65 protein-coding genes and 1 tRNA gene (2 of these 66 only partly in view) are annotated in these 53,334 nt (G+C 68.7%); 30 read left to right on the forward strand and 36 right to left on the reverse strand.

The genetic code is table 11. The features are described 5' to 3' along the window. The 6 genes from RAC81_RS11285 to RAC81_RS11310 form a co-directional block, all read right to left on the reverse strand. Positions 1 to 242 carry the beginning of a mannitol-1-phosphate 5-dehydrogenase gene (locus RAC81_RS11285; RefSeq protein ID WP_375082425.1) on the reverse strand. Its footprint begins 916 nt before the window's first position, so the window shows 242 of its 1,158 coding nt (coding positions 1-242); its start codon is at positions 240 to 242; the stop codon falls past the left edge of the window. Positions 243 to 256: 14 nt separating this feature from the next. Beyond that, the gene (locus RAC81_RS11290) at positions 257 to 688 is read right to left on the reverse strand and encodes a PTS sugar transporter subunit IIA (RefSeq protein WP_096713714.1); all 432 of its coding nucleotides are present in this window, start codon (positions 686 to 688) and stop codon (positions 257 to 259) included. Between the two features lie 73 nt (positions 689 to 761). Next, the gene (locus RAC81_RS11295; RefSeq protein ID WP_375082426.1) at positions 762 to 2,381 is read right to left on the reverse strand and encodes a PTS mannitol transporter subunit IICB; all 1,620 of its coding nucleotides are present in this window, start codon (positions 2,379 to 2,381) and stop codon (positions 762 to 764) included. Beyond that, positions 2,378 to 4,060, reverse strand: coding sequence for a phosphoenolpyruvate--protein phosphotransferase (gene ptsP, locus RAC81_RS11300; RefSeq protein WP_375082427.1), 1,683 nt, complete (start codon positions 4,058 to 4,060; stop codon positions 2,378 to 2,380). Before ptsP ends, RAC81_RS11295 begins: the two co-directional genes overlap by 4 nt. Continuing rightward, positions 4,057 to 4,335, reverse strand: a complete 279-nt coding sequence (locus tag RAC81_RS11305; protein ID WP_375082428.1) for an HPr family phosphocarrier protein — start codon at positions 4,333 to 4,335, stop codon at positions 4,057 to 4,059. The genes ptsP and RAC81_RS11305 overlap by 4 nt, the downstream gene beginning before the upstream one ends. Next, positions 4,332 to 4,646: a PTS sugar transporter subunit IIB gene (locus tag RAC81_RS11310; RefSeq protein ID WP_375082429.1), complete on the reverse strand. Its 315-nt coding sequence runs from the start codon at positions 4,644 to 4,646 to the stop codon at positions 4,332 to 4,334. The genes RAC81_RS11305 and RAC81_RS11310 overlap by 4 nt, the downstream gene beginning before the upstream one ends. Before the next feature lie 164 nt (positions 4,647 to 4,810). Between RAC81_RS11310 and RAC81_RS11315 the strand changes: the two genes are divergently transcribed. Then, complete coding sequence (locus RAC81_RS11315) at positions 4,811 to 6,733, forward strand: BglG family transcription antiterminator (RefSeq protein WP_375082430.1); 1,923 nt, start codon at positions 4,811 to 4,813, stop codon at positions 6,731 to 6,733. A gap of 24 nt (positions 6,734 to 6,757) precedes the next feature. Here RAC81_RS11315 and RAC81_RS11320 read toward each other — a convergent pair whose 3' ends face one another. Genes RAC81_RS11320 through RAC81_RS11330 form a run of 3 tightly spaced genes read right to left on the reverse strand, consistent with a single transcriptional unit; the run spans position 6,758 to position 9,528 of the window. After that, positions 6,758 to 7,021, reverse strand: coding sequence for an HPr family phosphocarrier protein (locus RAC81_RS11320; protein ID WP_375082431.1), 264 nt, complete (start codon positions 7,019 to 7,021; stop codon positions 6,758 to 6,760). Positions 7,022 to 7,027: 6 nt separating this feature from the next. Then, a complete protein-coding gene (locus RAC81_RS11325; protein WP_375082432.1) occupies positions 7,028 to 8,698 on the reverse strand; it encodes a phospho-sugar mutase in 1,671 nt (556 codons plus the stop codon). Further along, positions 8,695 to 9,528: a purine-nucleoside phosphorylase gene (locus RAC81_RS11330; RefSeq protein ID WP_375082433.1), complete on the reverse strand. Its 834-nt coding sequence runs from the start codon at positions 9,526 to 9,528 to the stop codon at positions 8,695 to 8,697. The genes RAC81_RS11325 and RAC81_RS11330 overlap by 4 nt, the downstream gene beginning before the upstream one ends. A 48-nt stretch (positions 9,529 to 9,576) precedes the next feature. Here RAC81_RS11330 and RAC81_RS11335 point away from each other — a divergent pair, with 48 nt between their 5' ends. Beyond that, on the forward strand, positions 9,577 to 11,031 hold the full coding sequence (locus RAC81_RS11335; protein ID WP_251587428.1) for an NAD(P)H-quinone dehydrogenase: 1,455 nt from the start codon (positions 9,577 to 9,579) through the stop codon (positions 11,029 to 11,031). Positions 11,032 to 11,097: 66 nt separating this feature from the next. On the opposite strand, the gene RAC81_RS11340 is transcribed toward RAC81_RS11335, so the two are convergent. Next, positions 11,098 to 12,864 (reverse strand): acetyl/propionyl/methylcrotonyl-CoA carboxylase subunit alpha, encoded by a 1,767-nt coding sequence (locus RAC81_RS11340; RefSeq protein WP_375082434.1) that lies wholly within the window; start codon positions 12,862 to 12,864, stop codon positions 11,098 to 11,100. A gap of 78 nt (positions 12,865 to 12,942) precedes the next feature. Then, on the reverse strand, positions 12,943 to 13,581 hold the full coding sequence (locus RAC81_RS11345; protein ID WP_375082525.1) for a Maf family protein: 639 nt from the start codon (positions 13,579 to 13,581) through the stop codon (positions 12,943 to 12,945). Positions 13,582 to 13,604: 23 nt separating this feature from the next. Between RAC81_RS11345 and RAC81_RS11350 the strand changes: the two genes are divergently transcribed. The 5 genes from RAC81_RS11350 (at position 13,605) to RAC81_RS11370 (ending at position 19,272) form a co-directional block, all read left to right on the forward strand. Beyond that, on the forward strand, positions 13,605 to 14,834 hold the full coding sequence (locus tag RAC81_RS11350; RefSeq protein ID WP_375082435.1) for a class I SAM-dependent RNA methyltransferase: 1,230 nt from the start codon (positions 13,605 to 13,607) through the stop codon (positions 14,832 to 14,834). A 42-nt stretch (positions 14,835 to 14,876) separates the two neighbouring features. Further along, positions 14,877 to 15,539: a response regulator gene (locus RAC81_RS11355; protein WP_375082436.1), complete on the forward strand. Its 663-nt coding sequence runs from the start codon at positions 14,877 to 14,879 to the stop codon at positions 15,537 to 15,539. After that, positions 15,529 to 16,761 carry a sensor histidine kinase gene (locus RAC81_RS11360; RefSeq protein WP_375082437.1) on the forward strand — a complete coding sequence of 411 codons (1,233 nt, stop codon included), beginning with the start codon at positions 15,529 to 15,531 and terminating at the stop codon, positions 16,759 to 16,761. Before RAC81_RS11355 ends, RAC81_RS11360 begins: the two co-directional genes overlap by 11 nt. Further along, a complete protein-coding gene (locus tag RAC81_RS11365) occupies positions 16,746 to 17,765 on the forward strand; it encodes a hypothetical protein (protein ID WP_375082438.1) in 1,020 nt (339 codons plus the stop codon). Before RAC81_RS11360 ends, RAC81_RS11365 begins: the two co-directional genes overlap by 16 nt. Before the next feature lie 274 nt (positions 17,766 to 18,039). Beyond that, the gene (locus RAC81_RS11370) at positions 18,040 to 19,272 is read left to right on the forward strand and encodes an ROK family protein (RefSeq protein WP_375082439.1); all 1,233 of its coding nucleotides are present in this window, start codon (positions 18,040 to 18,042) and stop codon (positions 19,270 to 19,272) included. 180 nt (positions 19,273 to 19,452) lie between these two features. On the opposite strand, the gene RAC81_RS11375 is transcribed toward RAC81_RS11370, so the two are convergent. The 4 genes from RAC81_RS11375 to RAC81_RS11390 form a co-directional block, all read right to left on the reverse strand. Then, positions 19,453 to 19,695: an acyl-CoA carboxylase subunit epsilon gene (locus RAC81_RS11375; RefSeq protein ID WP_375082440.1), complete on the reverse strand. Its 243-nt coding sequence runs from the start codon at positions 19,693 to 19,695 to the stop codon at positions 19,453 to 19,455. Continuing rightward, a complete protein-coding gene (locus RAC81_RS11380; protein ID WP_375082441.1) occupies positions 19,692 to 21,281 on the reverse strand; it encodes an acyl-CoA carboxylase subunit beta in 1,590 nt (529 codons plus the stop codon). Before RAC81_RS11380 ends, RAC81_RS11375 begins: the two co-directional genes overlap by 4 nt. Positions 21,282 to 21,398: 117 nt before the next feature. After that, positions 21,399 to 22,376, reverse strand: a complete 978-nt coding sequence (locus tag RAC81_RS11385; RefSeq protein WP_375082442.1) for a hypothetical protein — start codon at positions 22,374 to 22,376, stop codon at positions 21,399 to 21,401. An 88-nt stretch (positions 22,377 to 22,464) separates the two neighbouring features. After that, positions 22,465 to 23,157, reverse strand: a complete 693-nt coding sequence (locus RAC81_RS11390; RefSeq protein ID WP_375082443.1) for an NTP transferase domain-containing protein — start codon at positions 23,155 to 23,157, stop codon at positions 22,465 to 22,467. A 247-nt stretch (positions 23,158 to 23,404) separates the two neighbouring features. Here RAC81_RS11390 and RAC81_RS11395 point away from each other — a divergent pair, with 247 nt between their 5' ends. The 3 genes from RAC81_RS11395 to RAC81_RS11405 are packed head-to-tail and all read left to right on the forward strand — an operon-like array spanning position 23,405 to position 27,058. Further along, on the forward strand, positions 23,405 to 25,210 hold the full coding sequence (locus RAC81_RS11395; protein ID WP_375082444.1) for an ATP-binding cassette domain-containing protein: 1,806 nt from the start codon (positions 23,405 to 23,407) through the stop codon (positions 25,208 to 25,210). After that, a complete protein-coding gene (locus RAC81_RS11400; RefSeq protein WP_375082445.1) occupies positions 25,186 to 26,751 on the forward strand; it encodes a hypothetical protein in 1,566 nt (521 codons plus the stop codon). The genes RAC81_RS11395 and RAC81_RS11400 overlap by 25 nt, the downstream gene beginning before the upstream one ends. A gap of 40 nt (positions 26,752 to 26,791) precedes the next feature. After that, positions 26,792 to 27,058 carry a DUF3039 domain-containing protein gene (locus tag RAC81_RS11405; protein WP_028503536.1) on the forward strand — a complete coding sequence of 89 codons (267 nt, stop codon included), beginning with the start codon at positions 26,792 to 26,794 and terminating at the stop codon, positions 27,056 to 27,058. Positions 27,059 to 27,067: 9 nt separating this feature from the next. Here the strand turns inward: RAC81_RS11405 and RAC81_RS11410 are convergent, their stop codons facing one another. Further along, entirely contained in the window at positions 27,068 to 28,393 is a 1,326-nt protein-coding gene (locus RAC81_RS11410) for a nicotinate phosphoribosyltransferase (RefSeq protein WP_375082446.1), read from the reverse strand. A 71-nt stretch (positions 28,394 to 28,464) separates the two neighbouring features. Here RAC81_RS11410 and murI point away from each other — a divergent pair, with 71 nt between their 5' ends. The 5 genes from murI to RAC81_RS11435 all read left to right on the forward strand — a co-directional run bounded on the left by murI (position 28,465) and on the right by RAC81_RS11435 (position 32,330). Beyond that, positions 28,465 to 29,292 (forward strand): glutamate racemase, encoded by an 828-nt coding sequence (murI, locus tag RAC81_RS11415; protein ID WP_375082447.1) that lies wholly within the window; start codon positions 28,465 to 28,467, stop codon positions 29,290 to 29,292. A 60-nt stretch (positions 29,293 to 29,352) separates the two neighbouring features. Next, complete coding sequence (gene rph, locus RAC81_RS11420) at positions 29,353 to 30,087, forward strand: ribonuclease PH (protein WP_375082448.1); 735 nt, start codon at positions 29,353 to 29,355, stop codon at positions 30,085 to 30,087. After that, a complete protein-coding gene (rdgB, locus tag RAC81_RS11425) occupies positions 30,087 to 30,680 on the forward strand; it encodes an RdgB/HAM1 family non-canonical purine NTP pyrophosphatase (RefSeq protein ID WP_375082449.1) in 594 nt (197 codons plus the stop codon). Before rph ends, rdgB begins: the two co-directional genes overlap by 1 nt. 61 nt (positions 30,681 to 30,741) lie before the next feature. Next, positions 30,742 to 31,317, forward strand: a complete 576-nt coding sequence (locus RAC81_RS11430; protein WP_375082450.1) for a dihydrofolate reductase family protein — start codon at positions 30,742 to 30,744, stop codon at positions 31,315 to 31,317. Positions 31,318 to 31,409: 92 nt separating this feature from the next. Next, positions 31,410 to 32,330: a cation diffusion facilitator family transporter gene (locus RAC81_RS11435; protein WP_375082451.1), complete on the forward strand. Its 921-nt coding sequence runs from the start codon at positions 31,410 to 31,412 to the stop codon at positions 32,328 to 32,330. Between the two features lie 6 nt (positions 32,331 to 32,336). Here RAC81_RS11435 and ligD read toward each other — a convergent pair whose 3' ends face one another. Then, a complete protein-coding gene (ligD, locus tag RAC81_RS11440) occupies positions 32,337 to 34,301 on the reverse strand; it encodes a non-homologous end-joining DNA ligase (RefSeq protein ID WP_375082452.1) in 1,965 nt (654 codons plus the stop codon). A 58-nt stretch (positions 34,302 to 34,359) separates the two neighbouring features. Here ligD and RAC81_RS11445 point away from each other — a divergent pair, with 58 nt between their 5' ends. Beyond that, entirely contained in the window at positions 34,360 to 35,229 is an 870-nt protein-coding gene (locus tag RAC81_RS11445; RefSeq protein WP_375082453.1) for a Ku protein, read from the forward strand. 19 nt (positions 35,230 to 35,248) lie between these two features. Here the strand turns inward: RAC81_RS11445 and RAC81_RS11450 are convergent, their stop codons facing one another. Both RAC81_RS11450 and RAC81_RS11455 read right to left on the reverse strand, forming a co-directional pair. Next, positions 35,249 to 36,019: a DedA family protein gene (locus RAC81_RS11450; protein ID WP_375082454.1), complete on the reverse strand. Its 771-nt coding sequence runs from the start codon at positions 36,017 to 36,019 to the stop codon at positions 35,249 to 35,251. Between the two features lie 66 nt (positions 36,020 to 36,085). Continuing rightward, positions 36,086 to 36,167 (reverse strand) — tRNA-Leu (locus RAC81_RS11455). 119 nt (positions 36,168 to 36,286) lie between these two features. Between RAC81_RS11455 and RAC81_RS11460 the strand changes: the two genes are divergently transcribed. Beyond that, positions 36,287 to 36,730: a hypothetical protein gene (locus RAC81_RS11460; protein WP_375082455.1), complete on the forward strand. Its 444-nt coding sequence runs from the start codon at positions 36,287 to 36,289 to the stop codon at positions 36,728 to 36,730. Between the two features lie 211 nt (positions 36,731 to 36,941). Continuing rightward, entirely contained in the window at positions 36,942 to 37,328 is a 387-nt protein-coding gene (locus RAC81_RS11465; protein WP_375082456.1) for a hypothetical protein, read from the forward strand. A gap of 12 nt (positions 37,329 to 37,340) precedes the next feature. Here RAC81_RS11465 and RAC81_RS11470 read toward each other — a convergent pair whose 3' ends face one another. The 4 genes from RAC81_RS11470 to RAC81_RS11485 form a co-directional block, all read right to left on the reverse strand. Further along, on the reverse strand, positions 37,341 to 38,117 hold the full coding sequence (locus tag RAC81_RS11470) for a hypothetical protein (protein ID WP_375082457.1): 777 nt from the start codon (positions 38,115 to 38,117) through the stop codon (positions 37,341 to 37,343). Positions 38,118 to 38,346: 229 nt separating this feature from the next. Then, entirely contained in the window at positions 38,347 to 38,718 is a 372-nt protein-coding gene (locus RAC81_RS11475; protein ID WP_375082458.1) for a hypothetical protein, read from the reverse strand. Then, on the reverse strand, positions 38,715 to 39,107 hold the full coding sequence (locus tag RAC81_RS11480) for a hypothetical protein (RefSeq protein WP_375082459.1): 393 nt from the start codon (positions 39,105 to 39,107) through the stop codon (positions 38,715 to 38,717). The genes RAC81_RS11475 and RAC81_RS11480 overlap by 4 nt, the downstream gene beginning before the upstream one ends. Then, positions 39,104 to 39,478, reverse strand: coding sequence for a hypothetical protein (locus RAC81_RS11485; protein ID WP_375082460.1), 375 nt, complete (start codon positions 39,476 to 39,478; stop codon positions 39,104 to 39,106). The genes RAC81_RS11480 and RAC81_RS11485 overlap by 4 nt, the downstream gene beginning before the upstream one ends. Positions 39,479 to 39,648: 170 nt before the next feature. Between RAC81_RS11485 and RAC81_RS11490 the strand changes: the two genes are divergently transcribed. Further along, complete coding sequence (locus tag RAC81_RS11490) at positions 39,649 to 39,849, forward strand: hypothetical protein (protein ID WP_375082461.1); 201 nt, start codon at positions 39,649 to 39,651, stop codon at positions 39,847 to 39,849. A gap of 150 nt (positions 39,850 to 39,999) precedes the next feature. Here RAC81_RS11490 and RAC81_RS11495 read toward each other — a convergent pair whose 3' ends face one another. From RAC81_RS11495 to RAC81_RS11505, 3 genes are all read right to left on the reverse strand, one after another. Beyond that, positions 40,000 to 41,268: a hypothetical protein gene (locus RAC81_RS11495; protein WP_375082462.1), complete on the reverse strand. Its 1,269-nt coding sequence runs from the start codon at positions 41,266 to 41,268 to the stop codon at positions 40,000 to 40,002. Continuing rightward, the gene (locus RAC81_RS11500; RefSeq protein WP_375082463.1) at positions 41,265 to 41,477 is read right to left on the reverse strand and encodes a hypothetical protein; all 213 of its coding nucleotides are present in this window, start codon (positions 41,475 to 41,477) and stop codon (positions 41,265 to 41,267) included. The genes RAC81_RS11495 and RAC81_RS11500 overlap by 4 nt, the downstream gene beginning before the upstream one ends. Before the next feature lie 112 nt (positions 41,478 to 41,589). After that, positions 41,590 to 41,835, reverse strand: a complete 246-nt coding sequence (locus tag RAC81_RS11505) for a hypothetical protein (protein WP_375082464.1) — start codon at positions 41,833 to 41,835, stop codon at positions 41,590 to 41,592. Positions 41,836 to 42,147: 312 nt separating this feature from the next. Between RAC81_RS11505 and RAC81_RS11510 the strand changes: the two genes are divergently transcribed. From RAC81_RS11510 to RAC81_RS11535, 6 genes are read left to right on the forward strand one after another with little or no spacing between them, the layout of a single operon-like run. Continuing rightward, positions 42,148 to 42,489 carry a hypothetical protein gene (locus RAC81_RS11510; RefSeq protein WP_375082465.1) on the forward strand — a complete coding sequence of 114 codons (342 nt, stop codon included), beginning with the start codon at positions 42,148 to 42,150 and terminating at the stop codon, positions 42,487 to 42,489. Next, positions 42,489 to 42,944, forward strand: a complete 456-nt coding sequence (locus RAC81_RS11515) for a hypothetical protein (RefSeq protein ID WP_375082466.1) — start codon at positions 42,489 to 42,491, stop codon at positions 42,942 to 42,944. Before RAC81_RS11510 ends, RAC81_RS11515 begins: the two co-directional genes overlap by 1 nt. Then, positions 42,944 to 43,324, forward strand: a complete 381-nt coding sequence (locus tag RAC81_RS11520) for a hypothetical protein (protein WP_375082467.1) — start codon at positions 42,944 to 42,946, stop codon at positions 43,322 to 43,324. Before RAC81_RS11515 ends, RAC81_RS11520 begins: the two co-directional genes overlap by 1 nt. Continuing rightward, positions 43,321 to 43,782 carry a hypothetical protein gene (locus tag RAC81_RS11525; RefSeq protein ID WP_375082468.1) on the forward strand — a complete coding sequence of 154 codons (462 nt, stop codon included), beginning with the start codon at positions 43,321 to 43,323 and terminating at the stop codon, positions 43,780 to 43,782. Before RAC81_RS11520 ends, RAC81_RS11525 begins: the two co-directional genes overlap by 4 nt. Before the next feature lie 44 nt (positions 43,783 to 43,826). After that, complete coding sequence (locus RAC81_RS11530) at positions 43,827 to 44,138, forward strand: hypothetical protein (protein WP_375082469.1); 312 nt, start codon at positions 43,827 to 43,829, stop codon at positions 44,136 to 44,138. Positions 44,139 to 44,157: 19 nt separating this feature from the next. Beyond that, complete coding sequence (locus RAC81_RS11535; protein ID WP_375082470.1) at positions 44,158 to 44,568, forward strand: hypothetical protein; 411 nt, start codon at positions 44,158 to 44,160, stop codon at positions 44,566 to 44,568. Between the two features lie 68 nt (positions 44,569 to 44,636). Here the strand turns inward: RAC81_RS11535 and RAC81_RS11540 are convergent, their stop codons facing one another. The 6 genes from RAC81_RS11540 to RAC81_RS11565 all read right to left on the reverse strand — a co-directional run bounded on the left by RAC81_RS11540 (position 44,637) and on the right by RAC81_RS11565 (position 47,092). Then, entirely contained in the window at positions 44,637 to 45,272 is a 636-nt protein-coding gene (locus tag RAC81_RS11540; protein WP_375082471.1) for a hypothetical protein, read from the reverse strand. 41 nt (positions 45,273 to 45,313) lie between these two features. After that, positions 45,314 to 45,589, reverse strand: a complete 276-nt coding sequence (locus RAC81_RS11545; RefSeq protein ID WP_375082472.1) for a hypothetical protein — start codon at positions 45,587 to 45,589, stop codon at positions 45,314 to 45,316. Between the two features lie 68 nt (positions 45,590 to 45,657). After that, positions 45,658 to 45,933, reverse strand: coding sequence for a hypothetical protein (locus RAC81_RS11550; protein WP_375082473.1), 276 nt, complete (start codon positions 45,931 to 45,933; stop codon positions 45,658 to 45,660). Between the two features lie 53 nt (positions 45,934 to 45,986). Beyond that, positions 45,987 to 46,325 carry an ATP-dependent DNA ligase gene (locus RAC81_RS11555; protein ID WP_375082474.1) on the reverse strand — a complete coding sequence of 113 codons (339 nt, stop codon included), beginning with the start codon at positions 46,323 to 46,325 and terminating at the stop codon, positions 45,987 to 45,989. A gap of 205 nt (positions 46,326 to 46,530) precedes the next feature. Then, the gene (locus RAC81_RS11560; protein ID WP_375082475.1) at positions 46,531 to 46,839 is read right to left on the reverse strand and encodes a hypothetical protein; all 309 of its coding nucleotides are present in this window, start codon (positions 46,837 to 46,839) and stop codon (positions 46,531 to 46,533) included. Positions 46,840 to 46,900: 61 nt separating this feature from the next. Beyond that, positions 46,901 to 47,092: a hypothetical protein gene (locus RAC81_RS11565; protein WP_375082476.1), complete on the reverse strand. Its 192-nt coding sequence runs from the start codon at positions 47,090 to 47,092 to the stop codon at positions 46,901 to 46,903. Positions 47,093 to 47,127: 35 nt separating this feature from the next. On the opposite strand from RAC81_RS11565, the gene RAC81_RS11570 reads away from it, so the two are divergent. After that, positions 47,128 to 47,421, forward strand: coding sequence for a DUF3263 domain-containing protein (locus RAC81_RS11570; protein ID WP_375082477.1), 294 nt, complete (start codon positions 47,128 to 47,130; stop codon positions 47,419 to 47,421). Positions 47,422 to 47,511: 90 nt separating this feature from the next. Here RAC81_RS11570 and RAC81_RS11575 read toward each other — a convergent pair whose 3' ends face one another. Both RAC81_RS11575 and RAC81_RS11580 read right to left on the reverse strand, forming a co-directional pair. Then, positions 47,512 to 48,330: a D-alanyl-D-alanine carboxypeptidase family protein gene (locus RAC81_RS11575; protein WP_375082478.1), complete on the reverse strand. Its 819-nt coding sequence runs from the start codon at positions 48,328 to 48,330 to the stop codon at positions 47,512 to 47,514. A gap of 148 nt (positions 48,331 to 48,478) precedes the next feature. After that, the gene (locus RAC81_RS11580) at positions 48,479 to 48,853 is read right to left on the reverse strand and encodes an ArsR/SmtB family transcription factor (RefSeq protein ID WP_375082479.1); all 375 of its coding nucleotides are present in this window, start codon (positions 48,851 to 48,853) and stop codon (positions 48,479 to 48,481) included. An 83-nt stretch (positions 48,854 to 48,936) separates the two neighbouring features. Here RAC81_RS11580 and RAC81_RS11585 point away from each other — a divergent pair, with 83 nt between their 5' ends. The 4 genes from RAC81_RS11585 to RAC81_RS11600 all read left to right on the forward strand — a co-directional run bounded on the left by RAC81_RS11585 (position 48,937) and on the right by RAC81_RS11600 (position 50,818). Next, the gene (locus tag RAC81_RS11585) at positions 48,937 to 49,338 is read left to right on the forward strand and encodes an arsenate reductase ArsC (protein WP_375082480.1); all 402 of its coding nucleotides are present in this window, start codon (positions 48,937 to 48,939) and stop codon (positions 49,336 to 49,338) included. A 316-nt stretch (positions 49,339 to 49,654) separates the two neighbouring features. After that, the gene (locus RAC81_RS11590) at positions 49,655 to 49,987 is read left to right on the forward strand and encodes a TadE family protein (protein WP_375082481.1); all 333 of its coding nucleotides are present in this window, start codon (positions 49,655 to 49,657) and stop codon (positions 49,985 to 49,987) included. Continuing rightward, positions 49,977 to 50,411 (forward strand): TadE family protein, encoded by a 435-nt coding sequence (locus RAC81_RS11595; RefSeq protein WP_375082482.1) that lies wholly within the window; start codon positions 49,977 to 49,979, stop codon positions 50,409 to 50,411. The genes RAC81_RS11590 and RAC81_RS11595 overlap by 11 nt, the downstream gene beginning before the upstream one ends. Then, positions 50,408 to 50,818 carry a hypothetical protein gene (locus RAC81_RS11600; protein WP_375082483.1) on the forward strand — a complete coding sequence of 137 codons (411 nt, stop codon included), beginning with the start codon at positions 50,408 to 50,410 and terminating at the stop codon, positions 50,816 to 50,818. Before RAC81_RS11595 ends, RAC81_RS11600 begins: the two co-directional genes overlap by 4 nt. A 742-nt stretch (positions 50,819 to 51,560) precedes the next feature. Here the strand turns inward: RAC81_RS11600 and RAC81_RS11605 are convergent. Together RAC81_RS11605 and RAC81_RS11610 are read right to left on the reverse strand one after the other, a co-directional pair. Next, complete coding sequence (locus RAC81_RS11605) at positions 51,561 to 52,112, reverse strand: NUDIX hydrolase (RefSeq protein ID WP_375082484.1); 552 nt, start codon at positions 52,110 to 52,112, stop codon at positions 51,561 to 51,563. Then, a protein-coding gene (locus RAC81_RS11610; protein WP_375082526.1) for an MFS transporter crosses the window boundary here: on the reverse strand, positions 52,109 to 53,334 show its 3' portion. It continues 4 nt past the right edge of the window; 1,226 of the gene's 1,230 nt are visible here — the last part of the coding sequence; its start codon lies off the right edge, out of view; the stop codon is at positions 52,109 to 52,111. The genes RAC81_RS11605 and RAC81_RS11610 overlap by 4 nt, the downstream gene beginning before the upstream one ends.

The following is a 53,334-nucleotide window of genomic DNA, read 5'->3' on the forward strand; positions in this document are numbered from 1 at the left end:
GTCGCGACCTCGTCGGCGACGCCCTCGGGGTCGTTCTTGCTGTTCACGGCGCGGAACCCGGTCACGACGTGGTCGGTGCCCCCGGGCCCGGCCTCGTGCACCGTGTACGAGTCGGCGGCGTTGATCGCGTCGACCAGCGCATCGGCGACATCGGAGAACACGACCTCGTACCCGCCCTCGTGCAGCAGCAGTCCGACGAATCCACGGCCGATGTTCCCGGCGCCGAAGTGCACAGCCTTCATCGAACGGTCGCCCATCATTCGTTGACGGCCGAGAGCAGCGCGAACAGCTCGTCGGGGGTCTGCGCGGCGTTCAGCTTCGCGACGTCGTCCTCGTCGGAGAAGAGGATCGCGATCTGCGAGAGGATCTCCAGGTGCTCGTCACCCTTGCCGGCGATGCCGATGACGAACGTCGCCTGCTCTCCGGCCCAGTCGACGCCGCCGTCGTAACGGACGACCGACAGCGCGGAGCCGAGGATCGCATCCTTGGCGTCGTTGGTGCCGTGGGGGATGGCGAGCCCGTTGCCCATGTACGTCGACACCGTCTCCTCGCGCTGCCGCATGGCGTCTGCGTACGCGGGCGTGACGGCTCCCGCGGTGACGAGGATGTCGGTCGCCTCCTGCAGCGCGGCCTCCTGGGTGCTGGAGCCGGAGTGGATGCGGACCTGGCCGAGGGTGAGAACGCTCATGGTGATTCCTTTCCGAGGATTCTGCGGAGATGGGGGCGGGGCGGATGCCGTGGCACCCACCCCGCCCGGTCTGTCATTCGCCGGATTCGCGCTGCTCGCGCACCATCTCGACGACTTCTTCATACTGCGGCGCGTTCATGAAGTTGTCCACGGACACGTGCACCGAGTTCGGCGACTGCGCCTTCGCGCGGTCGGTGAGCTGCTGCTGCGTGATCACGAGGTCGGCCGTGCCGTCGAGGTTCGCGATCGCCTGGTTGGTGACCGTCACGCCCTCGATGCCCGCCTTCTTGAACTTGTTGCGCAGCACGCTCGCGCCCATCGCCGACGAACCCATGCCCGCGTCGCACGCGAACACCACGTTCTGGATCGGGGTGGTGGCGACTGCGGTCGCCGTGCCGGTGCCTCCGGAGGCCGACGATGCGCGCAGCGCGTCCATGGCGGCGGACGACTTGCCCTTGTTCGCCTCGGTCTGCGCGATCGCGGCGCCGAAGGTGTCACCCTCGGCCGCGAGGTCGCGCTTGCGCGAGGAGCGCAGGATGACCGCGGTGATGAGGAACGTGACCGCGGCGGCGATGACCACCGAGAGGTACACGACGAGCAGGTTGCCCACGCCCGAGCCTACCGCCGCCGCCGTCACGGCGATGATGCTGCCGGGAGCCGCGGGGAAGCCGAGGCCGCCGCCGAGGACCATGTTCGTCGTGACGCCGGCGGCACCGCCCGCGATGAGTGCGAGGATGGTGGTCGGCTTGCTGAGCGCGTACGGGAAGTAGATCTCGTGGATGCCGCCGAAGAACTGGATGACGGCCGCACCGGGGGCGGAGGCCTTGGCCGCACCGACGCCGAAGAACGTGAACGCGAGGAGCAGGCCGATGCCCGGTCCGGGGTTCGCCTCGATGAGGAACAGGATGGACTTGCCGGTCTCGGTCGCCTGCTCGATGCCGAGCGGAGTGAACACGCCGTGGTTGATGGCGTTGTTGAGGAACAGCACCTTGGCGGGCTCGACGATGATCGAGACCAGCGGCAGCAGGTTCAACGAGACGAGCCAGTCGACGGCCGCACCCAGAACAGCGCTCACGCCGAGCATGACCGGGCCGAAGGCGAAGAAGCCGACGATCGCGAGGATCATGCCGAGGATTCCGGCGGAGAAGTTGTTCACGAGCATCTCGAAGCCGGGGCGGATCTTTCCGTCCCAGAGCCTGTCCATCTGCTTGGTGATCCACGCCGCGATCGGACCCATGATCATCGCGCCGAGGAACATCGGGATGTTCGTGCCGACGATGACACCCATGGTCGCGATGGTCGCGACGACACCGCCGCGCTCTCCGTAGACCATCCGGCCGGCGGTGTTGGCGATCAGCAGGGGGAGGAGGTAGGTGACCATCGGGCCGACGAGGCCGACATAGGCGAGGAAGTTCCCGCCGTCACCCTCCGCGATCGCCGTCATGGCACCGTTCCAGCCGATGGCGGCCGAGTCTCCGCCGCCGCCGATGATCTCGGCGACCGGCGCCCAGTGCCACCCGAAGGGGCTGTCGGCGCCGAAGAATCCGGCCGGGATGAACAGCATGGTGATGAAGCCCCACGCGATGAACGCCGCGATGTTGGGCATGATCATTCCGGACAGGAACGTGCCGAAGCGCTGCACGCCTGTGCGGAGGCCGCCTGATCTCGTGGCGGCCGGTGACGTCGTCGTCATGATGTCGTCTCTTTCTGGTGAGGGAGGGTAGCTGTGGCTTCGACCACCGCGTGGCGCGCACCGGCGGCGTCGTCGGCCGCCAGTGCCCGTTCGGCGAGGCTCCGCGCCTCGTCGAGGGTTCGTTGGGACAGGGTGTGGCGCACGTCCGCCAGGGCGGACGGGGCCATCGAGAGGCTCGTCGCGCCGAGGCCGACGAGCACGACGGCGAGCAGCGGGTCTGCTGCCGCCTCGCCGCAGATGCCGACAGGCTTGCCGAGGCGGGCGCCCGCGGCGCCGACCTCCCGGACCAGGCGCAGCACAGCGGGGTGCCACGGGTCCTGGAAACCGGCGACCGAGCCGAGGAGGCGGTCGGCGGCCATCGTGTACTGCGTGAGGTCGTTGGTGCCGATCGAAGCGAAGTCGGCATGGGCGAGCACGCGATCGGCGAGCAGCGCGCTCGAGGGGACCTCGACCATCACCCCCGCCGTCTTGAGCCCGTACTCGCGCGCGAGAGAGGTGAAGTAGGCGGTCTCCTCGACCGTGGCCACCATGGGGGCCATGACCCACAGCTCGGCCTCGGTCTCGGCATCCGCCTCTGCGAGCGCAGTGAGCTGCTCGCGCAGGATGTCCTCGCTGGCGCGGAGCGCGCGGAGCCCACGGAGTCCGAGTGCCGGGTTCTCCTCGTGCGCGTCGTTGAGGAACGCGAGGGGCTTGTCGGCGCCGGCGTCGAGCATGCGCACGACGACCTTCTTGCCGGGGAACGCGGCCAGCAGGTCGCGGTACGCCTCGCGTTGCTGCGCGACCGTCGGCGCCTGCGACGACGACAGGAAGAGGAACTCGGTGCGGAACAGCCCGACGCCCTCGGCCCCGCGTTCGACGGCATCGGCTGCGTCTGCAGGCTTTCCCAGGTTCGCCAGCAGCGGGATCAGCGTGCCGTCGGCGAGGGCGCCGGGAGTCAGGGGTGCGGCGTCCGCCGAGCGGCGGGCCGCGGCGCGCTGTTCGGCGCGCTCCTTCTCGTCGTCTGACGGGTCGACCGTGACGATGCCGGCCGCTGCGTCGACGATGACCGGCTGGCCGGTCGAGAGATCGGATGCCGCGGCCGCGCCGACGATCGCGACGATGCCCTTCTCGCGGGCGAGGATCGCCGTGTGCGAGGTCGGCCCTCCGTCGAACGTGACGAGAGCGAGCACCTGGTCGAGGTTCAGCAGCGCCGTGTCGGCCGGCGCGAGGTCGCGCGCGACGAGCACGAACGGGTGTCCGGGGTCGGGGACGCCGGGAGCGTCGACCCCGCGCAGATGGGCGAGGACGCGCTGGGCGATGTCGTCGAGGTCCGCGGCGCGCTCGCCGAGATACCCGCCGACGGCCTCGAGGGTCGCGCGGAAGCCGGCGAACGCGTCGTGCACGGCCCACTCGGCGGTCGCCCCGTCATCGATTCGCGCATCGACCTCGTCCTGGAGCGTCGGGTCCTCGGCGATCATCGCCTGGGCCTCGAGCACCTCCTGAGCCGATCCGCCGGCGGTCTCCCCGCGGGCGTTCAGCTCTGCGGCTACGGCGGCGATCGCCTCGCGGACGCGGGTGCGCTCGGCATCAGCGCCCTGCGTGCTCGGCGTGTTCTCGGGCGCCGGCAGCGCCTCGGTCATGCGGACGACAGGCCCCTGGGCCACTCCGAGACCGATGCCGACTCCGCGGAGCTCGGTCATACGGTCGCCTCGTCGTGGTCGGTCGTGAGCAGCTCCGTGAGCGTGTCGAGCACCGACTCTGCGTTGTCCCCGTCGGCGGTGAGCGTGACGTAGTCGCCGTGCTCGATGGCGAGGGCGATCACGCCCAGGATGCTGGCGGCGTTGACGGCCTTGCCCGAGTCCTTCGCGATCGTGACGGGGATGCCCGCCTCCTTGGCCGCCTGCGCGAAGAGCTTCGCCGGGCGGGCGTGGAGGCCGTGCGAGGAGCCGATCCGAACGGTGCGTGAAACGGTCATGATGTTCCTTTCGGGGTGTTCCTAACGTCGATGATCGAGCGGGCGAACGCGAGCGTGCGCGTGCCGTCCCTGTCTGCGAAGACGTCTGCGGGCAGCACGGCCACGGGCGCGATGACGGCGTCGCGGATGCTGTCGAGACGGTCGGCGAAGTGGGGGCCGAGGAGGACCAGGTCGTGGTCGCCGCGGTACACGGACTGCTCGGTGCCGGCTTTCGCCTGCCACTCCAGCCCGGCGTCGGCCGCAGCACGCCGCAGTCTTTGCGCGACGAACGTGCTCGACGCGCCGGCGCCGCACACCACGAGGATCCTCATCGATGCCACCTTCCTGAGAACATTCTGGGAACAGACGCTTCCGGGGTGCCAACACGTTCCTTTCCGCCCCCGCGGAACACCCGTTCCGGCGCACGTCGTCGCGGTAGCTGACATCATGGGAATCACGTCACGGACAGTGCAGTCAGCACGGGAGCGGGAGGATCATGTCGCGGCAGCGCCAGGACCAGCTCCTCTCCACCCTGCTGCGTCAGGCCTCGTGGGCGACGGCGGCGAGCCTCGCCGATCAGCTGGGCGTGACGCCGCGGAGCGTCCGGTCGTACGTGTCGGCCGTGAACGCGCGCACGGCCGGCGCTGATGCGATCGAATCCGGCCCGGCGGGGTACCGGGCAGGTCCGGCGGCGCGTGACGCGCTGCGCGCGCGGCAGGCGGGGGAGTCGGCACCGCGCGACCGTCTGCATGCGCTCATCCGCGCGCTGCTCGATGACCCATCGGGCATCGATGTCTTCGCGATGGCCGAGCGGCTGCACGTCAGCGAGGCCACGCTCGAATCCGACCTTGCCCGCGTGCGCGGTCTGCTCGACGACACCGACCTCGCGCTCGAGCGGGACCGTGAGGTCGTCCGATTGCGGGGCAACGAGGCCGCGCAGCGGCGTCTGCTCAGCCGCCTCGCGCACGACGAGATGGACGCCGCGTCGTTCCACCCCGAGACCTTCCGCCGCGCGCTCGCCGGCAGCGCCGTGTCGGCACAGGCCGTTGCTCCTTTCAAATCCGAGCTGGTCCGCGAGCTGGGAGCGCTCGGCTACTTCGTCAACGAGCTCGCCATCTCCGACGTCCTGCTGCATATCGCGATCGCCGCCGATCGGGTGGCATCCGGGCACGCCCTCGAATCGGCATCCACGAGTGCGCGTCCCGAGATCCCCGAGGTCGGCGCGATCATCGCCCGCCTCGCTCAGGACCACTTCGCCGTCGCGCTGGGGGAGGGCGACAGCGGGCACCTGGCGTCGCTCGTCCTCACCCGCATCGTTGCGCCGGGTCAGGACGCGACGAGGGAGGTCGCGCGCAGCGGCGTCGACCCGGCGGTGGAGTCGGCCGTCCGCGACGAGATCGCCCGCGCCGCCGACGACTTCCAGGTCGATCTGCTCGACGAGACGTTCGTGCTGCGACTGGCCCTGCACGTCCAGAACCTGCTGCGGCGCGCGGAGGAGAGCGCGCTCACCCGCAATCCGCTCACGCGGTCGCTGAAGACCTCCTACCCGATGATCTTCGAGGTCGCCGTCTCGATCGCGAGCGGCCTCCACGACCGGCTCGGCACACCGATCCACGACGACGAGATCGCCTACATCGCCATGCACGTGGGCGGCAGGCTCGAACGCAGCCGCAAGGCCGAGTCGATCCTCACGGCCACGATCGTCTGCCCCGGCTACTACGAGCTGCACGAGCTGCTGCGGTCCAGCGTCGACCGTTCGCTCGGCTCGGCGATCGAGGTCACGAGCGTCGTGACCAACGTCGATCCCGACTGGGCGTCGTTCGACACCGACCTCGTGCTCAGCACGATCGAGCCGGGCGCGACCGGCGATCGCTTCGTGCGGATCCAGCCCTTCCTCACGGATGCCGATGTCGACCGCATCCAGCAGGCGGCCGCCCGTGTGCGGCGGGCGCGCCGTCTCGCGCGACTGCGGACCGAGCTCGCGCGCTACTTCGTCGCCGAGGCGTTCGTGCATCCGCTCCCCGACGAGGGCGAGGAGGCGATCATCCGACGCCTCGGCGGACTGCTCTCGGACGCAGGACTCATCGGCGCGGACTACATCGAGAACACCATCGCCAGGGAGCGCATGTCGTCCACTGCGTTCACGGATGCTCTCGCCGTGCCCCACGCGCTGCAGATGACGGCCGCGCGCACCGCCATCGCGATCGGCGTCGCCGACGGATCGGCGGCATGGGGGGAGGGGCGCGTGCAGGTCGTCGCGCTCGCCGCGTTCAGCGAGAGCGACCGCGCCGCGTTCCAGACCGTGTTCGAGCAGCTCGTCGAGGTGTTCAGCGAGCGGGAGAGCGTGCAGCGCATCGTGCGCCGGGGCACGACCTACGAGGCCTTCCTCGACGAGCTCGTCGCCGTGATCGACGGCTGATCGCAGACAGGACGACGCGCGCGATCAGCGACGCGGGTCGAGCACCTCGACGAGTGTGTCGAGCACGGCATCCGCACCCGACGATTCCGAGGTCTCGAGAACGACCGCGTCGCCCTCGGCGAGTCCCAGATCCATGATCGCGAGCACGCTGCTGAGGTCGACCACCGAGCCCGTCGTCGTCGTGAGCGTCACCGGGTGGGGGTGCGCCTGCACGAGCCGGACGAGCTCGGCGACGGGTCTGGCGTGCACGCCGTTGTGCGCGCTGATGACCACGTGTCTCTTCGGCATGGCGTCCTAGGAGCGCTCCGCCAGGAGTGCCCGCACCGCGCTCTCGAGTTCGTGCACCCGCTCGGCCGCCTGCGCGGCGGACTCGCCCGCCGCGTCGATGTAGACCTTGAGCTTGGGCTCCGTGCCGCTGGGGCGCACGATGATGCGTGACCCGTCGGCCAGCCGATAGCGCAGGACGTCGCCGGAGGGCTGCCCCTCCGCCGCGCGCAGCAGGTCGTCCGCCGTCGAGACCGCCTGCGACCCGAAGCCGGCGGGTGCCGATGCGCGCAGCGAGGCCATCACCTTCCCGATCACCGACAGGTCGTCCACGCGCACCGACACCTGGCCGCTCGAGTAGTGGCCGTAGGTGTCGCCGAGCTCGGCGAGAAGGCCTGCGAGGTCGGTGCCACGGTCCCGCGCTTCCGCCGCGAGGCCGAGGATCGCGACGACGGCCGAGATCCCGTCCTTGTCCCGCACCGTGTCGGGATTGACGAGATATCCGAGCGCCTCCTCGAAGCCGAACACGATCCCCGGAGCGCGGGAGATCCACTTGAAGCCCGTGAGGGTCTCGTGGAAGTCGAGTCCGTGATGCGCGGCGATCGCTCCGAGTCCCGGCGACGACACGAGCGAGCATGCCAGGGAGGCGCCGGGTGTTCCGGCGGCAGCGCGTGCCGCGCGGGCGCCGAGGAGCAGCCCGACCTCGTTGCCGGACAGTCTGCGCCAGCCGTTCTCGGCATCCGCGTCCGGGATCGCGACCGCGAGACGGTCGGCATCCGGGTCGTTCGCGAGGATGAAGTCGGCCTGCACGCGGCGGGCCTTCGCGAACGCCAGATCCATCGCGCCCGGCTCCTCCGGGTTGGGGAACGACACGGTCCGGAAGGTGGCGTCGGGCTCGAGCTGCTCCCCGACGACCATCGGCTGCGGGTATCCGGCGGCGCGCACGATGCGCGACACCGTCTCCCACCCCACGCCGTGCATCGCGGTGTACACCCAGCGCAGACCGGATGCCGAGGCCGGCGCCGGTGCGACGGACGCCGTCGCGGTCACGTACGCCTCGACGATCTCCTCGCCGGCCGTCTCGTATGACGTCGAGCGCGGGAGCGCCGTGACGTCCCCGGCGTCGGCGATGCGCTGGATGTGCGCTGCGATCTCGGCATCCGCCGGAGAGACGATCTGCGAGCCCTGGTCCGCCCCGCCGAGGTACACCTTGTAGCCGTTGTCGTTCGGCGGGTTGTGCGATGCGGTCACCATCACACCGGCGTCCGCTCCGAGGTGCCGCACCGCGAACGCGAGCACGGGCGTCGGGAGCAGGCGGGGGAGGATGATCGCCCGCAGGCCCGCCCCGGCGAACAACTCGGCGGAGTCGGTCGCGAACACACGCGAGTTGCGGCGGCCGTCGTAGCCGATGACGACCGTCGGCGTGCCGCCCTGCCCGCGCTCGCGAAGGTACGACGCGAAGCCGGCGGCCGCCTGGGCGACGAGAACGCGGTTCATGCGGTTGCTGCCGGCGCCGAGCGCGCCGCGCAGTCCCGCCGTGCCGAACGCGAGGCGGGAGCCGAACCGGTCGTCGAGGTCGGCGCGTGCGGCCTCGTCGCCCGAGGCCGCGCGCGTGATCACGCCGGCCAGTTCATCGCGGGTCTCGTGGTCGGGGTCCTGCCGCAGCCAGGCGCGCGCCTGCTCGAGGCGCTGCTCGCTCACAGCGCCTCGACCACTCGGGCCAGCAGCGCCGAGATGACGGGCTCGGCCTCGCGGCCCGCCTCGATCACCTCCGCGTGGCTGAGCGGTGTCTTCTGGATGCCGGCGGCGAGGTTCGTGATGAGCGAGAAGCCGAGGATCTCCATGCCCGCCTCGCGGGCGGCGATCGCCTCCAGGGCGGTCGACATGCCGACGATGTGCCCGCCGATGTGCTTCGCCATCTGCACCTCCGCCGGGGTCTCGTAGTGAGGGCCGCGGAACTGCGTGTACACGCCCTCGTCCAGCGACGGGTCGACACTGCGTGCGATGTCGCGCAGGCGAGACGAGTACAGGTCGGTGAGGTCGATGAAGGTCGCGCCCTCGAGCGGCGAGTCGGCCGTCAGGTTGATGTGGTCGCTGATGAGCACCGGCTGACCGGGCTTCCAGGTCTCGCGCACGCCGCCCGCGCCGTTCGTGAGAACCATGATCCGGGCGCCCGTGGCCGCTGCCGTGCGGACCGAGTGGACGACCCGGCGGACGCCGAGTCCCTCGTAGTAGTGCGTGCGGGCTCCGATGACGAGGACGTTCTTGCCGTCGGGCGTGCGGATGCTGCGGAGAGTGCCGACGTGTCCCTCGAGCGCCGGCTTCGAGAAGCCGGTGACCTCGGTCGCGGGGATCGTGGCGACGGTCTCGCCGATGATGTCGGCGGCCTTGCCCCAGCCGCTGCCGAGCGTCAGGGCGATGTCGTGCTTCTCGACGCCGGTGAGCCGGGCGATGTCCGCGGCTGCTGCGGCTGCGACCTCGAAGGGGTTCGCATTCGGGTCGTCGAGGGGGTTGCTGTGGTTTTCAGGCATGGATCCACTCTAGGAAGGTGGACGGCCGGGTGCCAGGATTGCGGGAGAATGGGAGGCATGTCTTCCACCCCCTTCGAACGCACTCAGCGCGTCGCCGTGCTCGGCGGCGGCCCCGGCGGATACGAGGCGGCCCTCGCGGCAGCCCAGCTCGGAGCCGAGGTGACCCTCGTCGAGCGGGTGGGCGTCGGTGGAGCGGCCGTGCTCACCGACGTCGTCCCGTCGAAGAGCCTCATCGCGACCGCCGATGCGGCCGTGGCGATCTCCGAGGCGTCCGACCTCGGAGTGCAGTTCTACGCCAAGGGTGAGAACGGCAAGCCGCTCAAGCCCGAGATCGCCATCAACCTCGCCGCCGTCAACAAGAGGCTCATCGCGCTCGCCGGCCAGCAGTCCGAGGACATGCGCTCGACCCTGCTCGAGGCAGGAGTGCGCATCCTCTCCGGGCACGGACGCCTCGAGGGCCCGAACGCCATCGTCGTCTCGACGGGGCAGGACGGCACGGACTTCGACCGGGTCGAGGCCGACACGATCGTCGTCGCGGTCGGCGCGTCGCCGCGTGAGCTCGATTCCGCGAAGCCCGACGGCAAGCGCATCCTCACCTGGACGCAGCTGTACGACATGAAGGCCCTGCCCGAGCACCTCATCGTGGTCGGGTCGGGTGTCACCGGTGCCGAGTTCGCGTCGGCGTACATGAACCTCGGATCGAAGGTCACCCTCGTCTCCAGCCGCGAGCAGGTTCTGCCCGGCGAGGACCAGGACGCGGCGAAGGTGCTCGAGAAGGTCTTCAAGCGCGGGGGCATGGAGCTGCTGTCGAAGGCCCGCGCCGAGAAGGTCGAGGTGATCGACGACGGCGTCCGTGTGACCCTCGCCGACGGTCGCACGGTCGAGGGCAGCCACTGTTTGATGGCGGTCGGCTCGATCCCGAACACGAAGGGAATCGGGCTCGAGGACGCGGGCGTCGAGCTCACCGAGCAGGGCAACATCCGGGTCAACCGCGTCGCTCGCACCTCGGTGCCCAACGTGTACGCGGTGGGCGACTGCACGAACTTCTTCCCGCTCGCCTCGGTCGCGTCGATGCAGGGGCGCACGGCGGTGTTCCACGCCCTGGGCGACATCGTGATCCCGCTGGAGCTCATCAAGATCACCTCCAACATCTTCACCGCCCCCGAGATCGCGACCGTCGGGTACTCGCAGAAGGACGTCGAGGAAGGCGTAGCCGACGGCCTCGTCTACAAGCTCCCGCTCGCCGCGAATCCTCGAGCGAAGATGATGGGCATCAAGGACGGCTTCGTGAAGCTCATCGCCCGCAAGGGATCCGGCACGGTCATCGGCGGCGTCATCGTCGCACCGAAGGCATCGGAACTCATCTACCCGATCGCCGTCGCGGTCGAGCGCCGACTGACGGTCGACCAGGTCTCGCGCGTCTTCGCCGCGTACCCGTCGCTGTCGAGCAGCATCACCGACGCCAGCCGCGCGATGCACCTCGTCAACGCGAAGATCAACTAGCGCGGGCGCGTCGCACGCAGAAGAGCCCCCGCCGCGGCGGGGGCTCTTCTCGTCGGCGGGATGCCGTCAGCTGATCGTGAGCAGCTGATGTCCCGCGGAGACGGTGGCACCGGCATCCGCGTTGATGTTGCCGATCACGCCGTCCTTGTGCGCCTGCAGGGGCTGCTCCATCTTCATCGCCTCGAGGACCACGACGAGGTCGCCCTTGACGACCTGCTGACCATCCTCGACGGCGACCTTGACGACCGTCGCCTGCATGGGCGACTTGACCGCGTCGCCGGATGCCCCGGCGCTGACGGAGGTGGCGTGGCTGCGGCGCGACGGCGGAACCGCGGCCGGGCGTCCGACCGTGCCGGCGGCGACCGCTACGCGATCGGGCAGGCTCACCTCGAGGCGCTTGCCGCCGACCTCGACGACGACCGTGTGGCGGCCCGACTCGGCGGCGGGGGACTCCAGCTCGCCGTCCCACGCCGGGATGTCGTTGACGAACTCGGTCTCGATCCAGCGCGTGAACACGCCGAACTCGCCGTTTTCCGCGGTGAAAGCCGGGTCGTTCACGACCTTGCGGTGGAAGGGGAGCACGGTGGGGAGACCTGCGACCTCGAACTCCTCGAGCGCGCGACGCGAGCGCTCGAGGGCCTCGGCGCGGTCCTTGCCGGTCACGATGATCTTCGCGAGCAGCGAGTCGAAGGCGCCCGAGACGGAATCGCCGGCGGTGACGCCGGAGTCCAGACGGATGCCGGGGCCGCCGAACGTCTTGAAGACGTGGACGGGTCCGGGCTGGGGGAGGAAGCCGCGACCCGGGTCCTCGCCGTTGATGCGGAACTCGAAGGAGTGCCCGGTGGGTGCGGGGTCGTCGTAGTCGATGGTGCCGCCGGCGGCGATGCGGAACTGCTCGCGGACCAGGTCGATGCCCGTGACCTCCTCCGACACCGGGTGCTCGACCTGCAGACGGGTGTTCACCTCGAGGAACGACACCGTGCCGTCGGCGCCGATGAGGAACTCGCAGGTGCCGGCTCCGACGTAGCCGACCTCCTTGAGGATGGCCTTCGACGCGGCGTAGAGCTGCGCGTTCTGCTCCTCGGTCAGGTAGGGCGCGGGAGCCTCCTCGACGAGCTTCTGGTGACGGCGCTGCAGCGAGCAGTCGCGCGTCGAGATCACGACGACGTTGCCCGCGGCATCCGCGAGGCACTGCGTCTCGACGTGGCGCGGCTTGTCGAGGTACTTCTCCACGAAGCACTCGCCGCGGCCGAAGGCGGCCACGGCCTCGCGCGTCGCCGATTCGAACAACTCGGCGACCTCGTCGAGTTCGCGGGCGACCTTGAGGCCGCGTCCGCCGCCGCCGTAGGCGGCCTTGATCGCGATCGGAAGGCCGTACTCCTTCGCGAAGGCGACGACCTCGTCGGCGCCGGAGACGGGGCCGGGCGTTCCGGGGGCGAGCGGCGCGCCCACCTTCTCGGCGACGTGACGAGCGGTGACCTTGTCGCCGAGGGCCTCGATGGCTTCGGGGGACGGTCCGATCCACGTCATGCCCGCACCGATGACGGCCCGGGCGAAGTCGGCGTTCTCGGCGAGGAAGCCGTAGCCCGGGTGCACGGCGTCGGCGCCGGCGCGTCGGGCGACCGAGAGGATCTTCTCGATCTGCAGGTAGGTCTCCGCGCTGGTGGCGCCCCCGAGGGCGTAGGCCTCGTCGGCGAGACGGGTGTGCAGCGCATCGCGGTCCTGGTCAGCGTAGACGGCGACCGACGCGATCCCGGAGTCCCGGGCGGCACGGATGATGCGTACGGCGATCTCGCCGCGGTTGGCGATGAGCACCTTGGCGATAGCAGGCATGGTTGCCAGCCTAGCGAGAAGAGTGCCGATCGCTTTGACGACTCCCCACAAGAAAGATCCGGAAACGTGGAGGGGACTCTACGACCACAGGTCGGTCCAGCGGACCCCCAGCTCGGCGGCCAGACGGCGCACGGTCGACAGCGACATGCCCACCACCGTTGACGGGTCGCCCTCGACCCGGGTGATGAACGCTCCGCCCAGGCTGTCGACCGTGAAGGCGCCGGCCACATGCAGCGGCTCGCCCGAGGCGACGTAGGCCTCGATCTCGGCATCGGACACGTCGTCGGCGAAGGTCACCGAGGCCTCGGCCGTCGCGGTCGCCTCCACCGGATCGAGGCCGGGTGAGACACGGAACACGGAGTGGCCGGAGTGCAGGATGCCGGTCGCGCCCCGCATCTCCCGCCAGCGCCGGGTCGCCTCTTCCGGCGTGTAGGGCTTGCCGTAGACCCGGCCGCCGAGCGCGAACATCGAGTCGCCGCCGATCACGATCCCGTCGAACGACCCCTCGGACGCGAGACGGTGCGCGACATCGGCTGCTTTGGCCCGCGCGAGCAGCAGGACGAGCTCTGCCGGCGGGAGGTCGGATCCGCGCGCGGACGCCGCGGACGCGGCCAGCGCCTCCTCATCGACCCCCGGTGCCTCCGTGAGCGGCTCGATGCCCGCCTGCCGGAGCAGCATGAGGCGGGCGGGAGAGGTGGAAGCCAGGCAGACGCGCATGTGCACCACCGTATCCTCGAAGGATGACTTCTTCCCCGGACCTGCTCGATCTGGACATCACCGGCATCGCGCACGGCGGCACCTTCATCGCCCGCCACGAGGGCCGCGTCGTCTTCGTCTCCGATGCGATTCCCGGCGAGCGGGTGCGCGCACGACTGAACCCCGAATCGACAGGCTCCTCGAAGAGCTTCTGGCGAGCCGAGACCGTGGAGGTGCTCGACGCCTCACCGCACCGTCGACCGCACGTGTGGGCCGAGTCCGATGTCTCACGAGTGCCGGAGCAGCGCGCCGGCGGCGCGGATCTCGGACACATCGACCTCGCGCAGCAGCGCGTGCTGAAGCGCCGGGTACTCGGTGAGGCGCTCGACCGTTTCGCCGGACCGGGGCTCGACGCGCCGGAGATCGAAGCCGTCGACTCGGGTGACGGAACCGGGTGGCGCACCCGAGTCACCCTGCACGTCGACGATGACGGCCTGGTCGGCCCCTACGCCGCACGCAGTCACCGCGTCATCCCCGTCGATTCGCACCCGCTCGCCCGCCCGGCGGTCGCGGAGGCGGCTCTTCGGCTGAAGGGCGCTCGCCCGGGGAGCGTCGACCTCGTCGAGCCGGAGGACGGCGACGTCCGCGTCATCAGGCGTGACGCGCGGCCCGAGCGTCCTCGGCGCGGCACGAGCCGCAGGCCGACACCGGAGATCGTGCACGAGCGGGTCGGCGATCGACGGTTCCAGCTCGACGCCGGCGGATTCTGGCAGGTGCACCCGCGCGCGGCCTCGGTTCTCGACGCGGCCGTGTACGGCATCCTCGATGGACACGTCGACGAGGGCCGGACGCACTACGACCTCTACGGCGGAGTCGGGTTGTTCGCCGCGACGCTCGCGGACCTCGGCGGGACCGATATCGTCACCGTCGAGTCCAACGCGCGGGCGACCTCGCATGCCGCCGCGAACCTCGCCCCGCTCGATGTGACCGCCGTGACCGCGCGCGTCGACCGCTACCTCGCGGGCCTGCCGTCGGATGCCGCGGCCGGCGCCGTGGTGCTCGATCCGCCGCGGGCGGGAGCGGGACGCCAGGTCGTCGATGCGCTGAACGCGCTCGCGCCGGAGGCCATCGCCTACGTGGCGTGCGACCCGGTGGCCCTGGCCCGCGACCTCGGCTCCTTCAGGGAGCACGGCTGGCAGGTGCCGCGGCTCCGCGCCTTCGACCTCTTCCCGCACTCGCACCACTTCGAGGTCGTCGCCCTGCTGACCCGCTGAACGGCGCTCTCCAACGACTCGACTAATCAGTAGGCTGGGCGGATGAGCAGGGTCGCACTGATCGACGATCACGAGTCCGTCCGTCTGGGACTCGAGGCGGCATGCGCGCGTGACGGCGCGGGAACCGTGGTGTTCTCCGGCAGCACCGTCGGCGCGTACCTCGACTGGCGCGCGGCGACCTCCGCCGCGCCCGCCGACGTGGTCGTGCTCGACCTGACGCTCGGCGACGGCACCACCGTGACCGAGAACGTGTCGTCGCTCGTCGCCGACGGCGCGAGCGTCGTGATCCACAGTGTCGCCGATCGTCCTGCTGCCGTCCGGGAGGCGCTCGTCGCCGGAGCCGCAGGCGTCGTGAGCAAGTCCTCCGCGCTCGACGACGTGCTCGAAGCCATCCGCACCGTCGCCCAGGGGGAGGCGCTGAACAACGTGGAGTGGGCGAGCGCCGTCGACGGCGACCGCGACTTCGCCGACGCGCAGCTGTCGACGCGCGAGCGCGAGGTGCTGCGGCTGTACGCCACGGGCCTGCCGCTCAAGGCTGTCGCCGAGCGCCTGGGCGTGGCGTACTCCACGGCGAAGGAGAACATCACGCGCATCCGCGTGAAGTACGTCGAGGTCGGTCGTCCTGCGCCCACCAAGGTCGATCTGCTCCGTCGAGCGATGGAGGACGGGATCGTCGCCGCCGACGGGACCTCGAGTGCCCACTGAGCCGCTCAGCATCCGCGAGGCCTGGAGCCAGATCCCCTCTCCCGGCAGTGTGGAGACCGAGTTCGAGCGCTTCACGGGGAAGCGCATGGAGCGCATCCTCGCGACCGTCGTGGCGATCGGCTCGTCGGCCCTCGGCGTTCAGGCGCTGTTCGCCGCCATCCCGACGACATCCTGGAGCGACGCGCCCCGCGTGATCACACTGCTCGCCGTCTATGTCCCGTTCGCGCTCATGCTGGTGGCGTGTGTGATCGGCCGCGGCGTGCGCGCGGCATCCGGGCTCTTCGCCGTCGTCTACGTGGTCGCGCTCGGCGCGTGGCCGAGTCTGGTCGGCGTCTCCGCCGGCTCAGCCACCCAGCCCTGGATCTTCTTCCTCGTCAACGTCGGAGTCGTCGCGGCGATGCTCGCGTTCCCGCTCTGGCTCCAGTTCGCGTGGGCCGTCGCGCTTCCTTTCGTGTACGGATACGTCCGGCTCGTCGAAGGCGGCTTCTCGCGCGACTTCTGGGTGACCACGGCCTTCGACGTCTCGTTCACCCTCATCCTCGGCATCGTGATCATCTCGCTCGGGTGGATGTTCCGATCGGTCGCCGCAGGTGTGGACGAGGCGAGAGCGAGGGCGGTGTCTTCGTATGCGGATGCCGCGGCCGCGGCAGCGGCGGAGGAGGAGCGCGTGGCCATGTCGGCGCTCATGCACGACAGCGTGCTGGCCGCTCTGATCGCCGTGGAGCGCGCCGAGGGCGAGCGAGCGCGCGAGCTCGCGGTCGGGATGGCGCGCGAGGCGCTCACCCGACTGGCGAACACCGAGGCCGCGGTCGCACAGGAGGGCAGTGACGATCCGGTCGCCACCGAACAGATCGTCGCGGAGCTGCGGCGCGCCCTCTCCGAACTCGGCGCCGACGCGATCGTCGAGCAGCGCGGCGGTCTCGGACTGCTTCCCGGCCGGGTCGCGCGGGCGCTCGTGCTCGCCGCGCGTCAGGCGCTGGGCAACTCCGTCACGCATGCGCACGGACGGGGCCTGCACATCCTGGTGGAGGGCCGCGGCGACGAGGGCATCACGGTGACGATCTCCGATACCGGACCCGGTTTCGACCTCGAGGCGATCGGCGCCGACCGTCTCGGCATCCGCGCCTCGATCCTCGCGCGCATGGCGGGCGTCGCCGGGACGGCCGACATCGAGTCATCGGACCTGGGCACCACGGTCACGCTCGGATGGGACCGCACGTGAACAGGACGGTGCGCAGCGTCGCGACCTCGCTGGCCGTCGGGTTCGCGATGTACTTCGTGGCGCGCGGCGTGTGGTGGATCGAGCAGCCGACCGCGCCGCTGCTCATGGTCGCCGCGATCGGGCTCTACCTCGTCGTCGTGTGCGCGGCGATTCTCTGGGATTCCGCGACATCGGTCCGAATGCCGCTGTGGACAGCGCTGCTCGCCCTCGTCGCGAGCGCGGTCATCCCCGTTCTCGTCACCCTCTCCCTCGCTCCGGCCACTCTCACCGCCCCGTTCGCCACCTGGTACATCGGAGCCCTCGGCCTGCTGGGCATCGTCTGCGTCGTACGGCGACGACTGGCGATCGGGTGGCTCGTCATCGTCGTGCTGATCGCCGCGTCGTCGGCAGCGCTCGGGTTCTTCGTCGCGCTGTCGCTCGGGCTCGTCGGCTCGGTGATGTGGGTGGCCGTGGCCCATCTGCTCGTCATGTTCTGGGATCGAGCCGTTCACGACACCGAGCGGCTCGCCGGTATCCAGCAGGCGGTCTCGGCCTGGCACGCCACGCAGCAGGTCCGGCAGAAGGAGCGGCGCCTGCGCACCCAGTTCGCGGTGGCCGTCGCCGGGCCGCTGCTGAGCCGAGCCGTCGCCACGCAGGGAGAACTCGACGCAGGAGAACGTCTGGAGGCGCGTCTCGCGGAAGGTCGGCTGCGTGACGAGCTCCGGGGGGCGGATCTGCTCAACGATGCTGTGCGGGACGCCATCGAGGAGGCGCGGCGCCGGGGTGCCGTGGTCACGGTGTTCGACGAGGGCGGTCTCGACGAACTGACCGAGGAGCGGCGAGGCGAGATCCGCGACGAGCTCGCCGACGTCCTGCGCGAGGCGCGCGCGGAGAGGTGGATCATCCGCGCGGCCAAGGACCCCAGGACGGCGGTGACGGTGGTCGGCAGGGCGAGCGCCGGCAGGGCCAGCGACGACGACGCCGTCGACGTGTGGCACGAGATCCCGCGCGAAAGTTCTCACTGAGTCGACCCGTCCCGCGCCTCGACTCCGACCGGGGGAGGTGATCGGAGGCGAGGGTGGAAGGAGAATGGGCGAGGGGCGGCGAATCCGCCAGCCCCTCGCCGTGCGGAACAGTTACCCGAAAACCGTCCGCCGATGACCGGTCTGCGTCTATCTACCCTGGGACAGAGAGACCAGCCGAACGCGAAGCGTCCCCCTCAGTCTCACGGTTCTTCGCGACGTTGTCTGTAGGTATTTTGGGGGACACGGAATCGGCCCGGATGCGAGAAGATGAGACATGCCGATGCGTCGGGGTACCAACCTGCCGCGGATGGGCGACTTCAATCAGTCCGTGATCCTCGAAGCCATCCGCCGCTCCGTCGAGGGGCTCAGCCGCATCGAGCTCGTCGAGGCGACGGGGCTGTCTGCCCAGACCGTGACCAACATCACGCGTCGGCTGCTCGACGACCGGCTGATCGCAGAGGCCGGCCGCACGATCAACGGACCGGGGAAGCCGCGGGTCACGCTGCGACTGGTTCCCGAGAGTCGTTTCGCTGTGGGCGTCCACCTCGACCCCGCGGTGATCACCGCCGTCCTCCTCGACATGTCCGGCGCGGTCAGGCGGCGTCGCTCTGTGCGAACCAGCGACATGGACCCGGGACGGATCGCGGAAACGATGGCGGACGCGGTGGACGCGGTCATCGCGGATTCCGGCGTCGACCGTCGACTCGTCTCGGGGGTGGGCGTCGCGGTGCCCGGTCCGCTCGACGCGGAGAGGGGCACCGTGATCGACCCGCCCAAGCTCCAGGGCTGGCACAGGGTCCCCCTGCGCGCCGTCGTCGCCGAGGAGTCGGGTCTGGAGGTGATGCTCGAGAAGGACACGGTCGCCGCGGCGGTGGGGGAGCAGTGGACCGGGCGATGGGCGGCAGACGGCTCGTTCCTCTTCGTCTACCTCGGCACGGGCATCGGTGCCTCATTGGTGCGGGACGGGGATGCGGTCAGAGGCAGTTCGCGGAACTTCGGCGAGATCGGGCATATCGTCGTCGACCCGGACGGGCCGAGGTGCGCATGCGGATTGCGCGGATGCGTCGATGTGGTCTGCACTCCCGAGGCGATCGTGGCAAGAGCCGAGCGCGATGGACTCTTCACGGATGCGGTGGCTCCCGGCGACCTCGGGGCGGTGGAAGAGCGGTTCACGCGACTGTGCGAGAGGGCATCGGAGGGCGAACCGGGGCCTGTCGCGGCGATCGAGACCGCCGCAGCGCATCTCGCGGTCCTCATCTCCGTGCTGACCGACGTCCTCGACGTGGATCGTGTCGTACTCGGAGGGCCCTCCTGGGCGAGCCTCTGCGACTTCTACCTGCGCCTGCTGCCCGAGATGGTCCACCGTCGCAGCGCGACTCGAGCGCTGAGATCGATTCCCATCGACGGCACGGTCGTCGGGGCGGACGTAGGAGCCGTGGGCGCCGCGTGCGTCGTTCTGGATGCTGTGCTGACTCCGCGGGCATCGGACCTGTATCTGAACGACTGAATCCCTCTTCACCCAAATTCCGAGGTATCGGCGGGAAAGACGGAATCGTAAGTCCAATCGATGTACTATCGATATCGGTGCGCCGACTGGGGTGAATCCGGAGGGGGTGAGTCCCTCGTGTGCAGGAGGACTCACTGCGCGGCCCGTGAGCTGGGGGGTTCACGGGCCCGCAGACTCCGTTCAGCCCGCGAAGCGCCCCCACGGGATGTCGCGTCGAAGCGGCTTGCGCAGCGATCGCTGCGTCCTCGTCCAGGCCGACAGGCGCGGCTCCTCCGCCACGGCCCCCGCCGACTCCTGCGCGTAGGCGTCACTGACCACCGCGATGAGAGCGGCGAGCTCCTCCTCCGTGGCGTTCCCGCGGGTGATCTCGATGGTCGGCGGCTGCTCGCCGGCCGCAGACGCGGCGTCGGATGGCGCGTTCACAGCGGGATGTTCCCGTGCTTCTTCGGCGGCAGCTCGGCGCGCTTGCCGCGCAGGGCGCGGAGCGCCTTCGCGATCGACACCCGCGTGTTCGCCGGTTCGATGATCCCGTCGATCTCGCCGCGCTCTGCGGCCAGGAACGGCGAGGTCACGCTGTAGGTGTACTCGTTCGCGAGGCGCGTGCGCACGGCGGCCACGTCCTCGCCGGCCTCCTCGGCCTTGCGGATCTCGTTGCGGTAGAGGATGTTCACGGCGCCCTGGCCGCCCATCACCGCGATCTCGGCCGTGGGCCACGCGAGGTTGACGTCGGCGCCGAGCTGCTTCGAACCCATGACGATGTACGCGCCGCCGTAGGCCTTTCGCAGGATGACCGTGACCATCGGGACCGTGGCCTCGGCGTACGCGTAGATGAGCTTCGCGCCGCGGCGGATCACGCCGGTCCACTCCTGGTCGGTGCCCGGCAGGTAGCCGGGAACGTCGACGAGCGTCACGATCGGGATGGAGAACGCGTCGCAGAAGCGCACGAAGCGGCTCGCCTTCTCGCCGGCCTCGATGTTCAGCGTGCCGGCCATCTGCGACGGCTGGTTCGCGATGATGCCCACCGATCGTCCCTCGACGCGACCGAAGCCGATCACGATGTTCGGAGCGAACAGCGGCTGCACCTCGATGAAGTCGCCGGCGTCGACCACGTGCTCGATGACAGAGTGGATGTCGTACGGCTGATTGGGGGAGTCGGGGATGATCGTGTTCAGCGAGCGGTCGGCATCCGTGGTCTCCCACTCGAAGCCGCTCTCGTAGCCGGGGATCTCGGCCATGTTGTTGTCCGGCAGGAAGCTGAGCAGCGTCCGCGCGTAGTCGAGCGCGTCGTCCTCGTCCTGCGCGAGGTAGTGCGCGACGCCGGAGCGGGTGTTGTGGGTCAGCGCGCCGCCGAGCTCCTCCATGCCGACGTCCTCGCCGGTGACCGTCTTGATGACGTCGGGACCGGTCACGAACATCTGGCTCGTCTTGTCGACCATGATCACGAAGTCGGTGAGCGCCGGGCCGTACACGGCACCGCCGGCGGCCGGGCCCATGATGATCGAGATCTGCGGGATGACGCCGGACGAACGGGTGTTCAGACGGAAGATCTCGCCGTACTTGCTGAGGGCGAGCACCCCTTCCTGAATGCGTGCGCCGCCCGAGTCCAGGATGCCGATGATCGGCATGCCGTTGGTGAGCGCGAACTCCATGATCTTGATGATCTTGTCGCCGGACACCTCGCCGAGGGACCCGCCGAAGGTTGTGAAGTCCTGCGAATAGACGGCGACCGTGCGGCCGTGGATCGTGCCGACGCCGGTGACGACCGAGTCGCCGTATGGCCGGTTCCGGTCCATGCCGAACGCCGTGGTGCGGTGGCGCACGTACTCGTCGAACTCGACGAAGCTGCCAGGGTCGACGAGCAGCTCGATGCGCTCGCGGGCGGTCATCTTGCCCTTGGCGTGCTGCTTCTCCTGCGCGACCTTCTCGGCGTCGACAACGGCTTCGTTGTAGCGAGCGCGGAGGTCTGCGAGTCTGCCGGCGGTGGTCGAGAGTTCGGGCTGTTCCGTCACGGATTCCACCTTATCGTCGGGTCGTCGCGCCCCGTTGGATGCTCGCCACAACGGGACGTTCGATCCTTTGGCGATCAGGCTGTAGTGGCCGTAGCCCGATCGCAGCCGCACCCTGCGTCAATGCGATGACGACGGGGCGTCGGGAAGTTCGTGTCCGCCGCGCGACTCGATGCCCTCAGATGTGCCGTCGCTTCGCCCGCGGCGCGTCGTCAACTCACCGAGGCGGCGTCCGGCCCAGCCGACGCCGCGCGCGGCCGTGCCGGCCGCGCCCGCGACGGCGCTGCCCACGTACTGCGCGCCGTGCAGCATCCGGAACTCCAGCTTCTCCGCTCCGGGGACGGGCTCGAGCTCGGCCGGGAGGTCGACGGGTGCGGCGCCGAAGGCGCGACGCGAGGTCGTGAGCACTCGGCGGCCCAGAATGTGGTTGCCGGCTCCGCCGACGGCGGCGCCGACGCCGAAGGGCAGCGCCTTGCCGACGAACGACGCGCCGCCCTTCGCCGCGAACTGTCGCACGAACGCGCTCTTGAGTCGGTCCGCGAGCGGACCCACTGCCGCTCGCGGCAGCGACTTCGTCACGAGCTCGCCCCAGTAGGACGAGCGGGAACCTCCCCGTCCGGCGGCCTGACCCGCGAGATGGCTGACGAGATCGACGCCCTCCTTGCCGAGCATCAGCGTCATCACCAGCGCTCGCGCCCGGTCGGGGTTGGAAACGGGGATGCCGTGGACCTCGGCGACGGACTGCGCGAACAGAGCCGTGGACTCGACGAAGCCGACCGTCTCCACGCCGGAGAGGGCGAGCGTGATGCCGGTGCCGATCCCGGGCACGACCGCTGTCGCACCAACGGCCGCGCCTCCCGCGGTGACCGCGGCGAGGTAGCGACGCTCGAGGATGCGGACGATCTCCGCGGGGCTCGCCTGCGGGTTGCGCAGTCGGATGCTGCGGATGTGGGCGAGGACCAGCGGACGCTGGATGGCGAGCACCCGGTCGAGACCGCGCACCATGAGCGGATGCTCGGTCGAGCCGACCGGCGGCACCCCCTTGTCCCAGGGGGAGTCGTCAGGCAGGGAGTGGATCTTGTGCACCTTCGGAGCCATGTGCCGATCATAGGAATGTCGGCCGCGAAAAACCCGAAAGCCCGGCTCCCTTGACGGGGCCGGGCTTTCGTGCAGAGATCGCGCGTGATCAGACGAAGAGGTTCGCGCGCTCCAGGTCTTCCGCGAAGTCGATCTCGACCGCGTAGAGGTCGGAGACGTCCATCGGCTCGAGCAGGAGGCCGTTCTCGGCGATCGCCAACTCGAGGCCCCGCTCGAAGTAGTCCTGGTCCTCGACCCGCTGCAGCTGGCGCATGAACGCCTTCTTGTCGGCGGACGAGATGTAGTTGATACCCACGGCCTCGCCGAGTCCGCCCTTGACCGTCTTCGAGAGCTCCTTGATGAAGCCCTCCGAGGTCACGGTGTACTTGACCTCCTCGTCGCTCACCTTCGAGGTGTTCACGGTCACGAACGACTGGTCGCGCTCGATGTACGCGGCAGCGCGGCCGAGGATCATCGGGTCGAACACGACGTCGCCGTTCATCCAGAGGACGCCTGCCTTGCCGGTCGCGCCGAGCGCGCGGAGCAGGCTCTTGGAGGTGTTGGTCTCGTCGTAGCGCTCGTTGTGCACGTAGTTGACGTTCGGGAACGCCTCGATGATGGTCTCGGCGCGATAGCCGACGACGGTGGTGATGCGGGCGTCGGTGCCGAAAGCGGCGCGGATGTTGTCGTGCTGCTGACGCATGATCGTGCGGCCGTCGCTCAGTTCGGTGAGCGGCTTGGGCAGCGCGCGACCGAGGCGCGAGCCCATGCCTGCGGCGAGGATGACGGTCTGAAGAGTCACGAGTGCTCCTAAAGGATTGGTGTTCACGGCCGGTTCACCGACCGGACACTTCGTCGTGCCGGATGTCATGCTAGCGATACAGCCTGGGAAGGCCCGGCGTCGGGCGCCCCTGTTGCCGTTTCGTGACCCACTACACACCGGACGCTCAGATTCGTCCAGAGGCTTGCGCGACGGCGTTTCGTCTGATCCGCCGGGCAATGTTGCGGTCGGCCGTGGGAAATGTCGTGCCCGTTGATACCGTAGAACGGTGACTGCTTCCCCCGACGACCGCACCGATCAGGTGGCTGACTCCGCGAGCTCGTCTGAGAAGAAGACGTCCGCCCGCAAGACTCCCGCGAAGAAGACGCCGGCGCGTCGCACGCCGAAGCGGTCGGCGGACGAGAACGCCGCTCCGACCGTCGAGGTGGTCGCCGAACCCGTCGCGCGCCCGACCGCGGGTAACGCATCGGCGAAGCCGGGTTCCGTGGCCGCAGCCCGCGCGGCAGCGGCCAAGAACTCGGCCAAGACCGGCACGGCGGCGAAGGCGGGTGCAGCGAAGAGAACGGCGGCATCCACGAGCTCTGCGCGCACAACGCCGGCGGCGAAGGCGTCCCCGGCGAAGAGCGCGACCGCGCGGACGCCGAAGACCGCCGCGTCCGGCGCCCCGAAGACCGCAGCCGCGAAGTCCGCGGCGGAGAAGAGCGCAGCAGCGAAGACCGCTGCCCGGACGACCGCCGCTCGGACGGCGGCGGCGAGATCGGCGGCCGCGAAGAAGGCGGCGGCGACCAGGGCAGCCAACGCGGCGGCGGCGAAGGCCGCTGCGGAGGCGGCGGAAGCCGAGCGAAAGGCTGCGGAGACAGCCGAGAGAGAGCAGACGACCGCACCCGCCCAGACCGAGGTCGTGTCGGCGTCGGGGCAGGCGCCGGCTCAGACCTCCACCTCGGAGCCCGCACGCGAGACGACCTCCGTCTCCGAAGTCACGCCCGAGATCGCGACGGAAGTGCCGGTCGAGTCCGACGTGCCGGTCGAGTCGGGCGACCCCGTCGAGCCGGAGGCGCCGGTCGCGGCGGAAGAATCGGTGGACACGGAAGCCCCGGTCGAGTCGGACGCCGCTTCCGAGCCGCAGCCCGTCGTCGCGGTCGAGACGGCCGAGGGCGACGCCGTTCAGACGACCGACGCTGCGGTGTCGGATGTCGAGGCTCCCGCCGCGGCGGCGGCCACATCCGTCGAGACGGTCGACGCGGCATCCGACCCTGAGGCGCAGTCGACCAGTCCGCAGGAGCGCGCGGCCGGAGAGCCGGCGGCCGAACCGGGCAGCGAGGCGATCCGCATCCGAGGACTCGTCAAGAACTTCGGCGACCACACGGCGGTGAACGGCATCGACCTCACCGTCCCGGCGGGATCGTTCTACGGCATCGTCGGCCCCAACGGCGCGGGCAAGACCACGACCCTGTCGATCGTGGCGGGTCTGCTCCGCTCCGACGCCGGCAGCGTCGTCATCTGCGGCATCGACCAGGCGGCCAAGCCGCAGGCTGCGAAGCGCATGATGGGCGTGCTTCCCGACAGGCTCCGCACGTTCGACCGGCTCACCGGGCGGCAGCTGCTCTATTACTACGGACTGCTGCGCGGGCTGGCATCCGACGTGATCGAGAAGCGTGTCGGAGATCTCGCCAGGGCCTTCGACCTGAGCGATGCGCTCGGCCGCGTCGTCTCGGATTACTCGGCCGGCATGACGAAGAAGATCATGCTCGCCGGAGCGATGATCCACTCGCCCCGAGTGCTGGTGCTCGACGAGCCATTCGAAGCCGTGGATCCGGTGTCGTCCGCAGTGATCCTCGACATCCTGCGCGCATACGTCGCGCACGGGGGCACGGTCATCCTCTCCAGCCACGGCATGGACCTCGTCGAGCGGGTGTGCTCGCGCGTGGCGATCATCGTCGGCGGCGACGTGCTGGCCGAGGGAACGATCGACGAGGTGCGCGCAGGGCAGACGCTCGAAGCGCGCTTCGTCGAGCTCTCCGGCGGCATCGGCGAGGTGGAGGGGCTCGAGTGGCTGCACACGTTCTCCGACTGAGGGCGGCGCTTCTCATCGGCTCGCTCCGCGGCGACCGACGGGTGCGCACCGTGCTGATGTTCATCGTCGTCGTGGCTCTCACCGTCGTGGTGTGCTCGGCGATCCTGAGCCTCGACGACGCACCCGTCCAGGTCGCGCGCACCGTGACCGTGCTCGGCAGCGGAGCGCTGTTCCTCGGATTCCTCGTCGGTCCGCTGCTCGTCGGGGCCACCGACCAACTCGACCCGCGTCGGTTCGCCGTCTTCGGCGTCGACGAGAGGCAGATGCCGTGGATCCTCGCGCTCGCCTCGCTCGTGAGCGTGCCGAGCCTCGCGGTCCTGGCGGTGCACGCCAGCGTGTGCATCGTGGCCATCCGCCTGGGAGCGCCGTGGCCGGCGGCGGTGCTGATGAGCATCCTCGCCGTCCTCTCGACCGTCCTCGTCGCCCGTATCGGGATGGCCCTCAACGCCCTCATCCTCCCGGAGCGCCGTTCCCGCGAGCTCACCGCCCTCTTCGCACTGGCCGTGCTGGTCGTCGCATTCCCGGTCGCCGTGTTCCTCGCGTCGCTGAACTGGGAGGGGCAGGTTCCCGCGTCCGTCGCGAACGTCGCGGCGGTCGTCGGTCTCACGCCGATCGCCGCCGCCCCGCGGTTCCTCTTCGCGGCGGCAGCGGGTGACACGTCGAGCGCCTGGGCCAGCGGGCTCATCGCCGTGACGACGGCCGCGGTGCTCTGGATCCTCTGGACGTGGCTCGTCCGCAGACTGCTCACCACCACCGAGCGCCCCGCGGCATCCCGCGAGCGCACCGGGCTGGGCTGGTTCGGTCTCCTGCCGTCCAACGCCTTCGGCGCCATCGCCGCGCGCAGTCTCGTGTACTGGCTGCGCGACCGCCGCTACATCATGAACGTGATCGTCGTGCCGATCGCGGGCGTCCTCACCGTGCTCCCGCTGCTCGTCGCCGGTGTGCCCCTCGAGATCGCAGCGCTGTTCCCGGTGCCGGTGATGGCGCTGTTCTTCGGCTGGCTGCCGCACAACGACGTCGCCTACGACTCCACGGCACTGTGGACGCACGTGGCCAGCGGCGTCCGCGGGGCGCCCGACCGGCTCGGGCGCCTGGTCCCCGTCGTGCTCGTCGCGCTTCCGGTGCTCGCGATCGCGGTGCCGCTCACCCTCCTCTGGATCGACGACTGGCGGCTCCTGCTCCCGCTCGTCGGCCTCGGAGCGAGCCTGCTGCTCGCCGGTCTGGGGCTCTCGAGCATCGTCTCCGCCGTCGCACCGTACGCGGTGTCGCGCCCGGGCGACAGCCCGTTCCAGCAGCCGCAACGCGCGGCCTCTCGAGGGATCTTCGGTCCGGCGGCGGCGTTCCTCGGGGCGATCGTCGTCAGCGCTCCGACCGTGTGGCTGTTCGTCCTGACCGTCTTCGAAGGCTCGGAGTACGCGCCGGCGACGTTCTGGACGGGGCTCGGCACCGGCATCGCGGTGCTCGCGATCGGTGTGACGGTGGGCGGTCTGATGTTCGAGCGCGGCGGCGAGCGGCTGATGGAGTTCGTCGAGACCGCATGACCCCCGCCCGACACCGTGCGTGCGCGGCTAGAATCTCGTCATGAGTACTCCGCTGGACAGCCCCGATCAGGGCGGCGTGGCAACGCTTGATCGCGAACTGGAAGAGCTCCTCCGGGAGGAGAATCTCGAACCGGGGGACCACGAGCGCTTCTCGCACTACGTGAAGAAGGACAAGATCCTCGAGTCCGCGATCACCGGCAAGCCGGTGCGCGCTCTGTGCGGCAAGAAGTGGACGCCGGGACGCGATCCCGAGAAGTTCCCGATCTGCCCCACGTGCAAGGAGATCTACGAGTCGATGGTCGGCTGACCGACCCGATCACTCGGCGTCGACGAAGACCGTCGGGATCGCCGGATCCGACTTGCTGAGCGCGAGCGCGCGCACGGGAAGCTCCTCGCGTACGCGCAGATGGTGCTGCCTCGCGGTCGCCGTACCGGCCGCACCCTCGAACGAGCGGTCGATCTCGCCGTGGTCGACGAACGTCGTCTGCAGGGCGCGACCGTCGGGGTGCTCCGCCGCGGTGCCGAGCTCCTCGAATCCGTCCGACACGACGACTGTCTCGGCGGTGGCCACACCGTCGGACAGCGTGCGGAACGCGGCCTTGCGCCCGCCGTGAGACGCCTTGTCGGTGGAGGCCTTCGCGACGCCGACCCACGACCCGTCAGCATCCTGTCGTGCCACCAGCTTGTAGACCATGCTCGCGGTGGGGTACCCCGATCCGGTGACCACCGAGGTGCCGACGCCGTAGGCGTCGACGGGGGAGGCGGCGAGGGCGGCGATGGCGTACTCGTCGAGGTCGCTCGTGACCGTGATGCGGGTGCTCGTGGCGCCGAGCTCGTCGAGCTGCGCACGTACCTCCGCGGCCACGATCGGCAGATCGCCGGAGTCGATGCGCACTCCGCCCAATCCGGTGCCCGCCACGCGGATCGCCGTCTCGACGCCGGTGCGGATGTCGTAGGTGTCGACCAGCAGCGTGGTGCCGGTGCCGAGGCTCTCGATCTGAGACCGGAACGCATCCTCCTCGCTGTCGTGCAGCAGCGTCCAGGAGTGCGCCGCGGTGCCCATGGTGGGAATGCCCCACTGCCGCCCCGCCTCCAGGTTGCTGGTCGCGCCGAAGCCGGCGATGTACGCGGCCCTTGCGGCCGCGACGGCCGAGCGCTCCGCCGCTCGCCGCGATCCCATCTCGGCGAGCGGACGCTCTCCCGCGGCGATGCTCATCCGCGACGCGGCGGTCGCGACGGCGGAGTCGTGGTTGAGCACGCTCAGAGCGAGAGTCTCGAGCACCACGGCATCAGCGAAGCTGCCCTCGACGGTGAGGATGGGGGAGCCGGGGAAGTACAGCTCGCCCTCGCGGTAGCCGCGGATGCTGCCGGTGAAGCGGTACGACTCGAGGTACCTCAGCGAATCGGCATCCACCACCTGGTTGTCGCTCAGGAACCGCAGCTCCTCGTCGCCGAAGCGGAACTCGCGCAGGAGCGCCAGCAGTCGACCGGTGCCGGCCACGACCCCGAATCGGCGTCCGCCGGAGAGCCGCCGCGAGAACAGCTCGAAGACGCTGGGCCGGGCGGCCGTCCCGTCGCGGAGAGCGGCGGCGAGCATGGTGAGCTCGTATCGGTCGGTGAGCAGCGCCGTGGACGTCGTCATGCGCTCAGCTTAGTGACGGCGGGTTCGGCGAACGCCGCGTATGTCGGTGCGCCCGAGTAGGCTGGGGAGTCATGAACGACGCGCCGATCGGAATCTTCGACTCCGGTGTGGGCGGGCTCACGGTGGCCAGGGCCATCCGCGCCCAGCTGCCCCGCGAGTCGTTCGTCTACATCGGCGACTCGGCACACTCGCCGTACGGGCCGAAGCCCATCGCCGACGTGCGCCGCTACTCGCTCGAGGTGCTCGACACGCTCGTCGAGCAGGGCGTGAAGATGCTGGTGATCGCCTGCAACACGGCATCCGCCGCGATGCTGCGCGACGCCCGCGAGCGCTATGACGTGCCGGTGGTCGAGGTCATCGGTCCTGCGGTGCGCCGAGCCGTGTCGACGACGCGCAACGGCCGGGTCGGCGTGATCGGCACGGTCGGCACGATCGGCTCGCGCGCCTATCAGGACATGCTCGAGGTCAACGAGCGGTTGCAGGTCTTCACCGCGGCGTGCCCGCGGTTCGTGGAGTTCGTCGAGGCGGGCATCACCGGAACGCCCGAGGTGCTCGCCACCGCGGAGGAGTACCTCGCCCCGCTGCGGGATGCCGATGTCGACACCCTCGTGCTCGGATGCACGCACTACCCGTTCCTGCGCGGCGCGATCAGCTACGTGATGGGGGAGGGCGTGACGCTGGTGTCGAGCGACGACGAGACCGCCGGCGACGTGTACCGCCAGCTCGTCCGGGGGGACCTCCTCGCCCCCGCGGACGCGACCGCCTCGTACGTCTACGAGGCCACGGGCGCCTCGACCGCCGAGTTCACCGCTCTCGCCAACCGTCTGATGGGACGCGAGGTCCGCGACGTGCAGCTCGTGCAGACCGGCGTGATCACGCTCCCCGACGCCGTCCACTGACCTGACCGTACGACCCCCCCGTCCTCCGCCGCCCCCGCGTCCCCCATCGAAGGAACCCTCATGTCAGACACCGTCCGCGCCGACGGGCGCTCCACCGACCAGCTCCGCGAGGTCACGATCGAGCGCGGCTGGAGCGCTCATGCCGAGGGATCGGCACTCATCAGCTTCGGCGGAACCAAGGTGTTGTGCACCGCGTCGTTCACCAACGGCGTGCCGCGCTGGCTCACCGGCAAGGGCAAGGGCTGGGTCACGGCCGAGTACGCGATGCTGCCCCGCGCCACCAACAGCCGCAACGACCGCGAGAGCGTCAAGGGACGCATCGGCGGCCGCACACACGAGATCTCGCGTCTCATCGGGCGGGCGCTGCGCGCGGTCGTCGACACCAAGGCGCTCGGCGAGAACACGATCGTGATCGACTGCGACGTCCTGCAAGCCGACGGCGGCACGCGCACCGCCGCGATCACCGGTGCATATGTCGCTCTCGCCGACGCGATCGAGTGGGGCCGCGAGAAGAAGTTCATCGGCAAGAACTCCACCCCGCTGATCGACTCGGTCTCGGCCATCTCGGTCGGCATCATCGACGGCGAGCCGATGCTCGACCTCGCCTATGTGGAGGACGTGCGCGCCGAGACCGACATGAACGTCGTCGTCACCGGACGAGGTCTCTTCGTCGAGGTGCAGGGCACCGCCGAGGGTGCTCCGTTCGACAAGCGCGAGCTCGACGCGCTGCTCGACCTGGGCGTCGCCGGATGCAACGACCTGAAGGACGCCCAGCTGAGGGCGCTCGCAGGCTGATGCGGGTCGTCCTCGCCACGCACAACCGGCACAAGGTCGCGGAGTTCCAGCAGATCGTGTCGCTGACGCGGCCCGATCTCGAGATCGTCGCCTACGACGGCCCCGAGCCGGTCGAGGACGGTGTGACCTTCGCGGAGAACGCGCTCATCAAGGCTCGCGCGGCATCTGCGCACACGGGACTCGCGGCGCTGGCCGACGACTCCGGGATCTGCGTCGACGTGCTCGGCGGCTCACCGGGGGTCTTCTCCGCGTACTGGGCCGGACAGAAGAAGGATGCCGCGGCCAACCTCGAGCTCCTCCTCGACCAGCTGCACGACATCGCCGACCCGCACCGCTCGGCGCACTTCACCTCGACGATCGCCCTGGTGATCCCGGGTGGCGCCGAGCACGTCGTCGAGGGGATCTGGCCGGGGCGTCTCGCGCACGTGGCATCCGGAGCCGACGGGTTTGGCTACGACCCGATCTTCATCCCTGACGGGCAGCCGGCCGGCGAAGAGCGCTCGGTGGGGGAGTTCTCGGCCGAGGAGAAGCAGTCGCAGTCGCATCGGGCGCGGGCCTTCGCCGAACTCGTGCCCCTGCTCACCGCCCTCTAGTCGATCCGAAGGTAATCACTACGCTTGACGTACTTCATTCGTAGTGGTTACTGTCGTGAGCATGAGAGAGCTCACCTACTACATCGGCGTCACGCTGGACGGGTTCATCGCGGGGCCGGCTGACGAGGTCGACTTCTATCCCGTGACGGAGGGCTTCGCCGAGATGCTCGGCACCGAGCTGTCCGACATCCAGCCGGCGTTCGTGCGTGCCGGTCGAGGAGGAGCGGATGAACCGCTCACCCGCTTCGACACCGTGGTGATGGGTCGCCGCACGTACGAGCCGGCGCTCGCGCAGGGGGTCGTCGATCCCTACTCGCATCTGCGCACGATCGTGATGAGCACGACGCTCGACGATCCGCGGCACGACAACGTCGAGATCGTTCGGACCGACCCCGTGGCGCGAGCGCGCGAACTCAAGGCCGAGGACGGCCTCGGCATCTACCTGGCGGGCGGAGGCGGTCTGGCCGGCGTTCTCCTCGACGAGATCGACCGACTGATCGTCAAGAAGTACCCGGTGATCGCCGGTTCCGGCATCCCCATGGTCGACCACGGGTTCCGACCGACGTCCTTCGCGCTCGACCGTGTGCGCACGTTCGACAACGGCTGCGCGGTCATGGAGTACACGCGGACGCGCTGAGAAATGCCGACGGAGGCCTACTGAGAATCATCACCATTCCCGAGTAGCGGGATCCGCTCCGAGCGGGCGGATCCCGCGCTTAGCCTGGTCACATGCACGATCACGCGCCCGCCGCCGGCGGCATCCGCTCGGCCAGCCACCGCCGCCTTCTGGCGATCTCGCTGACCCTGACGGCGACGATCATGGTTGTGCAGGTCGTCGGCGCAATCCTCACGGGTTCGCTCGCACTGCTAGCCGATGCGGCGCACATGTTCACGGACGCGTCCGCCCTGGTGATCGCGCTCATCGCCGCAGCGGTCGCCGCCCGCCCCGCCGACGACCGGCGCACGTTCGGTTACCAGCGGGCCGAGGTGTTCGGCGCCCTCATCAACGCGATCATCCTCATCCTCCTCTCCGGCTGGGTGGGCATCGAGGCGATCGGCCGTCTCGTGCAGCCGGGTGAGACCGAGGTCGCCGGCGGCCTCATGCTCGTCGTCGCCGCGGTCGGCCTGATCGCCAATGCGATCTCGATGTGGCTGCTGAGCCGCGCTCAGCGCAGCAGCATCAACGTGCGCGGCGCGTACCTCGAGGTCATGGGCGACCTCATCGGCTCGGCCATGGTGATCGTCGCCGCCATCGTGATCGTCACGACCGGGTGGATGCCGGCCGACGCGATCGCCTCTCTGGCGATCGCCGTCATGATCATTCCGCGCGCGATCGCCCTGCTCCGAGAGGTGTTCTCCGTGCTGTCCGAGTCGGCGCCGAAGGGGACGACGGTCAGTGACATCCGCCAGCACCTGCTCGACTACGACGGCGTCGTGGGCGTGCATGACGTGCACGTGTGGCAGCTCACGAGAGGCGCGCCCGTGTTCAGCGCGCACGTGAGCGTCGAACCGGCTCTCCTCGCCGACGGCCGCTCCGCGCGGCTCCTCGCCGACATGCAGTCATGTCTCGCCGAGCATTTCGACGTCGAGCACTCGACCTTCCAGATCGAACCGGCGGAGCAGTCGGACTGCGAGCCGCACCACGCCTGAGCGCGTTCAGAACTCGATGACGACCTCGTCAGGACTCTTGTCGGGACGCAGTCCCCGCCACCGGGCATGCCGCAGCACGCCGTCGGGGGTCCAGTTCGCGAACTCGACCTCTCCGACCAGTTCTGCGCGTACCCACAGAGCATCCGACGCGTCCGGCGCCGGCACGCCGTCGAGCGGGGCGTCCGCCACCCGCAGCGGAGCGAGTCGCGCGAGCAGATCTCGCAGCATCCGGTCGGTGAATCCCGTGCCCACCCGACCGACGTAACGCAGGCGACCGCTATCCGGCACGGCGAGGAGCAGCGAGCCGAAGGTGCCCTCGCGGTCACCCTTCCCCGGCCGGATGCCGACGATCACCGCCTCCTGCATGCGGGTGTTCTTGAGCTTCAGCCACGCCGGTGATCGTTGTCCCGCGCGGTAGCGGGAACGCGGATCCTTCACGACGACCCCCTCCAGCCCGAACTCGTCGCTGGCGGCGAGAGCGGCGTCGACGTCGTCGAAGACGGGCGGCACCTGGATCGGGGCATCCAGGTCGGAGACGACGTCTTCCAGAAGAGTCCGCCGCTGTGACAGCGGCAAGGACGAGAGATCGTGCCCGTCGAGACGCAGCAGGTCGAACACCATGTACACGATGGGGGTGCGGACGACCTCCCGCTCGATCTCGCGCGGTCGGGTGAGGTGCATGCGATTCTGCAGCAGCGAGAAGCTGGGCCGGCCGTGCGAGTCGAACGCGACGATCTCACCGTCGAGGATGGCGTCGCCCACCGGCAGGAACGGGGCGCCGTCGGCCGTGAGCTCGGGATATCGGGCGGTGATGTCTATGCCGCTGCGGGCATGCAGCAGCATCCGACCGTCGGACCAGGTGCCGACCGCTCGAATGCCGTCCCATTTCACCTCGACCCAGGACGGATCGCTGAGACCGCGAGCGATCGCGGGCGTGCCGTTCTCGGCGAGCATGGGGGAGACGGATGCCGGCGTCGAGCCGCCCGGCGACGGGAGCGGCGCGGCGGCTATGCGGGGGCGATGTTCCTTCCGCGTCGGCGGCACAGGGGGCGGCGCCTCGGAGGTCGCCGTCACCGCATCCGTCCCTGGACGGAGCGACGCCAGCGGATCGCTGCCCGACGCAACGCGCTCGAGAACCTCTTCGAAGTCGAGCTGGCGCAGGTCGGGGTCGTCGAGCTCGTCCCAGGTGCGCGGGGCCGCGACCCAGGGCTGTGCGCGACCGCGCATCGAATATGGGGAGATCGTGGTCTTGCGACCGTTGTTCTGGCTCCAGTCGAGGAACACCTTGCCGCCGCGCGCGACCTTCGCCATGGTGCTGGTGGCGAGATCGGGGTGGTCGTTCTCGATGAGCCGAGCCACCTCCTTCACGACGGCGGAGATCTCGTCGCTCGTCTGCTGGCCGGGCAGGTTCGCGTAGAGGTGGATTCCCTTGCTGCCGCTCGTGACCGGCATCGGCTCGAGCCCGATACCGGTCAGGATGCCGCGGGCGATGCGCGCGACCTCCGCGCACTGCGCGAGCTCGACGCCGGGGCCCGGATCGAGATCGAGCACGAGGCGGTCAGGCCGCCCGGGGAGCCCATCGGGGGTGAACCGCCACTGCGGGACGTGCAGTTCGATGGCCGCCACCTGCGCGAGCCAGACCAGCGTCGGCACGTCGCGGACGAGCGGGTACTCCTTCGGCCCGTCGGAGTGCTCGATGGCCTGCCGCGGGATCCACGTCGGCGCGCCCGGCTCGAGCTGCTTGGTGAAGAAGGAATCCTCGGGGTTCCTGGCCGTGCCGACGCCCTCGACCCAGCGCTTCCTGGTGACGGGGCGGCCGTCGAGCAGGGGGAGCAGTTGCGGAGCGATCGCGGTGTAGTAGGCGATGATCTCGCCCTTGGTGGTGCCGGTCTCGGGGTAGACGACCTTGTCGAGGTTCGTGACGCGCAAGCGTCTGCCCTCGATCTGCACGTTCTGCGCCTCCGGAGCCATGACGCCAGCGTAGTCAAGGGACTGGTTGTGACAGGTGCGACTGGTGTTCACTGATCACATGAGGACGATCTGGAAGGGCGCACTGACGTTCGGGCTCGTGAACGTGCCGGTCAAGGTGTACTCCGCGACCGAGGACCACGATGTTCCGCTGCACCAGGTGCACGACAAGGACGGCGGGCGTATCCGCTACCAGCGCACGTGCGAGGTGTGCGGGGAGACGGTCGCCTACTCTGACATCGACCGCGCCTACGTCGACGACGGCCAGACGGTCGTGCTCACGAAGGACGATCTCGCCGCCCTCCCTGCCGAGCGCAGCCGTGAGATCGACGTGGTCGAGTTCGTTCCGTCGGAGCAGGTCGACCTGCTCACGCTCGACAAGGCGTACTACCTCGAGCCCGACTCGAAGTCGCCGAAGGCGTACGTGCTTCTGCGCAAGACACTCGAGCAGACCGACCGCACCGCGATCGTGCGGTTCACCCTGCGGCAGAAGACCCGGCTCGCGGCGTTGCGGGTGCGCGGCAAGGTGCTCGTGCTGCAGACGCTGCTCTGGGCCGACGAGGTGCGCGAGGCCGATTTCCCGTCGCTCGACGAGGACGTGCGGATCTCGAAGAAGGAGCTCGAGCTGTCGTCGTCGCTCGTCGACAGCTACTCCGCCGACTTCGACGCGGAGTCGTTCGTCGACGAGTACCAGAAGGAGCTGCGCACGCTCATCGACGCGAAGATCGAGGCGGGCGACACGTTCGATGTCTCCGACACGTTCGGCGAAGAGGATGCCGACGCCAAGAGCGGCGAGGTCATCGATCTCATGGAGGCGCTGCGCGCCAGCGTCGCGAAGTCGAAGGCGGCGCGGTCGGGCGGATCCGACGCGGACGATGACGAGAAGCCGAAGAAGTCCTCGAAGCCGGCGGCGAAGAAGAAGGCCGGCTGACCGTCATCCGACCCGCTCGTCAGTGCTTGCCGTCGCCGTCGAAGTCGGGTGCGCGGTCGAACACCTCGGGCTCGAGGGCGAGCTCCTGTGCCTCACCTGCATCCGTGACCGCGTCGCCGGCAGCCGCTGCCTTCTTCGCCTTGTGACGCTCGGACAGGTAGTGCCACAGGGTCACGAGGGCCGTGCCGCCGACCGCCGCGAGCAGGATGAGGTCGATGTAGCTCTCGACGAAATCCGCGACCGGCGGGATGAAGCCGATCAGGTAGCCGAACATCGTGAGGCCGAATCCCCAGAGCACGGCGCCGATCAGGTTGTACAGCGTGTACTTGCGCCACGGCATGTGGCCGACGCCCGCGGCGACGGGCGCGAAAGTGCGGACGATCGGCACGAAGCGGGCGAGGATGACGGTGATGCCGCCGAAGCGCTCGAAGAACGCGTTCGTGCGTTCGACGTTCTTCTTGCTGAAGAGGCCTGATTCCTTGCGCTCGAAGACCGCGGGGCCCCCCTTGTGGCCGATCACGTAGCCGACTTCACCGCCGACGAACGCCGCCAGGCCGATGAGCAGAGCCACGAACCACACGTTGATGCCGAACACCCCGTGCTCCGACCCCGCGAGCGGGTGCGAGAGGAGGCCGGAGATCACGAGCAGGGTGTCGCCGGGGAGCAGGAAGCCCACGAGCAGTCCGGTCTCGGCGAAGACGATGAAGCACACCACGAGAAGCGCCCAGGGGCCGGCCGTACCGATGATCGTGGCCGGGTCGAGCCAGGGGATGAGGGCGGCGTGGTGCATGGAGTTCCCGTCGTAGAACTGTGTGCGGCGGTCTGGTCGTCGGCCGCGGAGGATGCGACTGATCGGTGCGGAAGGTGGGACTTGAACCCACACGCCCTGAGGCACAGGAACCTAAATCCTGCGTGTCTGCCAATTTCACCACTCCCGCGCGGTGGCACAAGTCTACTGACCGGGGCATCGCGCGTGGCTGGGGATCCGCCCGCAGCCGTATGAGGACAGTGTGGATAAGTCCGGCGGCGCGCCCGGCATCCTTGCGAGGATGCTCGGGTGAATCAGCCCTCCGTCGTCATCGCCGAGCGCGTCCGCGCGCGATTGCGCGGTCAGGGCATCGAGCCGGCTCTCGACGCGGATGCCGCCCGAGCGGTGGCGCAGGCCGAGGTGCGTCGCTTCAACGACCTGGCGTTGACTCAGGGTGGCGTGCTCGTCGACGACGAAGAACGATGCCTTCGCGACGTGCTCGCGTCGCTCGGCGGATTCGGTGCTCTGCAGCCCCTACTGGACGACCCCGAGATCGAGGAGATCTGGCTGAACGGCCCGGACAGCATCCACGTCGCCCGTCACGGAGTGGCGGAGCGGATCGATCTGCGCCTGACACCGGAGGGACTGCGCGATCTCGTCGAGCGGATGCTGCACTCCAGCGGCCGCCGGGTCGACATCAGCCAACCGTTCGTCGACGCGTCGCTGCCCGACGGGTCAAAGTCTCGATTTTGACATATTTCTGATCAGGGATTTTTCAATCTTCGTGATTGCGCGACTGCTTCCCACTCAACCGCCCCCAGACGCCACCAGCGACGCTCTCACGTCCTAGGGCTGAGAGTGCTACGTCCGATCTCGAATTTCGATTCTGCGCCGTTTCGCAAGCGCTGAGCGCCGGGGAGCGCGTCGAGGATCGAGTGTCCCACCTTGACGCTAGCCTCGGGTCATGCTCGCATTCTTCGGTGCTCTCGTCCCGGTCCTTGCGGCGCTGTACGTCGGCATCGGTACGCTGATCGACCTCTCTGCGCAGGACCATAAAGCGCGAGCAGCGCGCAGGGTCTGGGCTCAGTACGAGGCAGGAGTGGCAGCTGTCCAAGACGGCGATCCGCGGGTGCAGGAGAAGTTCAAGGAACTCACCGAGCGGCGCATGGCTCTGCTCGAAGCTAACGGCCTCGACCCATGGCTCGGCACGGTGAAGGCGCTCAACGAAAGCGTCATGCCATCCGCGCCCTCGGTGAAGGAGTTTCACCGCCAGTGGATTCTCATCCTCGGTGCTGTTGTCGGTGTGATCCTCGTCGGCGTCGAGGTTGGGCTGGACTCGCTCAGCTACTAGATGGTCGCGGCGCTACGACGCGCGCCCGAGAATCAGATCTGCCGACGCTCGGAGCGCTCCGAGGTCGAGATGACCCCACGGCTCGCGGTTGGGCGCGCTGCGCGCAGGAAGCGCCGCCCACCCGATGAGGCCGTCGAGGTTGTCGAGCGAGCGCAGGTGTGCGGGCACGCCGAGGAACGATCGCACGCTCAGCGTCATCGCCGACTGTCCGACGCCGTGCGCCTGGTCGATCGCGTGATCGCACCGAGGGCAGACCACGCCGTCGAGCGTGTCGGCGCGGCCGGGACCGCCGATACTCGCGGAGTCCGCTGACATCAGCGTCCACACGCTGTCGGCGTCCGCTCGGAACGCCTGCACCGCGCCGACGCCGCAGAGCATGCATCCCGAGGGGTTGCCGTCGTAGTCGACGCACTGCACGTCCACCGGCTTCTCGATGTGGCGCGCCAGGAGCCCCGCTGCCGTGTTCCGGAGCTCCCGGCGCTGTTCGGAGGTCAGGTGCGCCCATCGAGCCCGGGAGGGCGGTGTGGCGGGCGCGCTGGCGAAGCTTGCCGAGCGGGCCAGAGTCGCCCACCGCGCGTGCACTCCCGGCGCGGTGAGAGCGTTTATCAGTCGGCTGAGCTTCGTTCCGCTCGCCGTCAGCAGATCGATCGTCTTGGCGTCTGTCGTGCCGACGGCATCGAGTGCGCACAGAGCGGACTCGAGGCGGTGAACCGCGATCTCGGCCGCGCCGATCCGCTGCCGCACCGCGGGATGAGCATGGAGGAGATCGACCGCCGCCTGACGGATCATCCGGCAGCTGTCGCAGCGCGTGACATACAGATCGTGGCGAGGCGGTGCGTACCCCTCGTGGCGGGTTCGGCCGAAGACCTGGATGGCTTCGACCTCGGTGTCCGGTGTCGTGCTTACGACGACGCCGCAACTCGCGCACGGCAACGTGCCCGAGGGAAACGACGTCCACGGAGAGCGCTCGATGGTGCAGGTAGTGGGGATAGGCATGGTTCGTCCTGTCGCTCGATGGTCAGTAGCCGTATGCGCTGGGGTCGGCACCCGGTGGGAGGTCTGCGATCTCGCGCGTGATCTGCGCGCTCATCTCACGCTGAGCGGCGCGGAGGCGGCGCTTCTTGTCGGGGTCGGGCGTGGACTGCAACGCCTTGTCGAACATGCCGAGCACCGCTGACTTCTGCGGCGGCGCGGGCGGCTTCAACCCGCGGGGCACACGACCGTGCTTCGGACGCGGCGCCGCCTCGGGCTCGGGCTTCGCCTCCCAAGCGGCCGGCGCGGGCGTGCTCTCGGGCGCGGGGTCCGGGCGCTGGCTCTCGCGGTAGCGGTCGGCACTCTGGGTGACCTGATGTGACGCCGGGATGAGCCGCGGCGCGTACTTCCTCGTCATCGGTCGTCCTCCTCTGGGCTGGTGAGGGCCGGGAACCATCGCGAGTCCTCGGGCCCGAAGATCGCGGGGCAGCCCTCGTCGTGTCGTACGTCCACGACTCCGGGCGTCAGCACGTCCACGTTCGCCGCGCGCCCGCACAGCGGGCAGCGGCCGGTCGCGGTTGCGAGCACACGAGTCACCACGCGATCCAGGACGACGGCGGGAGCATCGCTGCTCAGCGTCGGCAGGATCACGATGTGGCGCTCACCGAACAGGGCACCCACCGCCCACGCGGAGAAGCCGTCTGGCGTCCCGGCGGGCGGAGTTCCGAGGAGCCCGACGATCGGCACGGCACTCGCCGCCTGCTGGCTGCTCACGAGTCGGGCGCGGAGGTCTGCGGGCGTGCTCATCGCTGCGCGATCCTAGCCTTGACGCGCTCGGCGCAGACCTCGATCCGAGGGCCGCACACGCCGCACACGCCGCGCGCGCCTCGCTCACCGAGGACGTAGCAGGGCTGGCCGACCTCGGCGTCGTGATCCGGGCACGGCACGGTGATGATCGCGGGCACCATTGCCGTTCGACGGATGCGCGCGTGCACCATCTCCGGGGTGGGGGTGTACTGCTCGGGGTGCCCGTCGCGCGCGGGAGGATCCGATTCCGCACGCGCGACGGGCCGGGGTCGCCCGGCATGCCGGACCGAGGCGACCTGCGCGCGGTCGTCGTGAGCGACCGACGAGCGCGCGGGCTGAGAGACGGAGGAAGGGGCGGAGTTCGTGGGCATGAGCGAACCTGTTCAATCAGGCTCGGCCCTACTGCCAGCAGCAACTTCGAGGGCGATGGCATGTGCCCTATGGGGCAAGCGTACTACGGCAGGTATTCCTGTGGTACACCCTGGGGGTACGGGGTATTCTTGTGGTCAGACCACATGCGCATTCGAGGGATGGAGACCCGATGAGCACTCAGCAGATGTCCGCGCGCACGATGTCGATGACATTGGGGGCCGGTCGTCCCCGGACGGCTACCGACGCCATGCGCTCGACGCGCGCCGCGCGCTCGCTCGCGGCCGTCGACAAGATCGAGGACGCCGATGCGCGCTTCGCGGCATTCTCGCGGCACATGAGCGAGTACCCGCCGCTCATCGCGAGCATCTGACGGCCTTCGTCTGGTCGCACCCGGCGTCGGGTTTCGGGTTTCGGGTTTCTTAGAAGGGTGAGCTTCGCACCCCCAGAGCTTCTAAGAGAACCCGAACACCCGTAGCCCTCTCGCACGTGGCACGAACGGTCCAGCTACGAATCCCGAGAGTCAGTCGTCGTCGGGCGCAGACAGACGCCATTGCGTGCCGCGCGTCTTGCCCTCCTGATGCATCCTCGACTCGATGAGCCCCTCTGACGCCAACACCTTGAGGAGCTTGGATCCGCTCGTGTAGCCGTCTCCAGTGCCGCACACCTCCTTCGTCCACTTCCAGTCGCGGGTGAGCCTTCCCAGCAAGCGATCCCGCTCGGAGGCGACGGGAGTCGCGAGCGATGCCGCCTTCCCCGCGGACGCCGCGCCGAGAGTGAGCCTGCCGTCGTCTCCGAGGCCAACGCGAGCCTCGGGGACGATTGGGTCACCGAGACGCGGCAGCGTGAGGAAGTGGCGCGGAGTCGTCGGGAAGATTGGGAACCGATCCGCCCGAGCGATCCACATGCCGTCCCACTCGCCCATGCTTTCAAGGCCGTTCATCGGAGTGTTGACCCTCGGATCCATCGGAGAATGCAGCACGCCCAGCCCGTTCGGGATGCCCGCCTCCTGCAAGAGCCTTCGGAACGCCGACGTGAACGCGCCGTAGCGGTTGGTGTCGTTCCCCAGCATGGCGGAGACGCCATCGGCAACGACGACGAGGGGCGGCTCGTAGGTGCCTGTGAAACGGATGAGACGCTCTTCCCACCAGCCCAGCTTCGCCGGGTCGGTGAGGTCGAATGATGTAGCTCCGCCGCCGGCGGGAAGGTGCTCAATGATCAGCACGCCCGCATCGAGTCCGAAAGGGCCGACGTAGCAGGGCACGCCGTTGCGACGAGCGAACGTCAGGCCACCCGCGATCAGCTCTTCGTGCACAGCCGTGGGACGTGTCTCCGAGTTGATCATCCAGACGTCGCGGGCACGCTCAACCTCGGTCATCTGGGCAGGCTCGAACGCGCCGAGGAATTGCCTATCCGGGATCAGCAGCGCGGGGGCGAGCTCCCCGAACAGGAGCTTCGTCTTTCCCCATCCCTTCGGGCCGATGAAGGCCGGTACGGTGCCGTGATTCCAAAGGCCGGGAATGTAGGCGCTCGTCATCGCACCTCCCGTTGTCGGATCGAAGATCGGGCGCATGCTCTCGGTGTCGATCATCAGTCGATCGACCACCCTCTGCCGCACCTTGCCTGTGATCGTGACGCCTGTCGCGTCGGTGATCCGCGCATCATCGAGGATTGCTGCACGCCTCGTTGAGGGTGCGCTGCGCAGCCGTTCATCGCCGTCGAAGGGGCGGTACTGGGTGCGGCGGAAGTTGCGATCCGTCACCTCCACGACGAGTCCGCTGAACCTGCTCACGACTCCTCCTCGCTGTAGGGCCATTCGCCCGCAGCCGCGCGCGCGTGGAAGTCACGCAGAGCTTCGTCAGCTTCTGCCCGCTCGCGCTCGCTCAGGTGCAGCGGCGACGACCGCGGAAGCGCGAGTCGATCGAACTCGGCGATGCCTTCGGCGCGCATGCGCTCTGCCTCTGCGATCTCGGCGGCGAGGCGCTCGTCAGCGGCGTTCACGACTTCGCACCCGGGAGCGTGAGCGACAGCAGAGCCGCAATGCGGGCACACTGCTCATCCGAGAGGGTGAGGGGTGGGGGAGAGATGGCCGGAGTGGCCTGAATCGCGGTGCTCATTCGGGCACCGCCTGAATCGGCATCGGCACGACCGTGCCAGAGCCGCGCTTGCGTCCGTCGCGCATCTTGAATGGCTGCAGGCTCATCGCGAGCTCGACGGCTTCGAGGTGGAACTTCAGGGTGCCGTCTTCGTCACGGTATCCGGTGATGTAACCCTTGCGAAGCCACAGCTCGATCGTGCGGGTGCTTCGCTGAATCGTGGCGGCGAGTTCCGCCTTGGTGAGAAAGGTGGGAGTGGCCATGATGGCGTGTCCTTCGGGATCGAAGTGACACACGCCCGCTGTTGGACTGGTGACGGCCCGCCTGGTCGGTTTGCCTGCCCGAGCGGGTCTTACGGCCTGACGCCTGCGATCTTCCGGACCCTGCTCCATCTGGGAGCGGGTCAGCGCTTGCCTCGTGTGAAGCGAACTGGCGTGCCCTACGGGCCGCGTCTCTCGCTACTTCGATTCTATGTCGGCGACTTCAACCCCGCGTGGACGGTGCCGGCTTTCGGTGCCGTCGCAATCAATCCCGGGACGACCAACCGTCCCACCGACGTCCACAAGGAGGACGAGATGGCACTCATCCGCTGGGCCAGCACCGGGGCCGTGTTCGTCCTCGGCTTCGAGAAGATCTACTACGTCAGCCAGCCGTCGATGGTCGGCACCTTCGAGAAGCGCCACGGCGCGATCATCGAATGCAGCAACGACGACCTGACGGTTCAACTGCAGTCGGAGAACATCCCGTGGGCGGCCGTCGAGGCAGTGCTCCGCGGAGACGCTCAGGGCACCGACCGCCGATTCTGGTCGCGGCTCACGGCGGAGGGGATCGCCATCCGCGGCGAGCAGGACCAGGCCCAGGCCACTCTCGAGCAGGTGCAGAAGGTCGCGCTCGCAATCAAGGCAGCGAGAAGCTGATGCGGCGGCGCCTGTGGCGGGCATCGATCTGGCACCCGGACGCGATCCCGCCCGATGAGTGGAAGTACCGGTCGCTCAAGCGGGTCTGGCTGCCCGTCTACGACCTCATCGCGATCGGTGCGGGGATCTGGGCGGCCCTATTCGGGTCGCCGGTCCTTCACGAGCTGTTCGACGAGCCGCTCATCGACACGATGGGAATCCTGCTGACCGTCGTGGCGGTGATCTGTCTCCTCGGAGTCGCGTTCCCCCGGCTGTGGAAGTGGGAGATCTGCGGGAAGGTGCTGCTCGTCGCTCTGCTCGCTGCATACGCCGGCGCGGTCGTGCTGTTCCGCGCGAACCCGGCCGCGTCGGCCGGTTTCGTCGCGTTCATCATCACTCTCGCCCTGCCGCTGCCGATCTTCCGGCTCACCCTTCTCGGCGAGGAGATCAAGGAACGGCGAGAGGGGGACGCCTGATGGACCCCCAGACCGTCATCGCAGTCATCGGAGCTGCAGCGCTCGCGCTTGGCGCCGTGCTCACGTTCTTCGCCACACGCGGCAAGACGAAGACCGACGCGAAGACCGCGCTCGACGCGAGGATCGACGCCCGCGTCAGCGAGCAGCTCGAGGGCGCGTGGACCGAGATCACCACTCTTAAGGCCGACGTCGCGACCCTCACCGAGAAGGACCGCCTCAAGTCGTCCGCGTTCGCCCGCATCCTCCGCGCCATCGCCCGCCAGTGGCCCACCGACCACGGCCCCGACCTCGACCCGTCCGACATCGCCCTGATCGAAGACACCATCCCCCCGACGTGGCTCCGCCGCGCACGTCCCTCCACCAAAGGAGAACCATCATGAAGACCCTGCTCCGTCGCGCCCTGCTGGGCGTGTTCTTCGCGTTCGCCGCGCTCACCCTCATCGGTGCGCCGGCGCATGCCTCCGACGGCACCGCGCCAGCGATCGTCGCCACGGCGGCCGTCATCGCGTTCACCCTCGACCCCGTGCTGGTGATCCAGCTCGTCTTGTCGACCGTGCTTCCGCTGCTCGTCGGCCTGGTCACCAAGACCATCACTCGCCCTGGTGTGAAGGCGACGCTCCTCGCCATCCTCTCGCTCGCCACCTCGCTACTCACCGAGCTTGGCGCCGCGATCACCGCCGGCACCACCTACGACATCGGCCAAGGTCTCATCCTCGCGCTCCCGACGTTTCTCATCGCCGTCGGCCTCCACTACGGCCTGTGGAAGCCAATCGGCGCGTCCGAGAGGCTGCAGGAGATCGGCACCGAACGCTCGCTCCTGCGCCGCGATCTGCGCTGATCCACGTTCGCCGTCGACGACGACGCTTCCAATATGCTGACCTCGTGGACGTGACGCAGAGACAGCAGGCAGAGGCGAATCGAGCGCTCGAATGGCTGAACAGCCGGTGGATTGGCCAGAAGATCTGCCCGATCTGCGGTACTAACAACTGGGAACTAGGTCTTACAAGCGAGCTCCGGACGTTCAACGGCGGTAGTTTGGTCTTCGGCGGTCCTGGGGGTTCCGTCACTCCGATCTTCCCGGTGATCTGCTCAAATTGTGGGCTTACGTACACGTTCAGTGCGATCAAGACGGGGATCCTCCGCATGGAGGACTACACGGACGACGACACGTTGAGGGCACACGACGATGAGTGACGCGGGAACGATCACGAACATGCCCGCTCCGTCGATGTTCGTGCCGGCGCAGGGGGAGGAGATGTTCCCGGTGCGAGTCAAGGAGTGGGCGCGCCTCAAACAGAAAATCTCCACCCTGAAAAGGCATCGCCGACAGTGGTCGAACCTGGGCTGGGCACTCATCGGAATCGGCGCTTCTGCGCTGCTCTCCTGGCTCCCATACCTCGTGTCCAGTGTCAGCCAGAGTTGGGTTCCGACTGCAACGATCGTGGTGGGAGTATCGGGTCTGTTAGCTGGCGTTCTCGCCTTGACCTTCGGTCGTGAAACGCAGAAGTCCATAGAGCAAGCAGTGCACGAGGTGAAGGTGCACATGCACGATATGGAGTCAAGTCTCACCGTCGACCAGAAGACGCGAATCGAAGAGTTTGCGCAGATTGTCCTGGTGGAATAGCGACAGGCGCGAGATGTTGAGGGACCCCCACCTGGCTCCGGCCGGGTGGGGGTCTTCTTCGCGTTCAGTCACGGCAACGGATCGGGCTCGCCCTGTGCGTCGTTCCCGGATGGAACTTCCTTGCCTCCGCGAGGTGCGGAGTTGGCTACCACCGATTCCCTCGACCCATGAGGCTCGGCCGGTCCATCGTCGATCTTCGCGAGCACTTCCATCGCCTCATCGATGGCGTCGAATGTCATGAGTCCGTGTCGTCGAGTCTCGTTGTCGATCTCGGGCCTATTGCTCAGTCCAACCATACGATTTGTGTACCGGCGAGCTTGACCGATCGTCTGCCACTCGTCCCAGTCGGGCAACGCGTGCGCCAGGTCCGCGATGTGGTCGACGGTCGAGATCTCCTTCGGGGTCGGCCCCCATTTCGAGTCCCTCAGTCCCTGCTCGATCCAGACCTGGTACGCGAAGAAGTCACTACGCAAGAGGACGGCAGCGGCTCGAGTCCGCCGCGCTCGGTCCATCCCGCGAAAGATCGCCTGCGGGATCACCGTCAGGACGGCGCCTGCCACGAGCCCGAGAAGGAGCTCGAAGATTCCTTCGTTCCCGTCGCCAGTGCCGCTGCCTTCTCGCGGGAACACCGCCCAGAGAACGACCCCTGTCGCTACTACCAGAGCCCAGATCAGAAACCAGTATCCAGCGAGCTGCTTCTTCATGGTCTGAGTATGCACCAAGGGGGTCGACTGCGACGTGCGCCTCAGGAACGTCGGAGTGAGAGCATGCGCCAGCCGTCGGGGACCTTCGCCCGCAACGTGCTCATGTCATCGGCTTCGATCTCGCGGATGCCGTCGACGCGGGAGAACGTGCCCGTCGCCTCCATCTTCGCCTCACCCTTCAGCATCCGCACCGGAGCTGAGACGAGATCGAACCCTGGTTGGCGTTGTGCTTCGAGCTGAGTGATGACGTCTTCGAGTGTTGTGCCGATCACATCGACGGTGGTTTTCTCGATGGGGCGAATCTGGGCGACGAGCATCACACCAGCCTAGGGTCGCGCGGCCACGCGGTCTGCGACGAGCTCGCGCTTGAGGCGGACCCGGCCGCTTAGAGGAAGTCCCAGTCGCCTTGGTCGTTACGAGCCATCACGGCGTCGGAGGACTCAACCGTCACATCCTCTGTCACGAACGAGACGTGGCTCTGAGGGGTGACGAGTACACGCACTTGGCGTTCCCCTGATGCGGTGAACTGCACGAACTGGCCGGGTGTAGCGATGGCGCGCTCGACGTCGTGCTGTACTGCATCAACGTCTGCACTGACCGCGAGGATGTAGCTGAGACCGTCTATGAAGATCTCAGTTTGATCCTGCGTGTGCGGCCCCATGTGGATGAACGTAGGTGCCTCGCGCGGGACCTCGGAGGGGGTTGCCAAGCTTGTCAATTTGATGCACCCTCAGGGCTCTGGTCGTGGTTGCTGACGTTGGGCGGCTCGGAAACCAGATAGAGACCGGTCGGCGCGTTCGCTGCGGAAGCAAGCGCGTCCACCCACGCCCGGTTGATAGCCGAGTGCGCGCTCCCCTCGTACTTGAACACCATCGAGGAACCGGGGTGAATCCATAACGTCACCCGACCGCCGCCGAGGCTGGAGTCTTCCTTCCACGTGAACGAGAACGGTTCTCCACGCCTCAGTTTCGCGGTCATGACGAGCTGCAGGTGCGTGAGGGCGCGGTCATTGATATCGACCTTCGGTCCGCCCTCGTAGATGAACTTGCCCATGATGGGTGCTTCCTCTGATCGGCTTCTCCACGGAAACCTGTGTCAAGAGGCGCAACCCGAAGGATCGCTGCGTGAGAATGGTTCACCATCGCAGGGTTGCGCAGCTTCCGCTACCCCCTTGCGCGATCACGACGCGATCGTATGGACGAGCGCACCCCGCTGCGCTACCCGATTGCTGCAGCGGGGTTTGCCCGTCCCCATGGCGTCATAGTCCCACGATGGTCATCGGTGCGCCACCGTGTCCGGGCGGCGGCGGTGGAGTCCGATGATCTGGCATCGCGCGCCGGTGTGCGCCGAGCGCGATCCACGGGTCGAGTTCAGGGAGCTCGCGCAGCGCATTGCACAGGATCCGCGTGTAGTCGTCCTCGAAGTACCCGACCCACGTGCCGACCGCCTCGACGAGCAGGTCGTGCCGATCGCCGGCAGCCGCGCGTAGCTCGTCGATCACCGGAGCCGGATCGCGGGTGTACCTGTTGCGTGAGCAGATTGCGTCGAGCGTGACGGTCAGCATCACGTCGGGAGCTAGCCCTCGGGGCATGGCCGGATCATCCTTCCTCCGGCCGAGGACATCGAGTCTAGGTGCTCGGGCCGACGTCCGTCCGCGACCGGTCGGGGAAGAAAGCGCGGATGACGAGCCAGAGCACGACGCCTACCAGGCCGGCTCCGAGAAGCGCCATGATCGCGGAGGCGGTGCCGCCGGTGATGATCCCGATCGTCACCGCGAAGGCGAGGGCAAGTACCGCGTACACCGCGAGGAAGATCCGCATGTCGACCACCATCCCACACGCGAAGGACTGCGGCAATGCAGGCCGGGTGCCGGTGGTCGGGACGAGAATTGGTGGGTGTGACGCATGAGCAAATCCTCGCCTTCGAAGCCGCCCACCCACACCACACCCCGAGTCGCGATGAGCGCACCCGCCGCGAGCTAGGCATCACTCCGACCCGTTACTTCGTGCTGCTCGGCCGGGCAGCACGAAGCGCGGACGGGATCGCAGCAGATCCGCTCACGGCTCGACGAGTACGCGAGCGGGCAGCAATCCTTGCCGCTGCGCGGGAGTCGAGGGTCTGTGGGATCAGGCACGCGTCACATTCGTGAGTGGCGCCTGTTCCCGCGTGGGGATTACAGCACGTTCACACTGATGACAGGGCCGCAACCCTCGTCTGCTGAACGCTCACCGCACGTGGCTTACGAAGCGGGAGCCCCGATGTACTGAGTGAGGAAGGTGAACGTGTCCCACGTGACGCCTGGGACGGTGGAGAGTTCCGGAAGAGGCATCAGGTCCGTTGCTCCGAGACTGCGCAGGGTGTTCACCTGCATCCTGAAGTTGTTGTATTGCTCGGCGCTACCGAAGTTGGTTTTCGTCCCGTAGGCCAAATGAACGATTGTCCCGTTGGGTGCCTTGACGATCGCTTCCACTGTTGCCTCCGATTGGGCGGGGGACCCGCCGCTGTAGTTTCCGTTGAATTCCCAGTGCCAAGCCTCGTCCGGTCCGACGCCACCGGGTTCAGCCCAGCCAGGGTGGATCCAGCCATATCCGGCAGCGTTCGACTTGAGCCAGAAGTAGAACGGGTGCGAAAACCCGAGGCGGTAGTGGTTGCGGTCGCCGACATCTATCGCAACGGCCCAGCCATGGTTTGACGTACCGGGCTCCGCGGCTTCGTCACCGTACTCAGCCTTTGCGGCAACTTGTCCGGCGAAGTCTCGGTATCCATCATTGATTGGCAGGTCATGGCCGAAGCTGCCTCGAAAAGCCACATTCATTGCGATCAATGCGTCTACCGCGTCCGTGCGCAGGCGGTACTGGGAGGCCCACGGGATCGGGCTGAGCGCAGAGAGGGGGATGTAGCCGTTCTGGTACCCGCCCCAGGCCGCCTGAGCGGGCACCGCGCTGACCAAGGGTGAACCAACCGCCGCAACGAGTGCCGCAATCGCCGAGGCGGTTAGGAAGTTCCTCCGCGTGAGTGGCTTCGGTGCCGGGTGAGCTGGCGACGGAGGGGTGAGCACGTCGATACGCTACACGACCGCTGCGCACCGGTCGCAACGAGGTGCCTTCGTCTCGTCAGATCGGGGACTGGTCGGAGTCGTGAGGGCTGAGTGATCTCGATGCGGGATCGGGGCACGTTCACACTGATGACAGGGGGTGCACCCTGGGTTAGGCGTCACCCCGAGCTGGCGCGCCGAGGTTGCCAACAATCCCTGAGATGGAATCGAGTGCCCCCGGATTGAGGCTGTAGTAGGCCCAGGTTCCCCGCTTCTCTCGAGATAGCAGCCCGGCATCGACGAGGATACGCAGGTGATGAGAGACCGTCGACTGTTGCAGGCCTAACGGCTCGGTGAGGTCGCAGACGCAGGCTTCGCGATCAATGTGAGCGGCAACCATCGAAAGGATCCGAAGCCGTGCAGGATCGGCTATGGCCTTCAAGGCGAGCGCAGCCTGCTCAGCGGTAGCAGCGTCGATCGGGCTTCCGACGACCGGCGAACAGCAGGCCGCGAGGTCGCGAAGAGGTAGCTGCTCTGTCATCGTCATGCACCCATCGTGCCACATACATTGACAAACGTCGATGTATTGGCTCAGGCTTACATCGAAGATCATCGATCAAGGAGATTCGCGTGAGTGGCAAGCCCATCGTCCTATTCGTCTGCGTCCATAACGCCGGGCGCTCCCAAATGGCTGCTGGCTTCGCGCGGGAGCTCAGCGGCGGCTCGGTTGAAGTTCGGTCAGGCGGGTCTGAGCCCGGGGAACAGATCAACGCTGCTGCGGTCGAAGTCATGCGTGAGAAGGGGATCGACATCTCCGAAGCGGTGCCGCAGATGCTTCTCACGGAAGACGTCCGCGACGCGGACGCCGTGATCACTATGGGATGCGGCGACGCGTGCCCAATCTTTCCGGGAAAGCGCTACGAAGACTGGGAGCTCTCGGACCCCGCCGGGAAGGACGTTGCCTTCGTTCGATCGGTCCGCGACGACATCGAGAGGCGCGTACGCGAGCTTCTGCGGAGCTTGACCGAGTGACATCGAAGTCAATCGAGGGAGGTGACGAGATGACAGAGACCGAGCCGTGCTGCGGCGGCATTCCCTGCTGCTGAGCCATCAGATCACTGCGCCCTCCTGACAATCGCCAGGAGGGCGCTGTGTCATCAGGCACGAGTCACACTGATGACCGCCGGATTGGTCGTGCTGATCTGGGCTGTCGCGGGTCCGGCTTTGAGCGCGCTGTTCGAGCAGGCGATCCAGCGCGTGTCGGGTCTGTGAGCGCGTGCGCCTGATGCGCCGCCTCCGGGAAGACGATCGTGGATCCAGCCCGGTCGAGTTCGTGATGGTCGGTACGATGCTGACCGCACTGACACTCGCGGTGCTGCAGCTCGCACTCGTTGTGTACGTGCGCAACGTGGTTCATGATGCGGCGATCGAAGGCGCCCATCACGCGGCGCTCGCCGACGTCTCTCCGGAGGAGGGCGCGGCCCGCGCACGCCAGGTGATCACGCAGGCGATCGGCTCCGCCTACGCCGACGACGTCTCGGCGGCGCGGGTGGAGGAGAGCGGGCGCGAAGTCGTGGTGGTGCGGATCCGCACGGCGCTGCCGGTCATCGGTCTGATCGGCATCCCCTCGGCGATGAACATCGATGCGGAAGCCCCCGCGGAGTCGTTCGATGAGCGATGATCGCGGGTCCGCCGCGCTCGAGTTCATCACGGTCGGTGTGATCCTGCTGGTACCGCTCGTGTATCTGATCGTCGCGCTGGGGAGCATCCAGGAGCACACCCTCGGTGCCGAGGCAGCGGCCCGTCATCTCGCGCGCGTGATCGCGAGCGCACCGGATGCCGAGACGGCAGCCGCGCACGGCGACCGCGTCGTCGAGAACATCGCCGACCAGTACGGGATCGAGCGCGGGTCGCTGGAGGTGTCGGTGACATGCGCCCCGCGCGCCGCCGAATGCCCCGCGCCCGGCGCGCTCGTCACCGTGACCGTCGCCACCCGGGTCCCGCTCCCGCTGGTCCCGTCGGTGATGGGGCTCGACGTTGCGGCATCCATCCCCGTCGAGGGAGTCGCGGTGCAGAAGGTGTCCCGGCTGTGGGGTGCGTCGTGAATCGAGACGACGATGCCGGCAGTGTGCTCCTTCTCGCACTCGGCTACGCCCTGCTCGCCATCGCGCTTGTCGTGGTCGCCGCCACCGCGACCGACCTGTACATCGCGCAGAAGCGCCTCGATGCGCTCGCCGACTCCGCCGCGCTCGCCGGAGCGGACGGCTTCACGGTCGTGGTGGAGGGCGAGGACGTGCACGCGAGGCTCACCGACGGGGGAGTGCGAGAGCAGGCGACAGCCGTGCTGGACGGGATGCCGGGGCGAGCCGCCCTGGTCGCGGCGACCGCTCCCGATGGAGTCTCGGCCCGGGTGACGATCGCGACGGACTGGCACCCGCCGATCGTGTCACTCTTCGTGCCGGAGGGCGTGCGCCTCGAGGCCACCGCCACGAGCCGCACCGCGCTGCGATGACGGATCGGCTCGCCACGGTCCCCGACAGGGATCAGGGAAAGAGGCGCCCGAGCACGGACCAGTCCCCGGAGTCGAAGGCTGCCGCGACGAACGGGACGATGGTCGGGTTGATTTCCGGGGTGAGCTGCGTGCAGAGCGGCCGGGCGCCCAGACCGGGCCAGGAAGCATCCTCCTCGGTTTCACCGTTCAGTTTCTTGGCTTCCTGCTTCTTGCCCTCGGAACGCTGCCCGCTTCGCCCTCTAGCCCGGGAGCTGGGCGGTGGGTCGTATTCTCTGGATCCCTAGTCTGGCTCTTGAGCTGGTCGTGGCCACTGTTCGGTGGGTGGTTCATACCCATTCCGCTCTGGGCGTGGGCAAGTATCGCGGCAGCCGTATATGTAGTGGCAGCCCTGGTCTACTTCTCGCGGGGTGGTGTCGCCGGAGGAGTGTTCAGTGCAGTCCTCGCCGTCGGATCCGTCTTGTCGGCAATCCCGCGCATCCTCAACCCCGTGTTCGCTCCCGTCTACACGGATCTGGGGATCGCCGTCGGTGCCATCAGTGCCGCGGCGATCGCGCTACTGACTCGCGCGAACCGCAGAGGCTCCCGCGGGCCCGACCGATGAACGGCGTGTGCGGTCCTCCTGGAGCCCGAGCATGGTCGCGCTCGCAATATATGAGCAGACCGGTGACGGCGTCTCCGCAGTCGGGCTCAGGTGTCAGGCGGCCGCGCCGTCCAAGTCGCAGCGATAGCGCAGCAGTCCTCTTCAGCCGCGCAGCCGCGCGAGAACGTGCGCCACGCGGCGGTGGAACTGGGGCGGCACCTCGTCGGGGAGTGCGTCGATCGGCCACCACCGCACGTCCTCCGACTCGTCACTGACCCGTAGCGCGCCGTCGTCGGCGACGACCAACACGACCCCGACGTCGAGGTGTGAGGCGCACCGGCCGAACGCGGCGGACAGCTCGTGATGATCGAGGTCGTAGACGTACGCGTCGCCGGGCGGCGGAGCGAGGATGCCCGTCTCCTCGGACAGCTCTCGGAGCGCGGCATCCGCTATCGATCGATCTCCCGGTTCGAGGTGGCCGCCCGGCTGCACCCAGAAGCGTCCCTTGCCGTGGAAGACGAGCAGCACGCGGGAGAGCGTCGGGTCAAAGACGAACGCCGACGCCGTCGCATGGCGAGGTCCGTCGTCGCGCTGCACCGGTCCGTCGTCGTGAGAGAAGAAAGAGGCGAAGTCCTCCTGCACCGCCCGGTCCTGCTCCGAGGTCACCGGGAAGGCGGCGACCAGGCGGCGGATATCGGCGCCGAGGATACTCACGCGTCGCCCTTCGTCCGCGGCACGAACCGGGGGATCCATCGGATGAACCCGATGGCGCCGACGAGCCCGATCACGCCCATCGCGGCGGCGGCGATCGGCAGGGAGGCGACGGCGGTGATGCCAGACACGAGGAGCGGAGCGGCCGCGCCACCGGCATCCGTGAGCGTCCGCCACGAGCCCAGGAACGCCGCCGGCTCGCGCTTCGGAGCGACGTCCGCCCCGAGTGTCAGCAGGATGCCGCTGGAGAGCCCGTTGCCGACGCCGAGGACGGCGGCGAACATGCCGAACCACAGCACGGATGCGTCCAGATCGTGGGTGAGGGACAGCGCGACGAACCCGGCGCCCATCAGGAGCATCGCCGGCATGGCCGCCCAGAGCCGGCCGAACCGGTCCATCACCTGGCCGCTGGCGTAGAAGAGAGCGAAGTCGATCGCGCCGGAGACTCCGACGACGAGGGCGATCGTGGAGGCGTCGAGTCCGAGGGAGAGACCCCACAGCGGCAGCACCACCTGGCGGGCAGAGCGCACGGCGGACAGAGAGGCGGCCGCGAGTCCCAGCCGGGAGAGCACCGTGCGCTGCCGCCACATCGTGCGGAGGACACCGGTGCGCGGAGCGGTGGGAATCGATCCGCTGACCGGCTCGCCCGAATCCGACACCAGGGGAGCGGTGCGCACCGGAGTGGTCGGCGGAATCGTCTTCTCGGGGTCTGGCCCGAACAGCACGAGCACGACCATCACGACCAGGCAGGCGAGGAAGAACCAGATCGCGGCACTCTCCGAACCGAACAGCTGCAGCAGGCCGGCGGCCACGAACGGACCGATGAAGACGCCGAGGCGGAAGCTGCCGCCCAGCAGCGACAGGGCGCGCGCACGGAACGCGATCGGCACGCGGGTCGTCATGAAGGCGTGCCGCGCGAGACCGAACGCCGCCGCGCAGAAGCCGAGCAGGAAGACGGATGCCGCGAGCACTGCGGGCGACGGAGCGAACACCATGCCGACGCCCGCCCCGATCGCCACGACACCGGCGATCACCATCGTGAACCGCTCGCCGATCTTGGCCACAGCCCACCCCGCCGGGAGGTTGCCGCACAGCTGCCCGACGACGAGCGCCGAGGCGACCAGGGCGGCGAAGGCGACATCCGCGCCCATCGAGGCGGCGATGACCGGGATGAGGGGGATGACCGCGCCCTCGCCGAGGGAGAAGAGGATCGTCGGAACGTACA

It is taken from the genome of Microbacterium sp. CR_7, from assembly GCF_041954755.1.
Lineage (GTDB): Bacteria > Actinomycetota > Actinomycetes > Actinomycetales > Microbacteriaceae > Microbacterium.

Bases quoted from the DNA above. Each gene is read 5' to 3' on its own strand.
- RAC81_RS11290 (WP_096713714.1), bottom strand. From the start codon at position 688: ATGAGCGTTCTCACCCTCGGCCAGGTCCGCATCCACTCCGGCTCCAGC.
- RAC81_RS11295 (WP_375082426.1), bottom strand. From the start codon at position 2,381: ATGACGACGACGTCACCGGCCGCCACGAGATCAGGCGGCCTCCGCACA.
- ptsP (WP_375082427.1), bottom strand. From the start codon at position 4,060: ATGACCGAGCTCCGCGGAGTCGGCATCGGTCTCGGAGTGGCCCAGGGG.
- RAC81_RS11305 (WP_375082428.1), bottom strand. From the start codon at position 4,335: ATGACCGTTTCACGCACCGTTCGGATCGGCTCCTCGCACGGCCTCCAC.
- RAC81_RS11310 (WP_375082429.1), bottom strand. From the start codon at position 4,646: ATGAGGATCCTCGTGGTGTGCGGCGCCGGCGCGTCGAGCACGTTCGTC.
- RAC81_RS11315 (WP_375082430.1), top strand. From the start codon at position 4,811: ATGTCGCGGCAGCGCCAGGACCAGCTCCTCTCCACCCTGCTGCGTCAG.
- RAC81_RS11320 (WP_375082431.1), bottom strand. From the start codon at position 7,021: ATGCCGAAGAGACACGTGGTCATCAGCGCGCACAACGGCGTGCACGCC.
- RAC81_RS11330 (WP_375082433.1), bottom strand. From the start codon at position 9,528: ATGCCTGAAAACCACAGCAACCCCCTCGACGACCCGAATGCGAACCCC.
- RAC81_RS11335 (WP_251587428.1), top strand. From the start codon at position 9,577: ATGGGAGGCATGTCTTCCACCCCCTTCGAACGCACTCAGCGCGTCGCC.
- RAC81_RS11340 (WP_375082434.1), bottom strand. From the start codon at position 12,864: ATGCCTGCTATCGCCAAGGTGCTCATCGCCAACCGCGGCGAGATCGCC.
- RAC81_RS11345 (WP_375082525.1), bottom strand. From the start codon at position 13,581: ATGCGCGTCTGCCTGGCTTCCACCTCTCCCGCCCGCCTCATGCTGCTC.
- RAC81_RS11350 (WP_375082435.1), top strand. From the start codon at position 13,605: ATGACTTCTTCCCCGGACCTGCTCGATCTGGACATCACCGGCATCGCG.
- RAC81_RS11355 (WP_375082436.1), top strand. From the start codon at position 14,877: ATGAGCAGGGTCGCACTGATCGACGATCACGAGTCCGTCCGTCTGGGA.
- RAC81_RS11365 (WP_375082438.1), top strand. From the start codon at position 16,746: ATGGGACCGCACGTGAACAGGACGGTGCGCAGCGTCGCGACCTCGCTG.
- RAC81_RS11370 (WP_375082439.1), top strand. From the start codon at position 18,040: ATGCCGATGCGTCGGGGTACCAACCTGCCGCGGATGGGCGACTTCAAT.
- RAC81_RS11385 (WP_375082442.1), bottom strand. From the start codon at position 22,376: ATGGCTCCGAAGGTGCACAAGATCCACTCCCTGCCTGACGACTCCCCC.
- RAC81_RS11405 (WP_028503536.1), top strand. From the start codon at position 26,792: ATGAGTACTCCGCTGGACAGCCCCGATCAGGGCGGCGTGGCAACGCTT.
- RAC81_RS11410 (WP_375082446.1), bottom strand. From the start codon at position 28,393: ATGACGACGTCCACGGCGCTGCTCACCGACCGATACGAGCTCACCATG.
- murI (WP_375082447.1), top strand. From the start codon at position 28,465: ATGAACGACGCGCCGATCGGAATCTTCGACTCCGGTGTGGGCGGGCTC.
- rph (WP_375082448.1), top strand. From the start codon at position 29,353: ATGTCAGACACCGTCCGCGCCGACGGGCGCTCCACCGACCAGCTCCGC.
- rdgB (WP_375082449.1), top strand. From the start codon at position 30,087: ATGCGGGTCGTCCTCGCCACGCACAACCGGCACAAGGTCGCGGAGTTC.
- RAC81_RS11430 (WP_375082450.1), top strand. From the start codon at position 30,742: ATGAGAGAGCTCACCTACTACATCGGCGTCACGCTGGACGGGTTCATC.
- RAC81_RS11435 (WP_375082451.1), top strand. From the start codon at position 31,410: ATGCACGATCACGCGCCCGCCGCCGGCGGCATCCGCTCGGCCAGCCAC.
- ligD (WP_375082452.1), bottom strand. From the start codon at position 34,301: ATGGCTCCGGAGGCGCAGAACGTGCAGATCGAGGGCAGACGCTTGCGC.
- RAC81_RS11445 (WP_375082453.1), top strand. From the start codon at position 34,360: ATGAGGACGATCTGGAAGGGCGCACTGACGTTCGGGCTCGTGAACGTG.
- RAC81_RS11450 (WP_375082454.1), bottom strand. From the start codon at position 36,019: ATGCACCACGCCGCCCTCATCCCCTGGCTCGACCCGGCCACGATCATC.
- RAC81_RS11465 (WP_375082456.1), top strand. From the start codon at position 36,942: ATGCTCGCATTCTTCGGTGCTCTCGTCCCGGTCCTTGCGGCGCTGTAC.
- RAC81_RS11470 (WP_375082457.1), bottom strand. From the start codon at position 38,117: ATGATCCGTCAGGCGGCGGTCGATCTCCTCCATGCTCATCCCGCGGTG.
- RAC81_RS11475 (WP_375082458.1), bottom strand. From the start codon at position 38,718: ATGACGAGGAAGTACGCGCCGCGGCTCATCCCGGCGTCACATCAGGTC.
- RAC81_RS11480 (WP_375082459.1), bottom strand. From the start codon at position 39,107: ATGAGCACGCCCGCAGACCTCCGCGCCCGACTCGTGAGCAGCCAGCAG.
- RAC81_RS11485 (WP_375082460.1), bottom strand. From the start codon at position 39,478: ATGCCCACGAACTCCGCCCCTTCCTCCGTCTCTCAGCCCGCGCGCTCG.
- RAC81_RS11490 (WP_375082461.1), top strand. From the start codon at position 39,649: ATGAGCACTCAGCAGATGTCCGCGCGCACGATGTCGATGACATTGGGG.
- RAC81_RS11505 (WP_375082464.1), bottom strand. From the start codon at position 41,835: ATGGCCACTCCCACCTTTCTCACCAAGGCGGAACTCGCCGCCACGATT.
- RAC81_RS11510 (WP_375082465.1), top strand. From the start codon at position 42,148: ATGGCACTCATCCGCTGGGCCAGCACCGGGGCCGTGTTCGTCCTCGGC.
- RAC81_RS11515 (WP_375082466.1), top strand. From the start codon at position 42,489: ATGCGGCGGCGCCTGTGGCGGGCATCGATCTGGCACCCGGACGCGATC.
- RAC81_RS11520 (WP_375082467.1), top strand. From the start codon at position 42,944: ATGGACCCCCAGACCGTCATCGCAGTCATCGGAGCTGCAGCGCTCGCG.
- RAC81_RS11525 (WP_375082468.1), top strand. From the start codon at position 43,321: ATGAAGACCCTGCTCCGTCGCGCCCTGCTGGGCGTGTTCTTCGCGTTC.
- RAC81_RS11535 (WP_375082470.1), top strand. From the start codon at position 44,158: ATGCCCGCTCCGTCGATGTTCGTGCCGGCGCAGGGGGAGGAGATGTTC.
- RAC81_RS11540 (WP_375082471.1), bottom strand. From the start codon at position 45,272: ATGAAGAAGCAGCTCGCTGGATACTGGTTTCTGATCTGGGCTCTGGTA.
- RAC81_RS11545 (WP_375082472.1), bottom strand. From the start codon at position 45,589: ATGCTCGTCGCCCAGATTCGCCCCATCGAGAAAACCACCGTCGATGTG.
- RAC81_RS11550 (WP_375082473.1), bottom strand. From the start codon at position 45,933: ATGGGGCCGCACACGCAGGATCAAACTGAGATCTTCATAGACGGTCTC.
- RAC81_RS11555 (WP_375082474.1), bottom strand. From the start codon at position 46,325: ATGGGCAAGTTCATCTACGAGGGCGGACCGAAGGTCGATATCAATGAC.
- RAC81_RS11565 (WP_375082476.1), bottom strand. From the start codon at position 47,092: ATGCGGATCTTCCTCGCGGTGTACGCGGTACTTGCCCTCGCCTTCGCG.
- RAC81_RS11570 (WP_375082477.1), top strand. From the start codon at position 47,128: ATGCAGGCCGGGTGCCGGTGGTCGGGACGAGAATTGGTGGGTGTGACG.
- RAC81_RS11580 (WP_375082479.1), bottom strand. From the start codon at position 48,853: ATGACGATGACAGAGCAGCTACCTCTTCGCGACCTCGCGGCCTGCTGT.
- RAC81_RS11590 (WP_375082481.1), top strand. From the start codon at position 49,655: ATGCTGACCGCACTGACACTCGCGGTGCTGCAGCTCGCACTCGTTGTG.
- RAC81_RS11595 (WP_375082482.1), top strand. From the start codon at position 49,977: ATGAGCGATGATCGCGGGTCCGCCGCGCTCGAGTTCATCACGGTCGGT.